Genomic DNA, 56,786 nt, shown 5'->3' with positions numbered 1-56,786 from the left:
TTCGAGACCGGCCACCCGTGGCTGACCTTCAAGGACCCGTGCAACCTGCGCAGCCCGCAGCAGCACGTCGGCGTGGTGCACAGCTCCAACCTGTGCACCGAGATCACGCTGAACACCAACAAGGACGAGATCGCCGTCTGCAACCTGGGCTCGATCAACCTGGTCAACCACATCAAGGACGGCAAGCTGGACGCCGCCAAGCTGGAGCGCACCGTGCGCACCGCTGTGCGCATGCTCGATAACGTCATCGACATCAACTACTACAGCGTGCCGCAGGCGCAGAACGCCAACTTCAAGCATCGCCCGGTGGGCCTGGGCATCATGGGCTTCCAGGACGCGCTGTACCTGCAGCACATCGCCTACGGCTCCGATGCCGCCATCGACTTCGCCGACAAGTCCATGGAAGCCATCAGCTACTTCGCCATCCAGGCCTCCTGTGACCTGGCCGACGAGCGTGGCGCCTATTCCAGCTTCCAGGGCTCGCTGTGGTCGCAGGGCATCCTGCCGCTGGATTCCCAGCAGATCCTCATCGAGGCCCGTGGCCAGAAGTACATCGACGTCGACCTCTCCGAATCCCTGGACTGGGCGCCGATCCGCGAGCGCGTCAAGAAAGGCATCCGCAACTCGAACATCATGGCCATCGCCCCGACCGCGACCATCTCCAACATCGTTGGCGTGTCGCAGTCCATCGAGCCGACGTACCAGAACCTGTACGTCAAATCGAACCTCTCCGGCGAGTTCACCGTGATCAACCCGTACCTGGTCCACGACCTCAAGGCCCGCGGCCTGTGGGACCCGGTCATGGTCAACGACCTCAAGTACTACGACGGCTCCGTGCAGCAGATCGAGCGCATCCCGCAGGATCTGAAGGACATGTACGCCACCGCCTTCGAAGTGGAAACCAAGTGGATCGTCGACGCCGCCAGCCGCCGCCAGAAGTGGATCGACCAGGCGCAGTCGCTGAACCTGTACATCGCCGGCGCCTCGGGCAAGAAGCTCGACGTGACCTACCGCATGGCCTGGTACCGTGGCCTGAAGACCACCTACTACCTCCGTGCCCTGGCCGCGACCAGCACCGAGAAGTCCACCATCAACACCGGCAAGCTGAACGCCGTGTCCAGTGGTGGCAGCGAGGCGGCGAACTCCGCCAGCGCCGCGCCGGCTGCAGAGCCGAAGCCGGCTCCGGTGCCGCTGGCATGCAGTATCGATAACCCCGACTGCGAAGCCTGCCAGTAACAAAGGGAGGCGGACGCATCTGGACGGCGATCGCCGCGTTGCCTGCCGAGCCGGACCCCATCACGTACAGCTGTACGCTCAGGGGTTCCGACTCGACAGGCGCCTTGCGCTCACTCGCCCAGCTCCGCCCTCGCACCGAGTGGGCTGATTCGTAGGGTGGATGTCGCTTTTCGCATCCACCGATACGACCCAACCAGGGTCGACAGCGACCAACAAATTCCGCGCTTTTGCGTGCAAACCAAAAGCCACCCCAAACATATCCGACCGGCCAAGCCCCGGTCCCCGATCAGGAGCTATCGCACATGCTGAGCTGGGACGAATTCAACGAAGAAGACACCACCACCACCGCGCCGGCCCCCGCTGCCGCGCAGCCGGCAGGCCAGACCGCCGCCAAGCTGGACAACGAAGCCGCCGGCTCCGTGGAAGAAGCCCGCGCCGTTGCCGCCAGTGACTCCGACGCCATCGCCCGCGCCAAGCGCGCGCTGGACGACCTGGACATCCAGGAAGGCCTCAACGAACTGGAAGGCGAATCGGCCCGCGTACGCGTCGACGAGAAGCGCATGATCAACGCCCGCGCCGACCTCAACCAGCTCGTACCCTTCAAGTACGACTGGGCCTGGCAGAAGTATCTGGATGGTTGCGCCAACCACTGGATGCCGCAGGAAGTGAACATGAACGCCGACATTGCCCTGTGGAAGAGCAAGGACGGCCTCAGCGAAGACGAGCGCCGCATCGTCAAGCGCAACCTCGGCTTCTTCTCCACCGCCGACAGCCTGGTCGCCAACAACCTCGTGCTGGCCACCTACCGCCTGATCACCAACCCCGAGTGCCGCCAGTACATCCTGCGCCAGGCCTTCGAAGAGGCGATCCACACCCACGCCTACCAGTACTGCATCGAATCGCTGGGCATGGATGAAGGCGAGATCTTCAACATGTACCACGAGATCCCGAGCGTCGCGAAAAAGGCCAGCTGGGGCCTCAAGTACACCCGTTCCATCTCCGACCCGACCTTCCAGACCGGCACCCCGGAGACCGACAAGCAGTTCCTGCGCAACCTCATCGCCTACTACTGCGTACTCGAAGGCATCTTCTTCTACTGCGGCTTCACCCAGATCCTCTCCATGGGCCGCCGCAACAAGATGACCGGCACCGCCGAGCAGTTCCAGTACATCCTGCGTGACGAGTCCATGCACCTGAACTTCGGCATCGACATGATCAACCAGATCAAGATCGAGAACCCGCACCTGTGGGACGCCGAGATGAAGGACGAAGCGACCCAGATGATCCTTCAGGGCACCCAGCTGGAAATCGAATACGCCCGCGACACCATGCCCCGTGGCGTCCTCGGCATGAACGCCGCAATGATGGAGGACTACCTCAAGTTCATCGCCAACCGTCGTCTGACGCAGATCGGCCTGAAGGAAGAGTATCCAGGCACCACCAACCCGTTCCCGTGGATGAGCGAGATCATGGACTTGAAGAAAGAGAAGAACTTCTTCGAGACGCGGGTTATTGAATATCAGACGGGTGGGGCTTTGAGCTGGGATTGATTCAACGGTCGTAATCGGAGCGCAGCCAAGGAAAGGTAAGAGGCCCCGCTATGCGGGGCTTTTTCAGACTACACATATGAAACAAGTATTCATCTGCACCAACTCAGCCGGTTTACTGCAAGTAAACGAAGATCGTCTTATCGAAGTCGGTGCTATAGAGGTTAAGGATCGAGAGCTCACAGGAAGACACTTTCACTGCTACGTGAATCCATCGAGGGATGTGCAAGAACACGCCATCATCAAGCATGGCATCACGGATGAGTTTCTTTCAGACAAGCCAATTTTCAGCCAGGTTGCAGACGAGCTAGACGATTTCCTAGATTCCGCGGAGATCCTTGTAAACACACAGGCAGAACTCCAGCTTTTACAGAACGAGTTCGCTTTACTCCGCATGCACCCAAAAAATCACCAATTAAGAAGATCTAGCAGGCCAAGAACTGTACAAGACATTCTTACTAGCAGCTCATACGAACAATACAAAGAGGCGGAGAAGATATATAGATCTCAGTGCCGGGATCTGTTTGGCGCCTTGTTGGAGGCAGAAATATTTGCTGACGCATATCTAACTGCGACCAAGAATGAAGTTATAGTTTCCAGCATGGGCGACTTTCTAGAACGCGTTAGCACGTCAGACCCTAACGACTTGTTCCGAGGCGTTCCTGACAGAAACTTCAAACTATTACCTTCTTTGTTCAGACATCAAACTGATGGGCACAAAATCCGAGAAGATAAGATGATGTGGGTTTTTAAAGCGCACTCGCGCCCTCATCTCGAAAAACAGCCCGACAATGATATTCAATGGCTGACACTTGCTCAGCATCACGGCCTCCCTACGCGACTTCTGGATTGGACGTTTAGCCCTCTTGTTGCGTGCTTCTTTGCCGTAAGAGAATTACCCGAACGCGACGGAGCCGTTTACCTGTACGAAGCTAGAGAATACAAAAGAGAAGAAAAAATCAACATGCAGAAGCTAACCAAGCCTGTTGAGTTTCTTCCGGCGCATGGCTCAAAAAGAATTACAGCCCAGTCTGGGGCATTTACGATCCATCCAGACTGCTGCCAAGAAATAGATGAACCAAAAATCTTAAAATTAATAATTCCAAGAAATCAGAAGCCTTTATTTTTGAAGCATTTGACCAAATACGGAATTAACAACTCAACAATATTCCCTGATCTCGACGGCCTGTGTGCTCACATAAAAAAACAACAAGGGTACTAGCGAGGTAGCCTGGAAGTGACGCGTGGAAAAGGCTTCGCCGTTTTCCACCCTACGCCATCGATGCGTCGGTGGAATCGGCGGGTATGGTGACGTAGGGTGGATAACGCTTTGCTTATCCACCGATACGGACCTCCCGCCAACACAACGCTCAAGGATGAGCCGCCATGTCCCGCTACCGCCGTGCCCAAGTGCCGGGCGCCACGTATTTCTTCACGGTCAATCTGCTCAACCGTCGCAGCGACCTGCTGGTCCGCCATATCGACCTGCTCCGAGAGACGGTGCGAGCCACACGTTCACGGCATCCCTTCCACATCGACGCCTGGGTCGTTCTGCCCGACCACATGCATTGCGTCTGGACGCTCCCGGACGGCGATGCTGGCTTCGCCCTGCGCTGGAAAGTCATCAAGTTCGCTTTCGCCCGACGCATGCCTAAGACCGAAGTACTGACGGCAACTCAGCGCTCCCGCGGCGAACGCGGGATCTGGCAACGGCGCTATTGGGAACATCTGATTCAGAATGAACGGGATTACCGGCAGCACGTCGACTATGTGCATCGAAACCCGTTAAAGCACGGCTTGGTGGAGCGTGTCGCCGACTGGCCCTATTCGAGTTTTCATCGGGCCGTCGGCGCTGGGGTCTACCCGTTTGACTGGTGCGGTGATGAGGCGGAGGGATTCGCAGGTGATGCGGACTGACGCGAGGAAAAGGCTTCGCCGTTTTCCACCCTACACTGCTACGCAACACCTCCACTCGGCCACCTGACGGGATCGGACTTCGAGTCGCCCGAGAGCTCTTTGGTTTTATTTGCTTCTTCTGCACGGACCGGCAGGAGACACCAACCGCCCCTTTCAGGAGGGTGAGTGGAATCGCCGTGGAAGGGGTTGAGCGGCATGGATGCCGCGAGAGCCGCGATGGGCCAGGGATGGTCCTTCGCGGCGTGCCCCTGGAATGGCGATGGAGCGAACGAACCCGGAGCGGAGCGCAGGGCCGAATGCAGGGGCAAGACCTTTTGGTTCCTTTTGGGGCGACTGCCAAAAGGAACCCGCCCAGCAGGGCGGAACAGAAGTCTAGATTTCTGCAGACATACAAACCCCTCGCAATACCTCTGGCTTGGCTCAGGTAGGAAACTAATTCCTAGAAATCGGCCGCCCTTTGACCGGCGCAGGAATATAAACTAGCCAACTCACTTAGGCCCGACCCCAGCGATGTAAGACTCAAATCTAAGGATGCAAAATGACAACAAGCGAGAATGCATTAAGAAAACTTCCCAGGCTTTTTAAGATTGAAGGGCTATCGGCAGTCGCGGTAATTTTTGCTCTATTTTTTACTAATGGCTACGTGTACTTAGAAACGCTAAAAAACCGGCTAGACATCCCGATCAATCGCCTCGGATTCTCAAGCCAGATCTATGCAGTGTATGGCGGCGTGAGCTTCCTAGTAATTATCGCCGCCTCGCTCATAGCACTCAGCGCGATCATGGTTGCAACTTACATAATCGCTCTTATAGAGAACCCTGAAAGCGAAACCAGCAAAGACAACTTTATCAATAAGATAATCAATAAGGCCGGACAAAAATTATCTAAACGACACGCTAAGACTAAGCAATTTCTTCTAGCCACTCTTTTAACAGCACTTCTCGCAGCGCTACTTTATGGCTTATGGGACTTCACCGTATCAACGGCCGTTAAACGAGCAGAAAAGCAGGCGTTCAAATTCGCAACCACCTGCACCGAATCGGTTATCTCCCTAACGAACACTGATCGAGTCAAAGCGTGCATAGCCGGCGAGTCTGACGACGTCTTGTACTTATTATTCAAAGGTGACTCAACAGATAAAAAAGCTGTATATGAGACAGGCTTGCTACCCAAGAAAAACCTCGAGATGACTCGGAAGCCGTCTAATATAGTTGACGAGTAATGTGGGCTGATGGGACAGAAGCGCAGTCGACAGACACGGATGCACAACCAGCGAAGCTACAACTCACACAACCCACCCGGCACTGCCATCACCCACTCCCTCACCGCCCGAACCGTTGGGTCGTCCCGGCGGCTCTCCGGGTATACGAGATGAAACGGCTTGCCCTCCATCTCCGGCCCGAACGGCTGCACCAGCCGCCCTTCCCTCAGTTCATCGTCGATCAGCTGCCGACTCATCAGCGCCACGCCCTGCGCGCCGATGGCGGCGGAGATGGCGTGGGTCTCGTCGGAGAAGACCAGCCCGGCACTCACATCCAGCCCCGGCACGTTGGCGAGCTTTTGCCACGACGCCCAATGAATCGGCGCGGACAAGGCGGCTTGCGCACGGAAGTGAATCAACGGGTGTTTGGGCAGATCGGCAACATTGCGCAAGCCGAGGTGCGGACTGCAGACCGGGACGAAGGTGTTATCGAACAGTTTCTCCGCCACCAGCCCCGGCCAGCGGCCGTCGCCGTAGCGGATGGCGATATCCGCCGTGACGCCATCCAGCGCGACCGGTTCATGGGAGGTGTGGAAGCGCAGGTCGATATCCGGATGGGAATCGCGCAGCAGGCAGACCCAGGGCACCAGCCAGCGCACCGCGATGGCCGGCGTGGTGCTGAGGGTGATCGCCTGGCGGCAGGGCTTTGCGCTCAGGCGTTCGACCGTGGCGCTGATGCTGTCGAAGGCCGTTTCCAGCGTCTGTTGCAGCTCGCGCCCCGGGTCGGTCAATTCCAGCTTTCTTGGTTTGCGCAGAAACAGCGCCACGCCGAGGGATTCTTCCAGCGAACGAATCTGGTGGCTGATCGCCGTGGCCGTGACGGACAGCTCCTCGGCGGCCTGCTTGGCGCTCTCGTGGCGGGCGGCGGCTTCGAAGGCCCGCAGCGCAGAAAGCGAAGGTAACCGACGGTGCGCCATGGCTGAGTTTCTCTCATCTGTAGTTGGAAAAAATGGTCGTTTGTCGCTCGCATAGCCTAGCCCTAGGCTGGATTTACCGCGAACGACAGATGAATTCAATCACAGAGGAGACTCACCATGACGCACCTTCTGCACCTCGACGCCAGCGCCCGCCCCGGTATTGCCGGCAAGGACGAGCACGGCTCCCACAGCCGCAACCTCAGCCAGCGCTTCATCAGTCAATGGCTGGAGCGCCGCCCGCAGGATGGCGTGACCTACCGGGACATCGGCCAGAACCCGCCCTCTTTCGTCAGCCACGACTGGATCGCGTCGGCCTTCACGCCAGAGGAGCGTCAGCAACCCTGGATGAAGGATGCCCTGGCCGAAAGCGACAGGCTGGTGGACGAACTGCTGGCCGCCGACGTGCTGGTCATCGGCACGCCGCTCTACAACTTCGGCATGCCGGCGGCGCTCAAGGCCTGGATCGATCAGGTGGTGCGCCTGAATCGCACGGTCGGGCTGGACGAGAGCAACCCGCTTGATCCCTACGTGCCCATGTTGGCGGATCGGGAGCGGCACGCGGTCATCCTCACCGCCCGGGGCGGCATCGGCTTTGGTCCCGGTGGGGAGATGGCACATATGAACCACCTGGAGCCGAACCTGGTGACCGCGCTGGGCTTTATCGGCATCACCCGCATTCACCAGATTGCCATTGAAGGCCAGGAAACCGGTGGCGAGGTGCTGGCCGCCTCGGTGGCCGAGGCGCTGCGCCAGGTGGATGCGCTGGTGACGGAGCTGCAGGCGGCCGTCGAGCAGGCACCTCAGCTGGCCTACCAACGACAGGTCGAGCCTGTCTAGTAATTGCGGAGCCGATCGATGGCGTCGTCGCGCCCGCCACGCGGGTGCGAAGGCGCCATCAGGGGTGGGTTACTGAGCGCGGCTCGCTTCCAGCTTCTTGCCAACCGCAGCCGTCACTTCCTGCAGGCCTTGACTGGTTACGTTCGCCCAGTCGCTGTCCGTCACGAACTGCATACCGTCGTTGACTTCAGTGGCGATGGCCATTGGCGCCTGGCCGTCAGCTTCGATGGTCAGGTTCGCTTTGTTGTTGACGGACACCGACGCGAAACCGGGCGAGAACCAGGTCCAGAACTCCTTGACGTGCACCGTGACCTGGCGGGCATCCGTACCCGGCCCTTCCACCACTTGATAGCCGGACTGCGTGTAGGCGTTGGCAACGGCAGAGCCCACCAGCTGGCTGACCGTGCGGCCTGAAGGCAGCACCACGTCACCCAGCGCCATGCCGTATCCGTTGCGTTTGCGTGCATAGGCGCGCCCGGTGATCGCGCTGTCATTGATCTCGCCGCCTTTCAGGGAAGGGATGTCGGCGCTACGGGGTTTGGCCTCGAAGGCCCGTTCGTCGATCGTCGTGATGACGACCTTCTGCCCTGTCGTTCCCGTAAGTACCGGAACGGTGACGTCGACAACAGAGCGGCTGGTGGCGCAACCCACCATGCTCACCGCTAGCACAACCAGCAGCGACGATTTCAGGGAAGAGAGAAAAGCAGATTTCATTTACCAGTCCTTGTGTGGTGGGCATCCGTCGCGTTTTCGCCTGTAGCGCTCGGATGCCGGGCATGATCCGGCCATCGATAGTGGCCGGTCGCCACACTACTGTTCTGCGATATTTCCGGCAATCCAGCCGCGTCGGACGGCGTAGGACAAATCGTCCCAATGCGTGCGTGGCATGCAGCTATCGACGCTCCAGCACCCTGGGGCGTCCACCAGGCGGAGTGATGGTATGAAGCGACGCGCGGACGATCGGCTAGACGCGGCAGCATGAAAGCCATCAAACCACTGCTGGAACTCGCTCGCTGTGGTGAACTGAAAACGCATCGCCGCTTCCCGCCTATCCTGCCGCGGCCTTTACAATGTCGGCTTTGCCGTACCGCCCCGGAGCGCCGCCATGTTCACCCTCACCCACCTCGACACCCCGCCGCCGGAATCGCTGAAAAGCCAGGTGCTGCAGATGGTGGTGGATTATCTCGGCGACATCAGCCCGGTCTCGCTGCAGCCCAGCAACCCGCTGTATCAGCTGTACCAGTACGTGGTGGGTTTCGAGGTGCATCGCTATCTGGACAGCATGGACGGCGCGCAGGCCGGCAAGCCGGAGCTGATCCTCGCGCTGGATGCTGAGGACCCGGCAATCCTGCTCGGCTTCGCGCTGTATTTGCCCTTTGTGGATGACCCCGAAGCCTGCGCGCTGGTCTATCTGGCAGTGGACGCCGGCCGTCGCCGCCAGGGCATTGGCCGGGCGATGGTCGAGGCAATGGTGACGCGCTATCCCCATGCCGAGGTGGCCTGCGTTGCAGGCAAGGTGCCGTATTTCGGCGCGCTGGGCTTTCAGCCGCTGGTGGCGCGCGGCCCGCAGGTGGTGATGAATACGCGAAACGAGGCTTCGAACGGTGCGGTGGCGGTGCAGGATCTGGAGCCGATCTTCCAGTCCAAGGAAGTCCGGCAGATCTACAGCTACCTGGTGCAGCAGAATGGCCGCAAGGCGATGAGCGAGGCGGAGAAACAGCGCGACCGCCTGCTCGATCAACTGGCGCGCCAGGCGCAGGAAGTCGTGCAATCGAGCGTTCGGCGTTTGCATTGATCGAGCGCGGCGTCACCAGGCTCGGGTGATACCGAGCCCGCGCAGCTGCGCCATGCACGACCACACCATCCCGCGCGGATATACGCCGCGCCCTATCGAGCCGCGTGGTCCTTATCGCGGCTTACGCCAGGCGTAGCGCTAGCGTCCTGCCAGCCACTTGCCCAGCAGCCTGTCGAGCTGTTCCTGTTCGTCGCGACTGAGCGAAGCAAGCGCCCTTTTTTCGTTCTCGACATGAGCGGTCATCAGGCCGTCGATCAGGGTGAAGCCGGCTTCGGTCAGGGCAACCAGGGTGCCACGACGATCCTCGGGGTTGGGCTTGCGTTCGATCAGTCCGGCACGTTCGAGACGGTCGAGCCGGTTGGTCATGCCGCCTGACGAAATCATCGCCGCTTCATACAGCGCGGTCGGGCTCAAGGCATGCGGCTCGCCGGCGCGACGCAAGGTCGCCAGCACATCGAATTCGCCGTAGTGCAAACGGTGCTCATCGAAGAAGGGTTGCAGCACGTCTCGGTTGAGCACCTGCACCGCCTCGCCCAGCCGACCGATCAGGCGCATGGGCAAGGTGTCCAGGTCCGGCCGTTGCTGTTGCCATTGTTCAACGGCGAGTTGAGCTCTATCGATCACCGGATACCTCGTCTATTTGTCTTGATGTTAAGATACTTATCGCAAAGACATTAACTGCCCACTTGGAGATTGCCATGCTTTCCGTTCGATCACCCGCGTCAACTTCACTGTCGCGGGTCGGCGAAGCGCTGCTGGGGGTCATGCTCGTTCTGTTGGTAGGCCTCAATCTGCGGCCTATCCTAGCGGCCATCGGCCCATTACTCGACGAAATCCAGGCCGCGACCGGCCTGGGCAGTGCCGGTGCAGGCGCGCTTACCACCCTGCCCATCGCTGCCATGGGATTCTGCGCACTGGGCGGCGCCAGGTTGCAGGCGAAGCTGGGCGAACGTCGCGGCGTAGCGCTCGGGCTCACGCTGGTGACACTGGCCAGTGCCCTGCGCTGGGGCTCGCCAGGCGGCATCGGCCTGATCCTCACCGCCGCATTGGGCGGCGTCGGGATTGCCCTGGTGCAGGCGCTGATACCCGCATACATCCACCGCTGCCATCCGCAGCGGACCAGCGCGCTGATGGGGCTCTATACCACCGGCATCATGGGCGGCGCTGCTCTCGCCGCGGCCAGTGCCGCGCCGCTGGCAGAACGCTTCGGTTGGGCGAATGGCCTGGCGTTGTGGGCGATTCCGGCCCTACTGACCCTGTCGATCTGGTGGAACCTGGCGCGCCCGCCGGTCGCGACAGGGCGAACCGCCTCCCGGCCGCTGCCGTTGAAATCGCCACACGCCTGGCGGCTGTTGCTGTTCTTCGGCATCGGTACGGCGGCCTACACCCTGGTGCTGGCCTGGCTGCCGCCCTATTACACGGGCTTGGGCTGGAGCGTTGCGGACAGCGGCCTGCTGCTCGGCGGCATCAGCCTGGCGGAAGTCGGCGCCGGATTGCTGCTCTCCGCGCTGATCGGACGAATCCGGCAGCGGCGGCCGCTGGTGCTGGGCGTGCTAGCCGTGGTGCTGGCCGGTTTGTTGTGCCTCGCCCTTGCACCGCTGATGCTCGCAATTCCAACGGCGATTCTGCTGGGTGTAGGCATCGGCGCCCTGTTCCCGCTCTCGTTGATTCTGGCCATGGACCATGCAAGGGACTCGGCCGACGCCGGCTCGTTGCTGGGATTCGTTCAGGGTGGCGGCTACCTGATTGCCAGCCTGGCACCGCTGGGCGCGGGCCTTTTACGCGACCGCCTGGCGAGCCTGGCGGACGCCTGGCTGCTGATGGCCGTCGGCATCGTGCTGTTGATGGGCCTCGCCTTGCAGCTCACCACGGCGTCGCGAGAGCGGTTGCAGCAGGCCCGCTAACCTTGGTGGCCAATCGCAGCCAGCAGCCCCGCTAGATCTTCACGCAGACGAATATCGCGTTCCCGGATGCCTGGTCCCAGGGCACGATCTTCTCGTAGTCATGCTCGAGCACATGCACCTCGAAGTACCGCTGCAGCAGCTCGCTCAGCTCGGCAAAGCTCACCGCCACCATCGCGTGTTCGTCGTGCCAGACCTGGCTTTGATCCGCGGCGGTTCTGCCGATGCGCAACTTCAGCAGTTGCTGCTCCCCTTCACCCGGGTAGTGCCAACCGGAGCTGAAGGTGAACAGGCCGTCCGCATGCCGGGCCGTGTGCGAGACGAACGAGGTGTTGTCGATCCGGTGCTTGTCCACGGCGTTGAAGCAGAACAGCCCGCCCGGGGCCAGCGCGGCATGCACGCTGGCGATGCAGGCTTCGAGCCTGGTCAGCGCGGCGCTGTAATGGATGGAGTAAAGAAAGCAGGTGATCAGATCGGCCGGCTGCTCGACCGCAAAGCCGCACATGTCCTGCAGGGAAAATTGCGCTTCCGGACAGCGCGCGGCGGCTCTGTCCAGCATCGGCTGATTGATGTCGAGCCCGCCGCTGGTATAGCCGGCATCGATGAAATGACGGACGTGCGGGCCGGTGCCGCAGGCGAGGTCCAGATGCCTCATCCCGCCGTTGCCGAACAGCTGCTGCAGTCGCTGGACACAGTAGCTTTGCGCCCGGTAGTCGATGTCCGCGCACATGAGGTCGTAGTAACCCGACAAGTCGGTATAGAGAGCATCGCCGGGCATGATGACCTGATGTGTGAGGGGGCTTCAGCGGGCGCGCATCATATCTCAACCACACCTCTGTGTAGTGGCCCGGTGCAATGCCGGACATTCACCGGACGGTGGCGGACCGCTTGGCCCCTAAGCGGGCCCTGGCGCTCCACCACCATGGTTTGGATAGCGCGGATCACGCGTCCGGAATCTCCACTTCGACCAGCTTCGCCAGAAGCGTCAGCGACTCCTGCCAGCCGAGGTAGCAGGCCTCGGCCGGGATCGCGTCCGGAATGCCTGCCTGGGTGATGTTAAGTTCGGTGCCGCAGGATACCCGGGTGAGCGTCACGGTCACCTCTATCGTGCCCGGCAAGCCCGGATCATCGAATGTGTCTTCGTAACGGATGCGCTGGTTTTCCAGCAGCTCCAGGAATTGTCCGGCGAAGCTGTGGCTGGTACCCGTGGAGAAATTCGTGAAGGACATTCTGTAGCGGCCGCCTACCCGCGCGTCGATCTCGTGCACCTTGCCGGTGAAGCCGTTCGGCGGCAGCCATTTGGCCTTGGCGTCTGGGTCCAGAAAGGCGCGATAGATGCGCTCGGGTGTCGCTCGCAGGACGCGGTGAAGGCGGATGGTGCTGGGCATGGCTGCTCTCCTCTGGTATCGATTCTGCCCTGATGGCCTTGATAGTCGAACGAAGAACCACGAATTCGACGCAATGCTTGAATTGTCCGCCCAACCAGCATCGCGAGTGTCTGCCCTGGACAATCGAGGTCAAGCCGGCTCGTTCGCGCTCCTGAGCGTAAGCAGGCACAGGTGCTCCATGCTGGCGGCCCAGGCCTGCATGCGATCCGCTTCGAGTTGCACCAGCATGGCGTAGCGGCGCCCGCCCCATACCGAAAGATGCAGCGCTTCCAAAGTTGCCGGCGAGGGACGCACCGGAAGGTCGGTCGCTGCATCGATGACTCGATGCCAGGCGCTCAACAGATCCTCGTAGGCCCGACGCTGGTGCTTGGGCTCGGCCACCAGCGTTTCCAGTTCGAGCATATCCGGGTGAAACCAGGGCAGCCGTGACTCGACCCCGGCAAGGGTGCGTACCAGTCGCCGGATGCGCTCGGGCCAGGCAAGCGCAGTTGGCGCTACCGCTTGCGCGTCAATCGCCTCCAGCAGTTGCTCGACGCAATAGCGCACGTAGCCCGAGTGCAGCGCATGTTTACTGGGGAAATAGTCGTACAGCGTGCCGATCGCCACGCCGGCTTCGAGGGCAACCGCACGGGTCGTCAATCGAGCCCAGCCGTCGCGCTGCCATATCCGAACATAGGTGTCGAAAATCGCCTGAACGGTGGCCTTGGCGCGCTGCTGAGTCGGCCGTTTGAGCGGCTTGGCGCTCGGCAATCGTGTGCTCATGAAATCCGAACCCGGCGGTGAAACGAAAGGGATAGAGTCGAAGCCGTCCATTTACGAACCCAAGGTGCCATCGATGAGCGTCATCCGCCAGTTGCAAAACAACAAGAAAGACATGCAGCAGACCCGCATTCAGACCCAGGCAATGCCGGAGCTGCAACCCGGCGAAGCCCTGCTGCGTATCAGCCGGCTGGCACTGACCACCAACAACGTCACCTACGCCGCATTCGGCGAGACGCCGCACCTGCGCTATCGGGACTTCTACCCCACGGGCGATGGCGAGTGGTTCCACATGCCGGCGTGGGGCTTCGCCGAAGTCGTGGAGAGCACCGTCGATGGCCTGGCGAAGGGCGAACGCTTCTACGGCTTCTGGCCGATAGCCAGCCATGTCGTGATGCAGCCGGTGCGCGTCTCCGAGCGCGGTTTCTACGACGGCGCCGAACATCGACTCGAACTGACATCTGCCTATAACCAGTACCAGCGCATCAGCAGCGACGCCGCCTATCGCGCCGAGAGCGAAAACTACCAGATGCTGCTGCGCCCGCTGTTCATCACTTCGTTCATGCTGGCCGACTTCCTCGACGACAACGCCTTCTTCGGCGCGCGACAGATCCTGATGTCGAGCGCCTCGAGCAAGACCGCGTACGGCACGGCGTTCTGCCTGCAGGACAACCCGGCGGTGCAGCTGATCGGGCTGACTTCCGCCGGCAACACGGACTTCGTGCAAGGCCTGGGTTGCTACCGCCAGGCGTTGGGCTACGACCAGCTCGCCTCGCTGGACCCGAGCGTACCCACGCTGTACGTCGACTTCTCCGGCAGCGCCGATCTACGCCGGCAGATCCACAGCCATTTCAAGGATGCCCTGGTGTACGACTGCTTCGCCGGTTCAGCCCAGAACCACGAATACAGACAGACGGACGCAACGCTGGCCGGTCCGCAGCCTCAGCCCTACTTCGCGCCTTATCAGATCAAGAAACGCAACGCCGACTGGGGCCCCGCCGAGGTGACCCGCCGCTTCAACGAGGCGCAGCTCGCCTTTATCGCCCGGGTGAGCGATGCGCAGCAGCCCTGGATGCAGGTGCAGGAGCACGCCGGCCTCGAAGCGGCACAGGCGCTGGCCGAATCCTTGATCAAAGGCGACATCAATCCGCTGGCGGGCCACGCCGTGGTGCTTGACTGACCTCGTAGCGGTGCCCAAGCAGATAATCACAGCCAGCGCGGCCGATGGATGCGCCTGGCGTGTATCGAGTAAGTTGCCAGTCTGATTATGGAATTGGCCCACACCTCGCCGCGTGAACGAGCGCAGGCACCGACGAAACCGGCTCTGTGGCGCAACAGAACCTGGCTCTGGCCGACAAGGCCGTGCGCAACGTGCTTCCCAGTCGCACACAGGCGGTGCAAGACGGAGGCGTCCAGTGATCGCCTCTGCCCATGCGCTGTTACGGCTGTTCGACGTGCGCGGCAAAGCCGACCTGCCCTGGTGCTACGTCGGCCTTGAGCGTGAGCGCCGGTATGTCGTAGTCGCCACCGTTCTGTTTGCGATAAGCAATAGGCTCAGTGCACCAGAGGTCGTCCAGGCGCTTGCCCAGTTCGTCGCGGAGTGTGTCGAATCGGGCCCGATCGATGCGGCTGGTGCGGTGCACCACAACCGGTGGCAGCACATCGAAGCCCGGGTAATGCAGGATGCCGTGATGAATGGGGAACAGCAGGTCTTCGATGGGCCCGTTGATCCCCCGCGGGCTGTAGTGTGATTCCCAGCCGCCGGTAGTCACGATCAGCATGGCCCGCTTGCCCGCCATCGAACCTTCGCCGTAGCGGTCGCCCCAGCGCGCATCCGAGTGCTCGCCAACGCCATAAGCGAAACCGTAGGCGTATACCCGGTCGACCCAGCCCTTGAGGATCGCCGGCATCGAGAACCACCAGAGCGGGAATTGCAGGATCAGCGCATCTGCCCAGCGCAGCTTGTCCTGCTCGGCCGCGATGTCAGAACTTTGCCGGCCACTGGCGAACGCGCGCCGGGAATCCTCGGAAGCATCGAAGCGCGCTTCGGGGTCGCGATCCAGGCTGTCGCCGGCATCGATCGCGGCCTTCCAGCCCATGGCATACAGGTCGGAAACCTGGACCTGATGGCCAGCCGCCTGCAAACGGTGGACGGCGAATTCCTTCAGCGCGCCATTCAACGAGCGCGGTTCGGGATGGGCATAAACAAGCAGAACATTCATGGAAAACCTCCGTAGCGGGACGGCTGCAGAATGTGGCTTGCCCAGGTATGTTTGAAATGAATAAGCCATATCTCAGGTATTGCCATGAATAATCTCAGACGTCTCGATCTGAATCTGCTGGTCACCCTGGATGTGTTGCTGGCCGAGCACAATGTCACCCGCGCCGCAGAGCGGCTGAATTTTTCCCAGCCCTCGGTGAGCGTTCACCTGGCCAAGCTGCGGGACATTTTCGACGATCCTCTACTGATACCTGGGCCGCGGGGCATGCGCCCGACCGCACGCGCAGAAGAACTGCGCGAACCCTTGCGCCTGGCACTGCAAGCGCTGGAGCAAGCCGTCGCGCCAGCCAGCCCGTTCGACCCTGGCGCTGCGCAGAACGTCTGGCGTATCGCAGCCAGCGACTATGGCGAGTCGGCCATTGTGCTGCCCGCTCTGGCCGGCCTGCGTTGCGCCGCACCGGGCACACGCATCGCCGTGGTCGAGATGCAACCTTCACGCATCGCCCGCCAGGCAGAACACGGAGAGATCGACCTCGCCTTGCACACCGTCGATGGTTCGCCGTCCAACCTGCGCCGCCGCGTTCTGTTCACCGAGCGTTACGTGCTGGCCGGCCGCGCCGGGCATCCGCGCCTGCGGCGACGGCCGACGCTGAAGCAGTTCTGCGCGCTGGATCAGGTGATCGTCTCGCCGGATGGCGGCGGCTTTCACGGTGCCACCGATGACGTGCTGGCCGCGCACGGCCTGCAACGACCTGTGGTGCTATCGGTGCCGCATTTCCTGTTCTTGCGCTCGGTGCTGGAAAGCACGGATCTGGTGGCCATGTTGCCCGAACGGCTGGTGCAGGGCGCCGCACTGCAGGTCGTCGAAGCGCCGCTGGAGATTCCGGGCTACGAAATGGCCATGCTCTGGCATGAACGCGCCCATCGCGACCCGGCCCATCAATGGCTGCGCGAGCAGATCGTCAACGCGATCTAGCCCCGCCTGCGCGAGGTGCTTCTTGGCTGCAGCTGATCCAGCGCGCCGGAGTTCTGCCTTGCCCAGTCGTAGATCAGTTCGATGGGTTCAACCATCAGCTGGCCCAGCGGCGAGAGCGCATAGCTCACCGCCGGCGGCACCGAATCGAGCGTGTGGCGCTCGATCAGGCCGCTTTGCTCCAGTTCGCGAAGCGTCTGGATCAGCATTTTCTTGGAGATGCCAGGCAGGCTGCGATGCAATGCGCCGCTGCGTGCGGTGCCATCGTGCCGGGCATGCAGCGTGTGCAGAATCATGCTGGTCCACTTGGTGGCGAAGAGTTCGAGCACGCGTCTCGGCGCGCAGTCTTCGCGCCATTGTTCTTCGTCAGAGCCCGGTTGCATGGGGGATGGTCACCATTTGGTGCCGACTTGGATCGGCGTTTTCGGGTGGATAAGGTGCAGGCCTGTTTCGCTTTGTGGGGTCTGCACATGACAAATCAAGCACTGGTGGTCGGCGCGAGCGGTATCGTCGGCAGCGCGCTGTCGCGCCTGCTGGCCGATGAAGGTTGGAACGTTGCCGCGTTGGCTCGCCGGCCGAACACCGACGCGGGCGTCACTCCGATCAGCGCCGATCTGCTGGACCCGAAGGCCCTCGCCTCGGCGCTGGCCGGTGTTTCGCCTACTCACGTCTTCCTCACCACCTGGGCGCGCCAGGCCAGCGAGGCGGAGAATATCCGCGTCAACGCGCAGATGGTACGCAACGTGCTCGAAGCCGTTCGGCCGACAGGCACGGTTCGCCATGTGGCCCTGGTCACCGGCCTCAAGCATTACCTCGGCCCGTTCGAAGCCTACGGCAAGGGTGCGCTGCCGCAGACGCCGTTCCGCGAGGAACAGGGGCGGCTGGATGTCGAGAACTTCTATTACGCCCAGGAGGATGAGCTGTTTGCCGCAGCGCAACGCGATGGCTTCAGCTGGAGCGTGCACCGGCCGCACACCATCACCGGCATCGCGGTCGGCAATGCGATGAACATGGCTACCACGCTGGCCGTGTACGCCTCCATCTGCCGCCACACGGGCCGGCCCTTCCGCTTTCCGGGCTCGGACGTGCAGTGGAACAGCCTGACCGACATGACCGATGCCGGCAAGCTCGCCAGCCACCTGCGTTGGGCCGCCACCACACCGGCAGCCGCCAACCAGGCCTTCAACATCGTCAACGGCGATGTGTTTCGCTGGAAATGGATGTGGTCGCGCATTGCCGAGTGGTTCGGCATCGACGCCGCGCCGTTCGACGGCCCGGCCCCGCTGGAGCAGCAGATGGCGGGCGACGCGGACATCTGGAACGATATGACCAAGCAGTTCGGTCTCGCCGAGGCGGACATCGGCAAGCTCGTCTCGCCGTGGCACACCGATGCCGATCTCGGCCGCCCGATCGAGGTGGTGACGGACATGTCGAAGAGTCGCAAGCTCGGTTTTCTGGATTATCAGGCCAGCGACGAGGCGTTCTTCGAGGTGTTCGCCAGGCTGCGGGCGAGCAAGCTCATTCCCTGACCCGGCCATCCGAGCCGTCATCGGACTGGACACTCCCGTATACTCGCGCGTTTTCCGCGCGAGTCCCCTTCCGTGAGCAACAAACGCTATGCCTGCATCGGCCTGAGCAACCCCAAATCGCCCTCCAACGTGGGGGCGATCATGCGTGCCGCAGGCTGCTATGGCGCCGCTTCGGTGTTCTACACCGGCACCCGCTATGACCGCGCCAAGGACTTCGTCACCGATACCAAGAAGGTCCATCAGGACATTCCGCTGATCAACATCGATGACCTGCGCAAGATCCTCCCGCTCGGCTGCGTGCCGGTCGCGGTGGAGCTGGTCGAAGGTGCGCGCGCGCTGCCCGAGTACACCCACCCGGACCGTGCGCTGTACATCTTCGGCGCCGAGGATGGCTCGCTGAGCAAAGAGCTCCGCGACTGGTGCGAGGATGTGGTGTACATCCCCACCAATGGCTGCATGAATCTCGCAGCAACGGTCAACGTGGTGCTCTACGACCGCCTGGCCAAGGGCAACAACACTCGCTCAGGGCCGCAGTTCTGATCGAACGATGGACGCGCCACGCGTGGACAACGCTTCGCCTGTTCGCTGAAGATGGCGACGATCGACTCAGTGTCGCCGGCCCACGTTTGAATCCAGCGACTTTCCGTGCCCCCGACTTCAAGAGCACAGCATGAAAGCACTTCCGATTCTGGGCGTTGCCCTCACCCTCTTGATCCCCACGGCTTATGCCGAAGAGCTGCACGTCACACTCGACGGCGTTCAACACGACAACGGCCAGGTGGCCGTAGCGGTTTATTCCGATCCGAAAACCTTCCGCAAGGACGACCAGGCATTCGCCGCGCAGAAGGCCAAGGCCGAGCAGGGAGCCGTGACGCTGGTATTCAAGGACGTGCCGCCCGGGCGCTACGCGGTGCTGGCCTACCATGACGAGAACGATAACGGTGAGATGGATCGCCGCTTCGGCATGATCCCAACGGAAGGCTACGGACTGTCGAACAATCCCAAGGTGATGGGCCCGCCCTCGTTCGAAGATAGCGCCTTCGCAATCACTGCCGGCGAGCCCACCAGGATCACGCTGGAGATGCGCTACTAGCGCAGCGGCGTGGAAAAGGCTTCGCCGTTTTCCACCCCAACGAGCGCGACGTCAGGGCCTGCTGTTCGACTCAACGGCAGTTGCCGGCACAGCCACTGCGGGCACACGCCGGCGCTTCGGGATTCTTCAACACCCGGCTGCTGACCACTCCAGCGGCGGTCATCAGCTTGGTCACCGGCGTGTCGTCCGGAATGGTCGCATCTTCGGCCAGCGCGCCGGCCGCGCGTAGTTCGCCCCAGGTTTTCGGCCGTAGTGCCATGGCGTGGCGGACTTCATACACCTGACCGTTGGCTTCGCAGCGGTAGTCGTAGGTCGGCATGGTATTCCTCTCGAGATGAATCAGTGTCGGCAGCCCGCGTGGGACAGCCACAGGCTGTCCGTTGCATATCGGGCGCGATTGTACGAGGACTGTCGAAACGCGCCATCCCCCTCGCTGGCCGCAGGTGCGGCTCAAAAATCGGTCCGGCGTGGCCTGCTGACCGGCATCACCTTGCGTGCGGTATCCACGAACGGCATGACGATGAGGCTGTAGAGCGTCAGGTAACGATGCGAGTCCTGCTCGGCGGTACCAAAACGGATCTCTTCCGGCTTGGCGCCGGTGACATACAGCGTGCCGAACATCCAGTCCCAGACGGACAGGTTGGTGCCGAAGTTCTTGTGGAAATGCCGAGGCGCATCGCTGTGATGAATCTGGTGCTGCGCCGGGCTGTTGAGGATGTGTTCGACGCGCGGCCCGAACGAAAGCCAGACGTGGCTGTGCCGCAGGTTCGAAGCCAGCGCGTTGAAGATGAACACCAGATAGGTCACGCCAAACAGCGTGTAGCGGCTGATTTCACCGCCGCACGCGTACCAGAAGAGCCCGGCATAGGCGCTGAGCAACACGAGGTCGACCAGCCGGCCGACCACCTTTTCCAGAAAATGCACGCGGCTGGCAGTCAACGGCACCATCACCGGTGCCGAATGATGCACCTTGTGAAACTCCCACAACCAACGACTGTGAAAGGCGCGGTGCACCCAGTACCCGGCAAAGTCGCTGATGACGAACACGCCGAGGCCATAGAGCAACGACAACGACAGGTTTTGCCCGAGCTGCGGACGCGCGCCCCATAGGTTGGTGAAAAACGCGAGATAGTCGCCCGAGCGGAGAAGGTACGGGTCGACGAGCGCGACGATCGGCACCACCAGCACGACCTTCAGCACACCGCGAACGAAGTAGTAGCGATAGTCCAGACGCGCCGATGGATGCCAGTGCACCCGCCAGCCGCCGATAAATTGCCAGAACGATCCAGCCTCGGTAAGCCCGTGCCGTTTTCGATAACGGAACAAGGCATAGGCCACCGCATAGGAGACCCCAAGAAACAGCACGCCAAGGCGGCCGTTCAAGTCGAAAAAACTGGTGAGCTGATGCAGGATCGGGGCGATCAGGAACTGCTGGAGAGACTCGAAAACGCCCATGCTTGGCCGCCTCGGAGAAAAAGGTGGCGGATTATAGAGGCGACAGAATAATTCGTATATGCGAATGCTTATCAGACGATAGTGGAATGCCATCAGCTTGCCCGCGTGATTGCATCTGTCACGACGAGCAATGCCCTCCCCCTTATGCGGGCGCGAGTTCAACGACGGTATACGGGCAGGATCTCGTGGCTGCGGATCGCGGATTTCAACGAGCAAACCGCGCCCAACCTGCGCCACTCCACAACCTGGCGTCGGCTCGGCAAATAAGCGCTGCTGTGGGTATTTAGCCAATGTCATATGACAACATGAAATCGCCGAACACTAATCATCCAATTGTTATATATGCAATTTTCAAAAATAACGGATTTCTATAGCGACGGTTTCGGGGTATTTTCTTGAAAGTCATCGTACCTCTACTAAGATGGATTTCGCTTACCTAAATCCACGAAGGTGTTCCGATGAGCGAACAAGAACAACAGCCATCCCGCGATTCCCGCCGGCAGTTCCTGAAGCAGTCGCTGGCGTGCTCGCGCTGTTGACTACCGGCCTAGCCCTACCCGGCCTTTCCCGGTCCGCCGAGCCGCTCAGCAGGCGGTATCCCGATCCTTCTCTGGAGGTGCTGGACGAAAGCTTTCTGCAGCTGCGGCTGTTCAATGCCAGCGTAGAGAAAATCGCCGATGGCCTGCGCTGGGCGGAAGGCCCCGTGTGGATTGGCGACGGGCGCTACCTGTTGCTGAGTGATATCCCCAACAACCGAATCATGCGTTGGGACGAGGTCACCGAGTCGCTCAGCGTTTATCGGGAGCAGGCCAATTTTTCCAACGGGCTGACACGAGACCGCCAGGGCCGCCTGGTGATATGCGAAGGCTCGACCACCCACGAGTTGGGAAGACGGGTGACGCGCATCGAGCATAACGGTGCCGTCACGGTGCTGGCCGACAACTACCAGGGCAAGCGCTTCAACTCGCCAAACGATGTGGTGGTCAAGCGCGACGGCTCGATCTGGTTCAGCGACCCGCCGTTTCAGGCTGGCAACTACTACGAAGGGCAGAAGATCCAGACCGAGCTGCCAGATGCCGTGTACCGCATAGACGGCGAGACACTGGAGGTCACGCGCGTGATCGAGGGCATCGCCGGCCCCAACGGTCTGTGTTTCTCGCCGGACGAAACGACGCTCTATGTGGTGGAGGGACGCGCCAAGCCGAACCGGTTGGTCTGGGCTTACAAGGTGAACGCCGACGCCACGCTGGGCGAGCGCAGCAAACACATCGAGGCCACCGCTCATGGTGCGCTGGATGGCATCAAATGCGACGAGGCCGGCAACCTGTGGTGCGGCTGGGGAAGCTCCGGCTCACCGGAGGCGAACCCTGAAGGCCTGGATGGGGTGCGTGTGTTCAACCCCGCAGGCAAGGCGATCGGCCATATCCACCTGCCGGAGCGCTGCGCGAACCTGTGCTTCGGCGGCGCGCAGGGCAACCGCCTGTTCATGGCGAGCAGCCACGGCATCTACGCGCTGTACGTGAACGCCAGAGGCGCCACGTTCGCCTGACACAACCCGCGCCCGCATCTTCGCAGGTGGATAACGCCTCGCTTGTCCACCTGACCGCGGCTACGCCGATTGGCTGGCCGCGGTGAGATTCGCCTACTTGCCCATCACCAGCGCGAAACCCACCACGATGCCGGCGAGTGCGATTACCCAACCGATGCGGTGGGCACGGTTCTTTTCGGCCTGGCGGACGGGGTCTACGGGCTTTTTCTTTCTCACGATTCACCTGCTTCTGGACACTGCTGCCGGTTGGCGTCTACGCCTTACGGCGCAGCGCGCCTTTTTAGGCCGGGCGGCTCGAATTGTCCAGCAGATGCAGCGTTTGCACGACGTCGGACAGAGCCTCAGGCGCAGGCACCTAACCGAGCGGGCTCTGATCGGCTTCCGGTTGGTCCGTCGTAGCAGCGCCTGGATCGGCATCGTTTTCGCCAGAGTCCGGCACATCGCCGTACTCGTCGTAATCCGGCGGGGTCAGGCCATCCTTGAGTGGGTCGTCTGGATCGATCATGGCAGCTGTCCTCTGGCAACAATGGGCTGGGATGACATTGCCTTGGAACCCGAGGGCAGACCGGACGTTTCGTCAGCGCCGTACATGTCGATGTGCGGTGCGTGCGCAGCGAGTCGCGCAACACAGCAGACCTAGGACCGACGCATTCCGGTCAGGGTTTCGATGATGCGGCACTCGCGGACCGACGATTCGCTGCAACCCGCCAGGCGCTGCAGTTCCGCTTCGAGCCGCTGCAGATCGGCGATGCGCTGCCGCACTTCGACCAGATGCATCTGTACCAGGCGATCGACATCGCTGCAGGCATGCTCGGGCTGATCCGCCAGCTCGACCAGGGTGCGAATCTCATCGAGGGTGAAACCGAGTTCGCGCCCGCGCTTGATGAATCGCAGCTGCTCCGCGTCGCGCTCGCTGAACGTGCGATAGCCAGACTCGGTACGCGACGGCGGCGCAAGCAGGCCGATACGTTCGTAATAACGGATGGTTTCCACGTTCACTGCCGTGGCCTTGCTGAGTTTGCCGATGGTGAGTGACATCACTTGACCCTGTAGTCGCTACAGGGTTTAGCGTAGCGCCATCGACAACTGGAGGCGATGCCATGGCGGGAAATTGCTGCAGCAGTGGTTGTGCCAGTACGGCGGCACGGGGGCGCTATCGCCGCATTCTGTGGATTGCGCTGCTGATCAATCTGGCGATGTTCGGCGTCGAGATCGGTGCGGGCCTGCGCTCCGGCTCGGTCTCGCTGCTGGCCGACTCGCTGGACTTTTTCGGTGACGCAGCAAATTACGGCGTCAGTCTTTTCGTGCTGGGGCTCGGCGTGACGATGCGGGCGCGGGCGTCGCTGGCCAAGGCGCTGACGATGGGCCTGTTCGGCATATTCATTCTGGTGGTCGCCATCGGCAATTTCGTCGAAGGCAGCGTGCCACATGCCTCGACCATGGGCGTCGTTGGGGTGATCGCGCTGCTGGCCAACATAGCGGTGGCGGCGATGCTCTATGCCTACCGCGAAGGCGACAGCAACATGCGCAGCGTGTGGCTATGCAGCCGCAACGATGCGTTGGGCAACCTCGCCGTCATGCTGGCAGCGCTCGGCGTGTTCGGCACCGGCGCCGGTTGGCCGGACCTGATCGTGGCGACGATCATGGCGCTGCTCTCCATCAGCGCGGCGGTGCAGATCACCCGCCATGCCCTGGAAGAGCTGCGATCCGAACGGATAGCCGTCAGCGATGTGGAGCGACGCGCGTGACCGCAGGGTACACGCACGATTAAACCTCGCGAGGGCGAGCGCGCTCGGCGAGAAATGCCACTGGCGCCGTGCCATCGGCATTCAACTGGTAGATCTCGCGCGGCCTGCCCTGCTCATCCAGCACCAGCAGGCCGATACCCGAGCCGTTCCATAGCCGTTCGCCGGCGTTACTGCGGTCCGGCACGCGCGGTACGACTTCCAGGCGACGGCGCTTGGTCAGCCAGTTCAGTGGTGACCAGGGCGCGTAGAACCAGCGATTGAGGCGGTCGAACCAGTCCAGCAGGCGCCGCGGAAACTCGTTCTTTACGCCGCTGCTGGTGATCTGCCATAGCTGGGGCGCTGTATCGCGACCGCGAATGTGCACTTCGTAGACGAAGGAGTAGTGCACGTCGCCGGACAGCACCACGTAGTTACCCGGCGTACGGGTGTGGCGGAAGATATTCATCATCACGTGGGCCGCGCCGCGATGGGCCATCCAGTTCTCCGCATCCACCAGCAGCGGCTGGCCAGCCCAACTGAACACCCGTTGTACCGCTTCGATCAGCTTGACGCCGAACATCGGTGCCGGTGAGACGATCAGCACCGACGGCTTGTCGAGAATGTTCTGCTGGAATTCGCTCAGCGCTTCCCAATCCATCAGGCCTGACGGGCGACTGAGGTTGCGCTCGCTGCGCCAGCGCCGGGTGCGGGTGTCCAGCACCACCAGCGGCGGGTCGGTGGGCAGCTCGTAGCCCCAGCCGTCGAGTTTGAACAGCGTGTCGATCAGAGCGTTCTGCGCCGCGCAATCCAGCCAGCCATCGCTAGCCGTCGCCAGCAGCTCACGGAGCGGCAGCAGCAACTCGGCGAACCGCTTCGGCTCGTTGCCCCAGGCCTGGCACAGCAGGTAGGCGAGCAGCGCGTTGCCAATGATGCGTCTCGACAGCGGATGGCCGTAAGCGGTCTCCTCCCAGCGCGCGGAAAGGTTCCAGTCATCGGTGATGTCGTGGTCGTCGAAGATCATCAACGACGGCACATGAGCCAGGGCGCGTGCCACCTTCGGCAATCCCTCGATAAAACCTTGCAGACACGCCTCTTCACTGCGGTAGCGCTCGGCATGGGCGGGTTCCAGCGCGGGCATTTGCGGCGCGATCAGCGACCAGGGCGTCGGCGACCAGACGAGCAGGTACATCGCCATCACCTCGCCCAGGCTGATCAGGTGGTTCTGCCCGTTGGCGGTGGTGAACACCGGCTTCTCCACGCCACCGAAGAATCGCTCGCGTAGCGCCTCGTTGGACTTGAACGCTGGCAGCAGCTGCTCGCGGCGGTAATAGCTGGCCGGATGGGTCATCAGCGCATCGCTGTCACTCACCACCGCACCTTCGAGCTGCTCGCCATAGAGCCCGAGGCGGCGCACCAATGCGTGGATCGCTACCAGCATCGGCCCGGCGACATCGTCGGCATAGACCTGATCCCCCGTCATCAGCAACACGGCCGGGCGTTCGGCAGGCTTGCCCAGCGCGTCAGCCACCAGTTCGTCGACACACAACAGCCCGTCAGCCGCAGCATGGTGCGGCTTGCGGCAGGAACCATGCAGGACGCGATCGAGGCGCGACTTGATGACGAAGCTTGGCCGCGTAGTACCGTCATAGAGCAGATGCGGCGCGCACTCGGCGATGCCCTGCTCCACTGCACCATCATGGATGCGCAGGTCATATTCGATCACGCAATCGGTGGGCAGCGGTGCGTCAGGCACGAACTCGATCAGGTGCAATACAGCGTGCTTGCCGATCGGCAGACACCGGCAGCTCAGCTCGTCGAGCGAAACACGTTGTTGCAGTCCGAACGACGGGCTTTCTAGAACCAACGACAGCTCGAGCGGGCGCGAGCCAACCAGCCAGAGCGTCACAAGGCCAGGCTCGGTACGCCGTAGCAGCGGGCCCGCCAGCACGGCGGGCAGATGCTCGGGGGAAGGGATATCGGTCAAGGGCAACCCTGAAGATGGGAACAGGTTTGTCTGACAGCGCGCTGGCGCGATCGCTCAGCAAGCGAGCCAGCCACGCGGGCGGATCAGGGCGCGCCGAACATTGCCGTCCAGTAGATGGCGGCGTCACTCTGCGGATCGACCGCATAGGCTGCGCCAAGCTCGCTGAACTGCGGGTTCATCAGATTCGCGCAATGCCCGGGGCTGGCCAGCCAGCCGTCCAACACCTTGCGGGCGGTCGGCAGTGCCGCGGCGATATTTTCGCCGACCTGCCTGCCGGTGTAGCCAGCCAGCTCAGCGCGGTCGCCTGGCGTGCGGCCGTCCTCGCTCAGATGGCTGAAGAAGTTGCCGTTGGCCATAGCCCGGCTGTGGGCTCCGGCGGTGCTGCCCAGCGTATCGTTCCAGCTGAGCGGCCCGGCTGCGGCGAAGTCCTGCTTACCGCAACGGCGCGCGGAGGCACGGGCGGCGTTGATCTGCTCCAGCAGCTTCTGCCCTTCGGCCTGCCAGTCGCCCAAACGACCATCGAGCAATGGCCGCGCCACCACGATGCGCCAGTCACGGCCGTTGCGGCTCACGCCGATGTCGGCGAACTGCGGATTGAGGATCACCCGGCAGAAGCTCTCGCGCAGCGCCTGCATCGCCGCCTGCGCATCCCGCGGACCGGACAGGGTAATCGCCTGCACCGTCACCATCGGATAGCCCGCCCGGGACAGCGCCTGCTGCAGATCGCCAGCGCCATCGACCGGCAGATTCAAGCGGGTATCGGCCGTCAGCGGCGGCAGCTCTTCGCTCGCCTTGTTGCCGCAGCGCTGTACTTCGCCACGGTAGGCGTTGATCGCATCGACCAGACGGGCCTCCCCGGCGGCTGCGAAGCCGGCAACGAACAACGTTGCGATCAACAGGACGGATGACAGAACACGCATGACAGTTCTCCAGCGAAATCCCTGACGGAACGAAGCGCACCCGGCGCAAAAAGAAGCGCCATGGTGCGCGAGGCTGCCGCGCTTGTCATCAGCGGGCCAGCATGTGGCCACTGGCTGTGCGCGTTGCGCAGGCTTGGCTATGATCGAAGACCATGAACAGCCTGCCGCCGCTTCGCCAATCCTGCCCGCCCGGCACCTGCACCTGCCGGCGCGACGAGCTGCTGGAAACGCCCGGCGCCGACGTGCGCATTCTCATGCTGACCCGGCATGAGGAACGGCGCCTGCTCGAACGCCTGGAAAACGTGCAAAGCCTGGACGATCTCGAACGCCTGCAGCAACGGATGTACGACCAGCTCGGCATCCGCATGACCGTCGCACCAGGGCACACCGAAGTGCGCAGCATGCGCGGCATCACCATCGACTTCGCGGCACAGCCCGGCCTGTGCCGCAAGACCCGCCCCGCCATTGCCACCGCCGTGCGCCGCGGGCTGGAAAAACACCCGGAAATCGCCTGGCGCCTGCTCGATGCGCACGACCTGCTGGGCGGCCTCTGACCAGGGCGAAGCAATCCTCGCTCCCCTTGCGCAGCCCAGAGTCAGGCATCTGGCGCGAGCCGATCAGGTCTGAGGGCCGGACCACGAAGCCCCGACAATAAAAGTGCCTATGCTGTATCGTGGAGCAATTGCTGCGACAGCATTCTTCCTGCAAACGGAGTGGCCCTATGGCCCTCCGCTTTCATGGCTCGCCGATTCTTGAAGCCTCTACCAGACCGCCCGCGGTCTGGTGCATGCACGAGGCCGTACGGCGATTTGGCAGAAACCGGCAATCGGTTTCCCGTTGTTCCGAAAGCTTGCCGCCGTGGTTCCTCCCGACAGGAGCCGGCGCACTAACGCCTGTTCCCCTATTTCCGCTAGTCGGACAGGCGCTCATGACCTCAGTTTTCCGTCACATCCTCGGCCGTCAGCAGCGCTCGCCCGTATGGAGCGACCTCGCACCCGTGCGTGAAGAGCTGTTCGGTACCGAACGGCTGGAGCACCACGCGCGCAGCCTTGCCGCGGCCCAGCCCATCACCAAGCGGCCGCCGGTCGTGTCGTCGCTGCATGCGCGCCTGAGTGAAAACGCGGCGGTGCTGCTTGCCGCCTACCGTTCCAGTGCCAGCGAGCTGGAGGCTGGCCGTAGCGTGGTGCCGGCTGCCGAATGGTTGCTGGATAACTACCATCTGGTCGAGGCGCAGATTCGCGAGATTCGCGATGATCTGCCGCCAGGCTTCTACCGCCAGCTGCCAAAACTGGCCGAAGGCCCGTTCGCCGGTTATCCGAGGGTGTTCGGCCTGGCCTGGGCCTTCGTCGCCCATACCGACAGCCATTTCGATCCCGAGACACTGCGGCGCTTCATCGTCGCTTATCAGCAGGTTCAGCCACTCACCATTGGCGAGCTGTGGGCCGTGGCGATCACCCTGCGCATCGTGCTGATCGAGAATCTGCGCCGTCTGAGCGACCAGATCACCGATGGCAGCATCACTCGCGCCGCAGCCGATGCACTGGCCAGCCGCCTGCTCTGCGCCGCCTCAGCAAAGCGAACGCTGGAGGATGAGATCGCCACGCGTGGCAGCGAAACCATGTCGGTAGTCTTCGCCGCGGAACTGGCCAAGCGTCTGCGCGATCAGGACCCCCGCACCACCCCGGCGTTGGGCTGGCTGGAGGAGGAGCTGGGTCGCCAGGGCAGCACCATCGACGAGGTGGTGCAGCACTCGCAACAGCGCCAGGGTGCCTCGAACGTCAGCGTGCGCAATGTCATCACCAGCATGCGGCTGATATCTGATATCGACTGGACCGAGCTGTTCGAGAGCATCAGCCTGGTGGACGCACGACTGCGTGCCGACAGCGCCTTCGCCAGCATGGATTTCCCCACCCGCAATCTCTATCGCAGCGCCATCGAACAGCTGGCACGCGGCTCGAGCGCGACCGAACTGGAGGTGGCCGAAGCCGCACTCAGCGCAGCCCGCGCCGCGCCAACCACGGACCTCGCACAGGATGAGCGCGTCGGCGATCCGGGTTATCACCTAATCGGCGAAGGCCGCCTCGCACTGGAGCGCAGCATCGGCTTCAGCGCGCCGCTCGGGCTGCGCCTGAGCCGTTTCAACGTGCAGCTCGGCATCGTCGGCTATGTCGGCGCCATCCTGCTGGTGACTGCGCTGCTGCTCTCGTTCGGATTGCAGGCCCTGGCCGGTGCCGGCGTCACCGCTGGCTGGCTGGCGCTGCTCGCGGTGGTCGCCTTCCTGCCGGTCACCGACGTCGCCACCACGCTGATCAATCGCCTGGTCACCTGGCGTTTCGGCGCCATGGCGCTGCCCGCGCTGGACCTGACCGCCGGCGTGCCGCAGTCGCTGCGCACCCTGGTCGCGGTGCCGACGCTGCTGACCAGCGAAGCGGACCTGCTGGAGCAGATCGAACGCATCGAGGTGCATCACCTGGCCGGCGCAGGAGGCGATCTCACCTTCGCGCTGCTGACCGACGGGCTGGACGCCGATCAGGAAACCCTGCCCGGCGATGCCCCTCTGCTCGCCGTCGCCGTTGCCGCCATTGCCGATCTGAACCGACGCTATGGCCCGGCACCCGGCGGCAGTCGCTTCCTGATCCTGCATCGACGTCGCCAGTACAACCCCAGCGAAGGCTGCTGGATGGGTTGGGAGCGCAAGCGCGGCAAGCTGCACGAACTCAACCGGCTGCTGCGTGGCGCCAGCAATACCAGCTACATGCCGCTGGCCGGCTGCGCGCAGCAGGTGCCTGCCGATGTGCGCTACGTCATCACGCTGGACGCCGATACCCGTCTGCCGCGCGATGCCGCGATGCGCCTGATCGGCAAGATGGCGCACCCGCTCAACCGTCCGCGCTTCAGCGAGGCCGAGCAGCGCGTGATCAACGGCTACGCGATCCTCCAGCCGCGGGTCACCCCGTCGCTGCCGGTGGGCCGCGAAGGCTCGCTCTACCAGCGGGTGTTCTCCAGTCCTGGCGGCATGGACCCCTATGCGGCGGCCGTCTCGGACGTCTATCAGGACCTCTTTGGCGAAGGCTCCTACACCGGCAAGGGCATCTATGACATCGATGCCTTCGAGGCGGCACTCGCCGGCCGCGTGCCGGAAAACAGCATGCTCAGCCACGACCTGTTCGAGGGCGTCTTCGCCCGTGCGGGCCTGGCGACCGACGTCGAGGTGGTCGAGGAATTCCCGTCGCGCTACGACGTATCCGGCAAGCGCCAGCACCGCTGGACCCGTGGCGACTGGCAACTGCTGCCGTGGATTTTCGGCGCCCGCCGCGGCACCCAGGCGCTGCCGGACATCGGCCGCTTCAAGATGCTCGACAACCTGCGCCGCTCGCTGGTCGCCCCGATCACGCTGCTGGCGCTGACGCTGTGCTGGCTGCTGCCGCTGCCCGCCGCGCTGATCGGCAGCGCGCTGATCCTCGCGACCATGGCGATTCCGGCATTTCTGCCGATCTGTTTCGCGCTGCTGCCGGCGCGTAGCGGTATCTGCGCGCAGAGCCATCTGCGTCGGTTGCTCGGCGACCTGCGCCTGGCCGCTTCGCAAACCGGGCTGAACCTCGCCTTTCTGCCGGACCAGGCCTGGCGCATGGGCGATGCCATCGTGCGCACGTTGTCGCGGCTGGCGGCCCGGCACCACCTGCTGGAATGGACCACCGCCGCCCAGTCGGCGATCAGCCCGCGTTTGAAGCTGAGCGGTTTCTATCGCGGCATGGCCGGCGGCATCGCGCTGGGTGTCGGCACCGCCCTCTTCGCCCTGCTGATCGCGCCGGGTTCCTGGCCTGTCGTGCTGCCCTTCGCGCTACTCTGGCTGTGCGCCCCCGCAATTGCACTGTGGGCCAGCCGCTCGCCGCGCATCGCCCCCGGCCAGCAACTCGCCGAGGCGGATGCCGAGGAGCTGCGGCTGATCGCCCGGCGCACCTGGCGTTTCTTCGAAACCTTCGTCACGCCGGACGACAACATGCTGCCGCCCGACAACTTCCAGGAAGACCCCAGGCCGGTTGTCGCTCGCCGTACCTCACCCACCAACATGGGCCTCTACCTGCTCTCGGCCATCACCGCCCGTGATTTCGGCTGGGCCGGCACCCTGCAGACCCTCGACCGTCTGGAGGCGACGCTAGGCAGCATGAGTCGCCTGCAGCGCCATCGTGGGCATTTCTTCAACTGGTACGCCACCGAAGACATGCGCGCGCTGGAGCCGGCCTACGTATCGGCGGTTGACAGCGGCAACCTGGCCGGTCACCTGATCGCCATCGCTAACGCCTGCGAAGAATGGCTGGACGCACCCACTGCGCCGAATGCCCGCGCGGGCCTGCACGACACCCTGCTACTGATTCGCCAGGCTATGGCCGCACTGCCGACCACAAGCGGCAAGCGTGGGCGCGCGCTATCCGATCTGCTCGATCAGATCGCCGCGCAGCTGGGTGAGGAGCAAGCGCTCGACACGCTCTCGGCGACCCTCCACCAGCTTGCCGAAAAAGCCATGCGCCTGAGCCTGGAGGTCGCACCGCCGAGCGCGGATGACCAGTCGTCCGACCTGCACTTCTGGGTCGACGCCCTGGGCCGGTCCCTGTCCGAGCACATCCGAGACCGTCAGCTGCAAGGCGATACGCTCAGCGAAACAGAAGCACGCTTGCGCGAGATTTCCCGCACGACGAGGCAGATGGCGCTGGAGATGGATTTTGCCTTTCTGCTCGACCCCGAGCGCAAGCTGCTCTCGATCGGCTACGGGCTGGCGGAAAACAGCCTCGACCCAAGCTGCTACGACCTGCTGGCCTCCGAGGCACGACTGGCCAGCCTGTTCGCCATCGCCAAGGGCGACGTGACCACCCGCCATTGGTTCCGCCTGGGCCGCACCGCGACCCCACTGGGCAACGGCTCGGCGCTGATTTCCTGGTCGGGCTCGATGTTCGAGTACCTGATGCCTTCGCTGGTCATGCGTGCACCGGCCGGCAGTCTGCTGGAGCAGACCAACCGCCTCGTGGTGCAGCGCCAGCAGGACTATGGCAACGACCGCAACGTCCCATGGGGCGTGTCCGAGTCGGCCTATCACGCCCGTGACATGGAATTCACCTATCAGTATTCCAATTTCGGCGTGCCGGGCCTCGGCCTCAAGCGCGGCCTGGCGGAAAACCTGGTCATCGCGCCTTATGCCACCGGCCTGGCGACCATGGTCGATGCGCCCGGCGCGCTGGCGAACTATCGCCGCCTGGCGCAGATGGGTGCGGTTGGCCGCTACGGTTTCTACGAGGCACTGGACTTCACCCCGGCGCGGCTGCCGGACGGCCAGTCCGTCACCATCGTGCGCAACTACATGGCCCACCACCAAGGAATGACCATCGTCGCCATCGCCAATACCCTGCAGGACGGGCAGATGCGTGCCCGCTTCCATCGCGAACCGATGATCCAGGCCTGCGAACTGCTGCTGCAGGAGCGCATGCCACGTGATGTGGCCATCGCCCACCCGCGCGCCGAAGAGGTGAAGATCCGCGCAGTCGAGGCCAGTGGCGATCCACAGGCCCTGCGCCGGCTCAACACCTGCGCGGCCGGCGCCGCACCGGTCACGCATCTGCTCAGCAATGGCCGCTATGCGGTGATGCTCACCGCCGCCGGTGCCGGCTACAGCCGCTGGCGCGACATTGCCGTGACCCGTTGGCGCGAAGATGCCAGCCGTGACGATTACGGCTCGTTCATTTTCCTGCGCGACACCGCCGACGGCCGTGTCTGGCCAGCTGGCGGTCAACCCAGCGACAGCGATGCCGTGAGCCATGAAGTGATCTTTGCCGAGGACCGCGCCGAGTTCGTTCGTCACGATCTCGACCTGACCACCACCCTTGATGTACTGGTGTCCGGTGAAGACGACGGCGAAGTGCGCCGCGTATCACTGGTCAACAGCGGCGCCTATGCCCGCGAAATCGAACTGACGTCCTACAGCGAAGTGGTACTGACCACCCCGTCCACGGACAACGCCCACCCAGCCTTTGCCAAGCTGTTCGTGGTCACCGAATACCTACCCGACTTCGGCGCATTGCTCGCCACCCGGCGCCTGCGCAGCGAAAGCGAACGCCCGATCTGGGCGGCGCATTTCGCAGTGGTGGAAGGCGAGGTCGTGGCCGATCCGCAGTATGAAACCGACCGCGCCCGTTTCATCGCCCAGCGCCCGAACGTTGCCAGCGCGGCGGTGATCACCGAAGGGCTGGCGCTGTCGAATACGGTCGGCACGGTGCTCGATCCGATCTTCGCGCTCAAATACCGGATCAAGGTTGCCCCGGGCAAGGTCGCCCGCGTGGCGTTCTGGACCTTCGTCGCAGGGTCGCGCGACGAGGTGCTCAATCTGATCGAGAAACACCACGACCGCAGCGCCTACGACCGCGCCAAGACGCTGGCCTGGACCCAGGCGCAGGTGCAACTGCGCCATCTGGACGTCAAGCCGGCGGAAGCGGCTGATTTCCAGCGCCTGGGGGCGCCGATCCTCTATGCCGATCCGCAGTTCCGCGCGCCATCGGCGGCGATCATCGAGGGCGCGGGAGCCCAATCCGGGCTCTGGCCACATTCGATATCCGGCGACCTGCCCATCGTGCTGCTGCGCATCGACGATGTTCAGGACATTGCCCAGGTTCGCCAGCTGCTTCGCGCCCACGAGTATTGGCGCATGAAGCGCCTGGCGGTGGATCTGGTGATTCTCAACGAGCACGCCAGCTCCTACCTGCAGGACCTGCAGATCGCCATCGAAACCGCCGTGCGCAGCAGTCAGTCGCGCCCGCGTTTCGGCGCCGAGCTCGCCCAGGGTTCGGTATACATGCTGCGCGCCGACCTGCTGAGCACCGAGGCGCGCGCATTGCTGCGCAGCGTGGCCAGAGTTTCGCTGATCGCTCGCCGCGGTCCGATCGACAAGCAACTGGCCAACCAGTTGCTCGCCTCGCAGGTGCCGCTCATGGCACCACGCCTTTCCGCCAGACCCTCGACAGCCATCGCACAGCCTTCCGCTATCGACGTTTCGCCCCACCTCGAGTGCTTCAACGGCCTGGGTGGTTTCGACAAGGATGGCCGCGAGTACGTGACGCTGCTGGACGCAGGCGCCAACACGCCCGCGCCCTGGATAAACGTGATCGCCAATCCGCAGTTCGGCTTCCAGGTTTCGGCACAGGGCAGCGGCTACACCTGGGCGGAAAACAGCCGGGAAAACCAGCTCACGCCCTGGTCCAACGACCCGGTTACCGATCCCTGCGGCGAAGCCTTCTATGTGCGCGATGAAGACAGCGGCGCGCTGTTCAGCCCCACCGCCCAACCGATCCGGGATGCGGGGCTCTACGTGGCGCGGCACGGCCACGGCTACAGCCGCTTCGAACACCAGGCCGACGGCATCGCCATGGACCTGCTGGAATACGTGCCTCTGGCCGATCCGATCAAGATTTCCCGTCTGACCCTGCGCAACCTGTCGGCAGTACCGCGCCGGTTGTCGGTGACCCGCTACAGCGAATGGGTGCTCGGCACCGCGCGGGGTGCCAATGCGCCTTTCATCATCACCGAGCGCGACGAAAGCTGCGGCATGCTGCTGGGACGCAACCCCTGGAGCAGCGCCTTTCCCGGGCGCGTGGCCTTTGCCGACCTTGGCGGCCGACAGACCGCCTGGACGGCCGATCGCCGCGAACTTCTCGGTCGCAACAGCGGGCCGGCCACGCCAGCGGCACTGCTCACCGGTGCGCCGCTCACAGGTGCCACAGGGGCCGGCATGGACCCTTGCGCGGCCTTGCAGACTCGTGTCGAACTGGCTGCGGGCGAGAGCATCGAAATCATCGCCTTCATCGGTCAATGCCCGTCGGCAGACGCCGCGCGGGCGCTGGTCGAGCGATATCGCCAGACGGACCTGGACGCCGTGCTGCTGGAAGTCACCGAGCACTGGCGCAGCGCGCTGGGAGCCGTACAGGTGAAAACGCCGGACCGCGCGATGGACATCATGCTCAACGGCTGGCTGCTGTATCAGACCCTGGCCTGCCGCATCTGGGCGCGCTCGGCCTTCTACCAGGCGAGCGGCGCCTATGGCTTCCGCGACCAGTTGCAGGACGGCATGGCGCTGACCTTCTCGCGGCCCGAGGCTACCCGCAGCCACATCCTGCGTGCGGCCAGCCGGCAGTTCCCGGAAGGCGACGTGCAGCACTGGTGGCTGCCGCATTCCGGCCAGGGCGTGCGCACGCGCATCTCCGATGACCGTGTCTGGCTGGCGTTCGCCACCGCGACCTACATTCAGGTTGCCGGCGACGCGACGATCCTCGATGAACCGGTGACCTTCCTCGAAGGGCCCCTGCTCAAGCCCGGCGAACACGACGCGTTCTTCCAGCCGATGATGGCCGGCGACGCCGCGCCGCTGTTCGAGCACTGCGCGCGTGGTCTGGATCAGTGCCTGGAACTGACCGGCGAACTCGGCCTGCCGCTGATTGGCGGCGGCGACTGGAACGACGGCATGAACCGCGTCGGTGAGGACGGCAAGGGCGAAAGCGTCTGGCTCGGCTGGCTGCTGCTGCGCACCATCGAACTCTTCGCGCCGCTGGCGGACCAGCGCGGCACCGTGGCTGATGTCCAACGCGCGGAGCGCTGGCGCAAGCATGCCCAGGCTCTGGCTGATTCGCTTGAAGAAAAGGCCTGGGATGGCGAGTGGTATCGCCGCGCAACCTTCGACGACGGGACCTGGCTCGGCTCCAAGGACAGCGATGAATGCCGGATCGACTCCATCGCCCAGTCGTGGGCGGTATTGTCCGGCGCAGCAGACCCCGCCCGCGCAAAACAGGCCATGGCTTCAGTGCGGCAGCACCTGATCCGCGAGCAGGACGGTCTGGCCCTGCTGTTCACCCCGCCGTTCGACAAGACCGAAAAAGAGCCTGGCTACATCAAGGGTTACCCGCCGGGCTTGCGCGAAAATGGCGGGCAATACAGCCACGCCGCGATGTGGGCCATGCTCGCCTTCGCCAAGCTGGGCGATGGCGATGCGGCCTGCCGCATGTTCAGCCTGCTCAACCCGATCAATCATGCGCTGACGCCGGAAGGAAGCCGCCGCTACAAAGTCGAACCCTACGTGGTGGCGGCGGACGTCTACGGCGTCGCGCCACACAAGGGCCGTGGCGGCTGGACCTGGTACACCGGCGCCGCCGGCTGGATGCACCGCGCAGGCGTCGAAGGCATCCTCGGCATTCGCCGCGAAGGAGAATGGTTGATCGTCGATCCATGCATCAGCAGCCAATGGCCGGGGTTCGAAGCCACCATCACGCTGGGCGAAACGCGCTACGCCATCCGCTTGGAGAACCCGACCCAAGCCAACCGCGGTATCCAGCACGCACAGCTGGATGAACGCTCACTCGATTGCACAAACGGGTGGGTGCGGCTTGCGCTGGATGAAGGGCAACATCAGGTGGTGTTGAGGTTGTAGACGAAGCCGCAGACCGTTCCCTCGTACTCGCGAGGGAACGGAACCACCGACGCACCCGTGAGCCTCCGGTCATAGCCCTGGTCGGGGGTCATCGCATCCGACTCGCCCGGCGGCCAGTCCCAAACCGGCCGCAAGCCATTACAATGCGCGCCTTTCGATTCAAACCCGGTCCGCGCCAATGTCCCTGCCCAAGCACCATCTCGAACTGCTCGCCCCCGCCCGGGATGCCAGCATTGCCCGTGAAGCCATCCTGCATGGCGCCGATGCGGTGTATATCGGCGGCCCGAGCTTCGGTGCGCGGCACAATGCCGAGAACAGCGTGGCGGATATCGCCGAGTTGGTGAAATTCGCCCACCTGTTTCATGCGCGGGTGTTCGTCACCATCAACACCATCCTGCATGACGATGAGCTGGAAGCCGCACGCACGCTGATCCACCAGCTGTACGAGATCGGCGTCGATGCGTTGATCGTGCAGGACATGGGCATCATGGAGCTGGATATTCCGCCCATCGAGATCCACGCCAGCACCCAGACCGACATCCGCACGCTGGAACGTGCCAAGTTCCTCGACAAGGCTGGTTTCTCGCAGCTGGTTCTCGCCCGCGAGCTGAACCTGCAGGAAATCCGCGCGATCTACGACGAAGTGGATTCGACCCTTGAGTTCTTCATCCACGGCGCGCTCTGCGTCGCCTTCTCCGGGCAGTGCAACATCAGCCACGCGCAGACCGGACGCAGCGCCAACCGCGGCGACTGCTCCCAGGCCTGCCGCCTGCCCTACACGCTGAAGGACGATCAGGGCCGCGTGGTGGCCTTCGAAAAGCACCTGCTGTCGATGAAGGACAACAACCAGAGCGCCAACCTCAGTGCGCTGGTCGACGCCGGCGTGCGTTCGTTCAAGATCGAGGGGCGCTACAAGGATGTGAGCTACGTGAAGAACATCACCGCTTACTACCGCCAGCGCCTCGACGGCATCCTCGCCGAACGCCCGGACCTAGCCCGCGCCTCCAGCGGCCGCACCGATCACTTCTTCGTGCCGGACCCGGACAAGACCTTCCACCGCGGCAGCACCGACTACTTCGTCACCGATCGCAAGATCGACATCGGCGCCTTCGATTCGCCGACCTTCACCGGCCTTGCGGTCGGCGAAGTGCTCAAGGTGGGCAAGCATGACCTGACCGTGCAGACCCGCGAGCCGCTGTCCAATGGTGATGGCCTCAATGTGCTGATCAAACGCGAAGTGGTGGGTTTCCGCGCCAGCGTGGTCGAGCCGCTGAAGCAGTTCGAGGAAGACGGTCAGTCGTTCTGGCAGTACCGCGTCGAACCCAACGAAATGCCCACCGCCATGCGTCAGGTGCGGCCGAACCACCCGCTCAACCGCAACCTGGACCACAACTGGCAGAACGCCCTGCTCAAGACCTCCGCCGAACGCCGCGTCGGTGTGCGCTGGCTGGCCAAGCTGCGCGCCGATGAACTGGAACTGCACGTCACCAGCGAGGAAGGCGCCTATGCCACGGCCACCCTGCCCGGCCCCTTCGGCGAGGCGAAGAAGCCCGAGCAGGTGCCCGGCCAGATCGCCGATCTGCTGAGCCAGCTGGGCACCACGATCTATCACGCCGAAGAAGTCGAGGTGGATGCACCGCAGGCGTTCTTCATCCCCAACTCACAACTCAAGGCCCTGCGCCGCGAAGCCATCGAGGCGCTGACCGAAGCGCGCGAGGCGATCCGCCCGCGCGGCGGGCGCAAGCCGGTCAGCGTGCCGCCGCCGGTCTACCCGGAGTCGCACCTGTCGTTTCTCTACAACGTCTACAACGAGAAGGCCCGCGCCTTCTATCACCGCTTCGGCGTGCAGCTGATCGACGCGGCCTACGAGGCCCACGAGGAAACCGGCGAGGTGCCGGTGATGATCACCAAGCACTGCCTGCGCTTCTCCTTCAACCTCTGCCCGAAGCAGGCCAAGGGCGTCACCGGCGTGCGTACCAAGGTCGCACCGATGCAGCTGGTACACGGCGACGAAGTGCTGACCCTGACCTTCGACTGCAAGCCCTGCGAGATGCACGTGGTCGGCAAGATGAAGGGCCACATCCTCGACCTGCCACTGCCGGGCAGCGCCAGCAGCGTGGTCGGACACATCACGCCGGACGATCTGATGAAGACCATCCGCAACAAGCCGCACGCCTGACTGGCGGCGGTCACGCCGGTCGGCTACACCCTTAGCCGACCGACTCACGTCCGCACACAAATCCGCCGGAACCATCACCCGCTACGTTGCGCCAAAGACTCATGACAGGTGTCGAACCATCCATGAATCGCAGCCCAGGTTGCACGCACACGAAGGTGATCCATGAAACAGATTCTGATCGCAGCATTCGATCGCTACGAACAAGCCCAGCAGGTCAAGCAGGAACTGGTGCAGCAGGGCATCGCCGGTGACGACATTCAGCTGTCTGCGGCGATGAACCCGGAACAGGTCGATGGCAGCCGTGTGGAAGTGGTGGGTGAGGAGCCGGATGCGGATGCCACCGCCGCCGACAAGATCGGCAGCTTCTTCAGCAAACTCTTCGGCGACAGTGCCGACAAGCACGCGGGCCGCTATCCCGAAGCAGCGCGCCGGGGCTCAACGGTAGTCACCGTTTCGCTGAATGACGAGGGCCCGGTGTCGATGGTCGAACAGGTGATGGAGCGCAACGGCGCCATCGATATCGACGAGCGCAGTGCCAAGTGGGGCGACGACGATGCCACGCCGGTGACCGCCAGCACCGAGACGCTGACCACCGGCTATCCGGATGCCACTTCGATCAGCGTCGATGAGCGCGAACTGGACGGCAGCGCCACACCTGACCGAGGCCAGGATTCCGGTTCGATCCCGGGGCGTGCGGAGAACGAGAAAGCCGGCAGACGCGACAACACCGCAGGCCGCGTGCGCATCATTCCTCGCTGAACCAGCTAGCGCCGCAGCATCGACTGCAACGTCAGCGCATTGTCCACGGCAGCACCGCTGGCGGTGTTGTCGAAGATGCACCAGCAGCGCACACCCGACTGCGCACATCGGCGCAGTTCGTCGGCCAGCCGCTCCAGCCACTCGGTTGAATAGGCTGAGTGGTAGATACGTGGCGAGCCGTGCAGCCGGTAGTAACGCATGCCCGACCAGCCACCCGGCTGATCGCCCCCGGCAATTGGTGAAGGGTCCGCTGCCACCCGGGCGATTCGCCAACGCTCGAGCAGTTCATCGGCATCCAGCCAGCTGGCATGCCGCGGCTCCAGGGCGAGTTGGCCGGCATAGCGCTCGCGTAGCGCTTCGAAGAAATCGCCTGCCACCGCGCGCTCGAAGCCGAGCGATGGCGGCAGCTGCAAAAGCAGGCAACCGAGTTTGTCGCCAAGCTCGGTCGCTTCGTCGAGAAAACCTTTAAGCGCGGCGCCGCAGTCGCGCAATCGCTGTTCATGGGTGATCTGCCGAGGCACCTTTACACAGAAACTGAAACCCTCCGGCACGCTCGCGGCCCACTTGCGGTAGGTTGCCGGACGATGCGGACGGTAGAACGAACTGTTGATTTCGACTGCCGAGAACTGCTGGGCGAAGCGCTGCAGATGGGTGCCATCGCTCGGGAACGCCGGCCAGGCCGCTCGCGGCAGGCTCCAACCGGCGCAGCCAAGACGAATGCTTTCGCTGGATTTCATCGAAAATCCTCTTGATCTCGCAGCCAACGCTGGCTGGTCATGTGCTTTAAACTTGCGCGCCGCCCGCCTCAGCTCACACGGTTCATCCATGAAGCAACGCTCCGTCACGCCTTTTCAGATACTCATCCTGGTGCTGTCGATCTATGTGATCGGCGCGCTGGTGGCCGATCTGGTATTCGATCTGCCCGACGACATATCGACTCTGCTTGGGTATCTGGACAACATCGTCTGCTTCTTTTTCTTCCTCGACTTCTGGATGCGCCTGCAACAGGCCGAGAACAAGTTGCGCTTCATGCGCTGGGGCTGGATTGATCTCCTGGCCAGCGTACCGGCCGGTGGACTGCAGGCGGCCAAGCTGTTCCGTGCATTCCAGATTCTGCGGGTGCTACGGGCGATCAAGTCGCTGCGGCTGATCTGGCGCATCCTGTTTCGCAACCGTGCCGAAGGCATCGTCGCCTCTGCCGCCACGGCAACCATGCTGCTGGTGGCCTTCGGCGCGTTGACCATGCTCCTGGTGGAAGCGCCGAATCCGGAGAGCTCGATCAACACGCCGGAAGAGGCGCTGTGGTGGGCATTCGTCACCGTCACCACGGTCGGCTACGGCGACTTCTATCCGGTCACTACCCAGGGCCGCATTGTCGCGGTGCTGTTGATGGTCTCCGGCGTCGGGCTGTTCGGCAGCTTCGCTGCCTATATCGGTTCGCTGTTCGTCGCCGACCGGCACGAGGAAGACAACCGCGAGCAACTGGCCGATCGAGAAACCATGCAGCGGCTGCTGCTGCAAGTGGAATGCCTGACCGAGGAAGTGCGCAGCCTGAAGCTGCAGCTGAGTGACAATCGCCGTGAAGATGGCGATACGGTGGAGCGAGGGGGTTGAGCTGAAAGCCCCTGCACCTTGAAGGCGCAAGGGCTGCCAAGGCGCAATCAGTTGGCGAAGTAGGCCTGAGCGCGGGCCACTTCAGCCGGCGTCGGCTTGTACACGGTCCACTGGTCACCGGCGTTCTTCTTGTAGCGAACCTCGTTTTTCTCTACGTCGAACTCGTAGAACGGGTAGACCTCACGCAGGTTGTAGAACGCCGCCGGGGCGAAGAACAGGATGTCCGCGACCAGATAGCCACTGTTGAACTTCAACGGAATCAGACCGTACATCGGCTCCATACCGGGCTTCTCGGCACGGAAGCGGTACTGGCCGAAGCTGGTGGCCTTGTAGGTCTTGCTGACAGGGTTCTTCAGTACCAGCGGTGCGTCCTGGTTGATCTTGATGGCAAGATCCGGATCGGTGGAGCGCAGCGAAGTGGTGGCGGTGCAGGCCGAAAGCACTACGGCACTGACAGCTACGGCAAGAATGTGTTTGACGTTCATCTTTAAGTCCCTTGTTGTCCATCGAAAAATCGACAGCTCTCATCCAGCCGGCTCTACCGGGGCTGTTGGCCATCCATTGCGGCGCGCACTATAGGGCATGACCCGATAATGGCCAACAGCCATCCTGACAGACGGTTCGCTTTCTTGATTGCCGTCACGCGAGAAGAGAAAACACGACACCTCCCCCTATAATCGCCGACCGGTCATGCGCCCCGCCGAGCAAAAAAGCGCATCGCGAGTCGTAGAAAAGAAGACTGATCAGCAAAGGTGTCGATCATGGCCAAGGCCGGCGGTAAGCAGTTCAAATCCATCAGGCTCGAGCGTCTGGCGCGTTTCATCGACTGGGCGACGGCGCGCTATCCGGATTTCAATGCGAAGAAGCATCACCAGGAAAAGTGGTTCACGCCTTACATTGGCTATCCCATCGCCGGGCTGGGTCGCGCGGCCAAGGCGTTCTGGTTGGGGCTACATGCGCAGGCGGTCGACGATCTGCTGGCAGAACCGGTCGCGGACCAGCTGCTCGATCGGGTTGTCAGCCGTGACCTCGGCGAGATTCTCTGCAGCGTCGATCTGTTCGGCAGCGAGAAGACCTTCAGCCTGGGCTCCCCGCCCCATCTGCTGGAACCTGAGTGGGCGCTGCGGCTGGACGACAGCCCGCAGCGCAGCGATTTCGTCGGTAACCTGAAACAGGCCGTGCAGCGCTACGTGCGCAATCGGCTGCAGGTGCTCGAACGGCCCTTTTCCGAGATGGATGAAGACGAGCGTCAGCGCTGTCTGGCGCGCATTCGACCGGAGCTGTCGCGACTCGACGAGTTCCTGCCGCATGCCGTCGCCACGCTCAACGAGATCCGCCACGAGCTGCGCTACGTGGTGCCGTTGCGACGTGACAGTCTCGTGCTCGAACTGCAGCGCCGCATCCCCGCCGGCCAGGACCACCTGCTCAGCGCGGCGGAGGTCGAAACCTGGAAACGAAAGGATCACGAAGAACTACAGGCCACATTCGAGCGCATGTTCGAACTCGCCGACGGCTTCGACTTGCAGCTGCTCGGGCACAAGCGCCTCACCGAACTCTTCGCGCTCGAACCCGGACGCATGCGCAAGGCGATCCGTGCCGCCCGCCGCGAGCATGAGGAGAAAATGGCGTTTGCCGTACTGCTGGAGAACAACCCGCGCTTCGTCCACTACCACAAGCTCTACCCAGCCCGGCGCCTGACGCGCCGCTGGACCGCCCTGCTCGGGCCGACCAACAGCGGCAAGACCCACCGTTCCATCGAGGCGATGGCGGCGGCCGAGCATGGCATCTACCTGTCGCCGCTGCGGCTGATGGCGCTGGAGAATCAGGAGCGCATCGAATCAATGGGGGTGCCCTGCTCGCTGGTAACCGGCGAGGAAGAAATCATCCGCGAAGGCGCCACGCACTTCTGCTGCACCGTGGAGGAGTTCGCCCGTTTCCGCCATCAGCACTGGGACGTAGTGGTGGTCGATGAAGTGCAGATGATGGCCGACCCGCAACGCGGCTGGGCCTGGGTCGATGCCTTGGTCAGCGCGCACACGCCGCAACTGATGATGACCGGCCCGGCGCTGATCGAGCCCTCTTTGCGCACACTCTGCGACCTCTGCGAGGACAAGCTGGTGGTGCAGCGCACCAAGCGCCTGTCGCCGGTCGAAGTCGCCCGCCATGCCACGACGCTGGAGCGTCTGGAACCGGGCTCGCTGCTGGTGGCTTTCAGTCGCAAGCTGGTGCTGGAGCTCAAGGGCATGCTCGAGAGTGCCGGCAAGAGCGTCTCGGTGGTCTACGGTGCGCTTTCGCCAGAGGTGCGGCGCGAGCAGGCGCGGCGTTTTCGCGAAGGCGAGGCGGACATCATGGTCGCCACCGATGCAGTCGGCATGGGCCTTAATCTGCCGGCGCACACGCTGTGCTTCTACACCGACGAGAAATTCGACGGCATCCAGAATCGCCAGCTAAACGTGCAGGAGGTCAAGCAGATCGGCGGGCGGGCCGGGCGTTTCGGCCACCACGACAATGGCGAGATCACCGCGCTCGATCCGCAGACACTCAAGTCCATCCGCCGCCTGTTCAACAGCCCGGATGCGCCGGTGGACCTGAGCCAGTTCCAGGTGCGCCCGTCCATCGATCACCTCTCGGCAATTTCCGAACTGATGGGCGAACCGAGCCTGCTGCGCGCCTGGTTGACGTTCAACCGCAATATCAACTATGGCGAGGCCTTCATCTCGATACTGCCGGACGAGCTGGCCGAGTGGATCGAGCTGATCGACGACCCGAAGGTTCCGCTCTGGCTGCGCTGGACCTTTGCCTGCACGCCGATCCGCGGCGGCTTCGACAGCCCGGCAAGCCAGCACGCCCAGCGCTGGATCAAGCGGGTCGCCGAAGGCCATGCCATTGCGATGCCCAAGCTGCTGCTCGGCAGCGATCTGGCCAGCCTGGAAAGTACTCTGCATGTGGTGGAAACCTACCTGCATCTGGCCCGCAGCCTGCCCGAGCATTTCACCGAGCACGACGACGGCGAAGATGCGCGCAAGCTGCTCAACGACGCCATTACCCGTGAGCTTTCGCGTCAGCGCGCGCCACGCGCCGCTCGACGCGGCGGCGGCCGCAAGGCCGGACGGCGACGCTGAGAATTTCCGCCAACCGCGATCCAGGCGGGCCAACAGCTCTATAATCGCCGCTTTGCTGCCGAGCGCGAGCCTGCCATGCCGATCAAGTACGCCCGTCGCCTGACCGATCGTCGACGGTCCGCACACAGCAATCGTCAGCTTGGCCTCTGCCTCGCCTTTGTCGCGGGCGCCGCCAATGCCGGCGGGTTCATTGCGGTCCAGCAGTACACCTCGCACATGACCGGTATCGTTTCGGCAATGGCCGACAACCTCGCCCTCGGCGCCACCGACCTGGCGCTGGCGGGCTTTGGTGCCCTGCTCTCGTTCGTTCTTGGCGCAATGTGCTCGACGCTGATGATCAACTTCTCGCGGCGCCGCCGCCTGCATAGCCAGTACGCGCTACCGCTGGCGCTGGAAGCCGCGTTGTTGCTGCTGTTCGGCATCCTCGGCGCACGGCTGATGGCAGTCCCAGGCTTCTTCGTACCGCTGACCGTGGTACTGCTGTGCTTCATCATGGGCCTGCAGAACGCGATCATCACCAAACTCTCCAACGCCGAGGTGCGCACCACCCATATCACCGGGATGGTGACCGACATCGGTATCGAACTGGGCCGGCTGATCTATTTCAACCGCAATCGTCATGACGACATGCCACCGGTCCGGGCCAACCGGCAGCGCCTGCGCATCAACCTGCTGATGGTGACCAGCTTTTTCATTGGCGGACTTAGTGGCGCAGTCGGCTTCAAGCACTTCGGGTTTCTCGCCACGGTGCCGCTAGCCGGATTGCTGTTGGCATTGGCTCTGGTGCCGATGGCTGACGATCTGTTGCTTGGCTGGCGGCTCTGGCGTCGCCGGCGCTGAGGCGTCAAAGGCAACACGTCGCACCTCGGCTTGCCAAGCTGTGCCGGCCGTGGCACGCCCCGCCCAAGCGAGCGAGGGGACAGCGCATGACCACATTGGTTCCCCGCCAACCCAGCTAAAATGTTCGAATTTTTACTTTGACAGCGCCTTTTTTTGCCTCTAAGTTTTCGTTTCCGAACAATTCCGAACCAACGCAGTGCTCGGAATAAAACAAAAACAAACGAACGAGGCTCCGCGCATGAGTACGCCCATCGTCCCGACGCTAAAGGGACAATGCATTGCCGAATTTCTCGGCACTGCCCTTCTCATCTTCTTCGGTACCGGCTGTGTTGCAGCCCTCAAGCTCGGCGGCGCCGAACTGGGGCTGTGGGAAATCAGCATCATCTGGGGCATTGGCGTTTCGATGGCGGTGTACCTTGCCGCTGGCGTCTCCGGTGCTCATCTGAACCCGGCCGTCACCATCGCGTTGTGGCTGTTCGGCACCTTCGAACGGCACCGCGTCCCGGCTTATATCCTGGCCCAGGTGGCCGGCGCCTTCTGCTCCGCGGCATTGGTCTACGGGCTGTACAGCAGTCTGTTTTTCGATTTCGAACAGGCGCAGCAGATGGTTCGCGGCAGTGTCGAGAGCCTTGAGCTGGCCTCGATCTTCTCCACCTACCCGCACGCCTCGTTGTCATTCGGCCAGGCGTTTCTGGTGGAAATGGTCATCACCGCCATTCTGCTGGCGATGATCATGGCCATTACCGACGATGGCAACGGCTTGCCGAGCGGCCCGCTGGCGCCCCTGCTGATAGGTTTGCTGATCGCCGTCATCGGCGGCGCAATGGGGCCACTGACCGGCTTCGCGATGAATCCCGCGCGCGATTTCGGGCCTAAACTGATGACCTTCTTCGCCGGCTGGGGCGACGTCGCCTTCACTGGTGGGAAAGATATTCCGTATTTCCTGGTGCCGATTTTTGCCCCGATTCTCGGCGCCTGCCTGGGCGCTGCAGGTTACAAGGCACTGATCTGCCGGCACCTGCCGGGCGTTGGATCGGCCGCCTGCGATGCACCCAAACCAAAGGAAAAGGCCTCTGCCGAAGTGGGCTCCGCCCAGCCCGATATCAGCAAAGTTCGCTAAGGAAACGTCGCCATGAGTGATCAGAACAAGCAATTCATCGTCGCCCTCGACCAGGGCACCACCAGCTCCCGTGCCATCGTGCTGGATCGCAACGCCAATGTGGTAACCATCGCCCAGCGCGAGTTCGCGCAGATCTACCCACAGCCGAGCTGGGTCGAACATGACCCGATGGAAATCTGGGCCACCCAGAGCGGTGTGTTCGTCGAAGCCCTGGCCCAGGCCGGTATCACCAACGAGCAGGTGGCGGCGATCGGCATCACCAACCAGCGTGAAACGGCCATCGTCTGGGACAAGATCACCGGCCGACCGATCTACAACGCCATCGTCTGGCAGAGCCGCCAGAGCACGCCGATTTGCGATCAGCTCAAGCGTGACGGCATGGAAGAGCACATCCGCAAGACCACCGGCCTGGTGATCGACCCCTACTTCTCCGGCACCAAGATCAAGTGGATTCTCGACCACGTCGAGGGCAGCCGTGAGCGCGCCCGCCGCGGCGAACTGCTGTTCGGCACCGTAGACTGCTGGCTGATCTGGAAGATGACCCAGGGCAAGGCCCACGTCACCGACTACACCAACGCGTCGCGCACGCTGCTGTTCGATATCCACAAGCTGGACTGGGACCCGGTGATGCTCGAAGCGCTGGATATTCCGCGCGAAATGCTGCCGGAAGTGCGTTCCTCCTCGGAGATCTACGGGCACGCCTACATCGGCTCCGGCCAGAGCACTGGCATTCCCATCGCCGGCATCGCCGGCGATCAGCAGGCCGCACTGTTCGGCCAGATGTGCGTCGAGCCTGGCCAGGCCAAGAATACCTATGGCACCGGCTGCTTCCTGCTGATGAACACCGGGACCAAGGCGGTGCAATCCGAACACGGCCTGCTCACCACCATCGCCTGCGGACCGCGCGGCGAGGTGAATTACGCACTGGAAGGCGCCATCTTCAATGGCGGTTCCACCGTGCAATGGCTGCGTGACGAGCTGAAGGTGCTTAACGAGTCGCTGGATTCGGAATACTTCGCCACCAAGGTGCCGGACAGCAATGGCATCTACCTGGTGCCTGCCTTCACCGGACTCGGTGCGCCCTACTGGGACCCGCGCGCCCGTGGTGCATTGTTCGGCCTGACCCGCGGGGTGAAGGTCGATCACCTGATCCGTGCAGCATTGGAATCCATCGCCTACCAGACCCGCGACGTACTCGACGCCATGCAGCAGGACGCCGGCGAGCGCCTGCGCGCCCTGCGTGTGGACGGCGGCGCAGTAGCCAACAACTTCCTCATGCAATTCCAGGCCGACCTGCTCGGCACCCAGGTCGAGCGGCCGCAGATGAAGGAAACCACCGCGCTCGGTGCGGCCTATCTGGCAGGCCTGGCGACTGGCTTCTGGAGCGATCTCGACGAGCTGCGCAGCAAGAGCAGCATCGAGCGCGTGTTCGAACCGGCGTGCGGAAGTGAACAGCGCGAAGCGCTCTATCGCGGCTGGCAGAAGGCCGTCGACCGCACGCGCAACTGGGCCGAGGACTGATAGGCAGCTGACCGCGCCTGCGCTCCGATCATTCGGATGCAGGCGCGGAATGCGCGAATTCGAACAGCCAGCGCTTTCATCGAACGTCGGACTACGGCATGCTTCTCGCACAACCGCGAACAAGGAAGCACCATGAGCCTGGCGCCCCGACAGCAGAACATTCTGGAACTCGTGCGCGAGCGCGGCTACGTGAGCATCGACGAGCTGGCACGGCATTTCGCCGTCACGCCGCAGACCATCCGCCGTGACATCAACCAACTGGGCGACGCTGGCCTGCTCCGGCGTTACCACGGCGGCGCGGCTTACGACTCCAGCGTACAGAACACCGCCTACAGCCAGCGCGCCCACCAGATGCGCGACGAGAAGCAGCGCATCGCCGCCGCCATGGCCGCACGGATCCCCGACCAGGCTTCGCTGTTCATCAATATCGGCACCACCACCGAGGCGATCGCCCGCGCCCTGCTCAACCATCGCGATCTGAAGATCATCACCAACGATCTGCACGTGGCGAGCATTCTCAGCACCAAGGAAGACTTCGACGTGCTGATCGCCGGCGGCAACGTGCGCAGCGACGGCGGCGTGGTGGGTCAGGCCACCGCCGACTTCATCAGCCAGTTCAAGGTCGATTTCGCCCTGATCGGCATCAGCGGCATCGACGAGGACGGCACCCTGCTGGACTTCGACTATCAGGAAGTCCGCGTCTCCCAGGCAATCATCCATAACGCGCGCAAGGTCTTCCTCGCGGCTGACTCCAGCAAATTCGGCCGCAGCGCCATGACCCGCCTGGGCTCGCTGGAACAGATCGACTGCCTGTTCACCGACTCGGCACCGTCAGAGGTGTTCGCCGAGCTGCTGGCCCGCCACAAGGTGCAGCTGGAAATCGCCGAGTAGGCGGACCGCCTCCCTCGTGGTCAGCTTTCCACCCGGCGACGCTGAACCTGTAGCAGCGGTCTCGGCCGCGAATCGCAGCCAGCCAACAAACAGCCAACACGCAACATCTACTGACTGAGCGCTCCCATGGTCCGCGGAGGAGCGCTGCCTTACGACTCTCCGCGCCGCGGCGTAGCCAGGGCTGGAGGGCGTCGCCCCAGGATGGGCAATCACTACAAGATGCATGCGGATGCCGATATAAGCAGGCGCTCGGCTGTGCTCAACAGTGGATATCCCCATCTGTAGTTTTCGAATATTTTCCTTTTAATAGATTTCGAACATTTTTGCTTTCATACGGATTCTTTTACGAATAGCATGTTCAAAACCGAACATGATCTTTCGTTTTCGAGGAGAAGCCCGTGCCCCATTCCGCTCAGCCCGTCTCCGAGCTTTATGACGTCGCCGTAATTGGCGGCGGTATCAATGGTGTCGGTATTGCTGCCGATGCCGCCGGCCGCGGGCTGTCGGTGTTCCTTTGCGAACGCGACGACCTGGCCAGTCATACGTCATCGGCCAGCAGCAAGCTCATTCATGGCGGGCTGCGCTATCTGGAACACTACGAATTCCGCCTCGTTCGCGAAGCGCTGGCCGAGCGAGAGGTGCTGCTGGCCAAGGCGCCGCATATCGTCAAACCGATGCGCTTCGTGCTGCCCCACCGCCCGCACCTGCGCCCGGCGTGGATGATCCGCGCTGGCCTGTTTCTCTATGACAACCTGGGCATGCGCAAGAAACTGCCGGCATCGCGAGGGTTGCGCTTCGGCAGCGAGAGCCCGCTCAAACCGGTAATAACCCGCGGCTTCGAATACTCCGATTGCTGGGTCGACGACGCACGCCTGGTGGTGCTCAACGCCATGGCGGCGCGGGAAAAAGGTGCGCATATCCACACCCGCACCCAGTGCCTGAGCGCGAAACGCGCCGGCGGCATCTGGCATGTCGAGCTGCAGCGCGAGGATGGCAGTCGTTTCTCGCTGCGCGCCAAGGCACTGGTCAATGCAGCCGGGCCCTGGGTCGCGCAGTTCATCGGCGAGAATCTGCAGCAGCGCTCGCCGTACGGCATCCGCCTGATTCAGGGCAGCCATATCATCGTGCCGAAGCTGTATGAAGGTGAGCAGGCCTACATCATGCAGAACGAGGATCGGCGCATCGTCTTCGCAATCCCGTATCTGGACCGCTACACCATGATTGGCACCACCGATCGTGAGTATCGCGGCGACCCAGCCAAAGTGAGCATCAGCGAGGAAGAGATCGCCTACGTACTGGGCGTGGCCAATACGCACTTCCGCAAGCAGCTCGAACCCAGGGACATCGTGCATACCTTCGCCGGCGTCCGGCCGCTGTGCGACGACGAGTCGGATAACCCCTCCGCCGTCACCCGCGACTACACCCTGTCGCTGGCCGCGGAAGAGAAGCAGGCACCGCTGCTTTCGGTATTCGGCGGCAAGCTGACCACCTACCGCAAGCTCGCCGAGTCGGCGATGGCGCAGCTCAAGCCGTTCTTCCCGACTATGGGTGAAAGCTGGACGGCGCAGGCGGCACTGCCTGGCGGCGAAGACATGAGCACGGTCGATGCACTCACCGAAGAGCTGGTGGCCAAGGTGCAAGGGCTGAAACTGCCGCTGGCCAAGCGCTGGGCGACGCTCTACGGCAATCGGGTATGGCGCATGCTGGGCGAGGCGCGCTCGCTCGATGCGCTGGGCGACGATCTCGGCCAGCAGCTATACGCGCAGGAAGTCGAGTATCTGCGTCGCGAGGAATGGGCAACCCAGGTAGATGACATCCTCTGGCGCCGCACCAAGCTCGGCCTGGCCTTCAGCGAGCCGGAAAAAGCTCGGCTGGCACGCTACCTGGCGGAGCGGCCCATCGCCGAAACCGCGCGTAACAGCGACGCCGCCTGAGCCAGCCGCTCAGCCCTGCGCCTCGAGCTGCTGGTTGATACGGGCGACGCTGGCGGCGATGCGTTGCTCGACATCCTGCATCTGCTCGTGTTGCTGCAGCAGCGGAACGCAAAGGTTCAGAGCGGTCAGTACCAGCAACTTGTCACCCGTGGCGTTGGGGAACTGCCGCTGACTGTCCGCCAGACGCTGCTGCAGCAAGGCTGCAGCCTCCTGCAACAGCGCGTCCTGGCTCGGCGGGGCTCTGAAGGAGTACTCGCGACCGAACACCTTGAGCACCTGAACGCCATCGGCGCTCATGCGGCGTTGCTGCCGGCTGCTCGCTCCAACAGCGCCTGCAACCTGGCCAGGGTAGCGCCCTGCCGGTCTTCCTGCTCCAGCGCAGCCAATTGCAGGTTGTCGTTCTCCTCACGCGCTTGCTCCAGCTGCTGCTCAAGCAGGGCGCAGTGCTGACTGAGGTTCTGGTTGCGCTGCAGCAGATCGTTGATGACGGTTTCGAGTTGCGCGAGGGTGGTATCAAGCATGGAGCATTTCCAGGTTCGGTGAAAAAGCGCGCGAGAGTAACCGAAAGCACTGCGGCCGGGGGCCTTCATTGCGCCGTCAGCAGTGACATCGCCGACCCGGTCGCCAAGAGAATCGGTTTGCGGTAGCCTCGGCGGCCTATCTCAAGAGGAGCTTTCCCATGGCACGTGCAACCGCCCGCCACATCCTGGTTTCCACCGAAGCCAAGTGCAATGAACTCAAGGCCGCCATCGAAGGCGGTGCCGACTTCGCCGAAGTCGCCAAGGAGAATTCCAGCTGCCCATCCAGTCGCCAGGGCGGCGATCTGGGCTCGTTCGGCCCCGGTCAGATGGTCAAGGAGTTCGATACTGTAGTCTTCAGCGCCCCGATCAATGTCGTGCAGGGCCCGGTGAAGACGCAGTTCGGCTATCACCTGCTGGAAGTGACCAGCCGCCAGGACTGATCGCCTCGTCCCTGCACACAGGTGCAGGGGCGCCTCCCGCATCGCGCCGAAGAGGCGCCCTCCCCAGCAGCACCTCCCGGCTACGCCTGCTGCCAGTCACGACTCCAGACGGAAGCGCCCAGTCAGTGACTTGAGGCCTTTCATGCTCTGCATGATGGTGTTGCCCGATGCCGCCGTATCCTGCGTGACGCCTGCTGCCTGATCGGCAACCTGGGCGATGCGTGTCAGCGACTGGTTCATGTCCTCGGCAACCTGCGACTGCTCCTCGGCGGCCGTGGCGATCTGGTTGGTCATCCCGCGAATGGTCTGCACCGCACCAACGATCTGCCCCAACGCATGCTGGGCTGCCTCGATCTGGGTGAGCGTGGTCGCACTGCTCTGGCGCGACGCATCCATGGCGTGACCGGCACGAGTCGCCTGACTCTGCAGGCGCTCGACCAGTACGCCAACCTCCTTGGCCGAGCTTTGCGTGCGACTGGCCAGGCTGCGCACTTCGTCGGCAACCACCGCGAAACCGCGGCCCTGCTCACCGGCACGGGCAGCCTCGATCGCGGCGTTGAGCGCCAGCAGGTTGGTCTGCTCGGCGATACCGCTGATCACGTTGAGCACCTTGCCGATCTCGTGACTGTCCTGAACGAGCTGCTGCATCACGTCGGACAGGCCGTCGACATGGCCGCTGAGGGTGCGGATGGCGCCGACCGATTCATTCATCACGGTACTGCCGGCATTGGTTTCCTGCTCGGCGACGTCGGCAGCATTGGCCGCCTCGACGGTGCTACGTGCGACCTCATGCGAGGTCGCCAGCATTTCGTTCATCGCGGTCGCGACCTGATCGATCTCGGCCTGCTGCCCTTCAACGTTGCGCGCGCTGTCACCAGCCAGACCAGCCATGCGCACGCACTGTGCATCCGCATCGTCAGCGGCCTGCCGCACGCCCTTGATCATCTCGCCCACCTGGCCCAGCAGGCGGTTGTAGGCCAGGGTGATCATGCCCATCTCGTCATCGGCATGGCGCACCTGCAGCGGCGCGGAGAAATCACCCTGGCTGACCTTTTCCAGACGACCGCGCAGTTCGTCGATCTGCAGCATCAGCCAGTTCATGCCGGCGATCCGCCCGAGAATGACCAGCAGCAGGATGCACAGGGTCGAACCGAGCGCGACCCAGAGCTGCTGCGACGCGCTGCGATTGGCCTCGGCGGAAATCAGCGACACGACCTCGTTGGCCGCGGCGAGAATATCGTTGGAGTCGGTAGCGATAGCCTTAACATCGGCGCTCTGGCCTGCCGCCAACGCCTGCACAGCGGGCCGGTAGCGTTGCCATATCTGGTCGACACGCTGCAGATGCGGTTTTGCGCTGGCCAGCTCCACGGGCGCGATGCCCTGGGCACGGTCACCATTGAGCAGCAGCCGATGCGACTGCTCGAAGCGCTGGATGGTTTTGTCCACGTCAGCGGGGCTGCCAATGCCCTGCGCGGCCAGCAGGGCCTCCTTCATCATCTTCTGGCTGAGCATGCGCTGCGCACCGGCCATATCGATCTGGCTGGCGTCCTTGCTGGACATGAACAAGACACCGGCGGTCAATGCCGCACAGAAGAAGATCAGGCTGTAGGAGAAGAAGAACTGATGGTTGATGGTACGCAGACCCAGTCCGCGTAAAAGGGCCTGGATGACGTTCGCCAAGGTGCTGGTCATGGAGTATTCCAACTACGGAAAAGGATGCGTCGTCAACGTCTAAATGACGCTGCACTCATCCGGTTCTCGGCCGCCAACGGGGCAACTTGATACCACTGGTCAGACGTCTTGAGACCAGGCGCTGCGCGGCTTTCGCCCACTCACCGGCACTCAGTGAATGACCGGTCACGTACTGACCCAGGTCAACGAAACAGCTTGCCGTGCGGCTGATCTTTTTGGCCCGATCATGCCGCAGCGACTATGGTCAGGTAACGCGAGATGACTCGCAGCGTTATGGGTTCGACCGAGGGCCAAGTCATGTTTCAGGTATCACGCAGAGGCGAAAACCGCATCGATATCGACTTCTCCGGCAAGCTGGACAGCCAGGCCATGCGCGCCGCACTGGACGATCTGCTGTTCAAGTCCGAAGGCATCAGCAATGGCCGGATGCTCTACCGCATCGGCGATTTCGACCTGCCCACGCTCGGCGCCGTCGGGGTCGAACTGTCCCGCCTGCCGCAACTGTTCCGCTTCATCCGCCGCTTCGATCGCTGCGCGGTGATCGCCGGCAAGGAATGGCTGCGCAAGGCTAGCGAGGTCGAGGGCGCATTGATTCCCGGGCTTACGATCAAAGCCTTCGATCTGCACCAGGAAGCCGAAGCGCTCGCCTGGCTGGAACATGGATAGCCCCGGGAAAACGCAACGACCCGACCTATGGAAGCGAATGCCCCGCCCTGCCTCGCTGTCGAATACGAACATCAACAGCACGGAGAACGGACATGGGACTTTTCGATACGATCAAGGCAAAGCTCGGCCTGGGCGATGTCTCCAACGAGGCGCAGACCAAGGCCCATGTGCCGCCGGCAGATGCCACGCACTCAAGCGCAGAAGGCATTACCCTGAGTGACAGACCGACCACCACCGACAACGCGACCATCGCACCGCACAAGGACCTGAATCAGAGGTCAGGCACCATCAGCGGTGTTGATGTGGTGGCGCAGCTGGAAGCCAAGGCAGCGCAGCATCCCGAAGCGCTGAACTGGCGCACCTCGATCGTGGATCTGCTGAAATTGCTCGGGCTGGATAGCAGCCTAGAGTCACGCCGTGAACTGGCAACCGAACTCGGCTGCCCGCCGGAGCAGATGGCCGACTCGGCGCAGATGAACATGTGGCTGCATCGGGCGGTCATGAAGAAGCTGGCTGAGAACGGCGGCAGCATTCCGCCGGAACTGCTGCACTAACTGCTGCGTTAGATGTGCGAAGGGCCTTCCGAGGAAGGCCCTTGCCTGGTGACTTACGAGTTGCGGACCTGCTCGTCCGCCAGGAAATCTTCCTCCAGCAGCGCATCGCGCTCAGCGACCGCACCGTCGATCATCAGCGGCTGGCTGCCGGCGCGCTTGCTGCGCAATTTTCCGAACTGGTGCGCCAGGGCATTGTTCAGTTTGTCGACCGCGCCATCGATCGCCAACTCCAGCGACTCGGCTTTGTGCGTAACGGAAATCGGCTGCAGTCCCTTCGGACGCGCTTCGATCTGGCAGCGCTTGTCGTGGGCGCCGGCCTTGTCACCGTTTTCATCGTTGAGGTGGACGACGACGCGAGTCAGCTCGTCGTCGAACCGGTCCAGCTTGCTTGCGACACTGGCACTGACCCAATCCGCCAGACGGGCACTGCCTTCGATGTGGTTATCGCTGTGAACCTGGATTTGCATAAGTCGTCCTTACTTCCGCTTATGAGCACCACCGTTGCCAGTGGCTTGGTAATAGCTATGCCACCGTTTCGCTGAATAAGCAACGGGCAAGATGTCGCCAAAGCTTTTCTCGCCTGACGCAAATTTCGCTTTGCTATCCGAAACTTAGCGCGATCGCCGCCATTGCTCGCGAGAAGCTGGACAGATGCCGGCAGCCAGCGGGGGTGCAACTATTTGTGTGCGACCGCCACCGGGCGAGACGCCAGGACGATTACCCGGCGTCGGACGGCAGACGTCCGACACCGGAGCGGATGATCGAAGCGCTACGCGGCGTGCTGGAACAGCTGTCGGCCATGATCGAGGTGCTGGTCAACCAGCCACTTGCCATGGGCGATGGACAGTCGCTGAGCCTTGTCCAGCTCATCCATGAAAGCGTGCTCGAGCGGCAGCGGCATCCGGCGGGTAACGTTGCCCATCGGGTCGGTGATCCGGCAGCCACCCGCCCAAGGAGTCGGGGTGCCGGGATATTCCATCACCTCCGCGGTGATGAGGTGGTCGCGGTAGGCGCATTGCATCATGGTCATGATCGTTACCTCGCTCTGTGCGGGCAGCCATCAGGACACGCAGGTGGTTCGGGCCTGATGGCTGCCGATATCCCCCTGTAAACGGGCCGATTCGCCGGCCCAAATGCGTCAGGACGGTATAGCACAGGCTGTGCGGCCTGTGCCGACTAGAACAGATGGGGTCGACGAACGCGATCGACTCAGACGTCCAGCGAGGGACCGATGAGTTCGCTCAGCTGCCGATATACACCTGGCGCCGCCACCAGATAGGGGTTGCCCCTGAGCAAGCCATCATCACGGAAGAAGTCGTTGCGCAGGCCGCCTGCCTCGGCCACCAGCACCAGCCCGGCCAGGCAATCCCAGCTCTTGAGTTCGGTTTCGTAGTAGCCGATCAAGCGCCCTGCAGCGACATAGGCGGTCATCAGTGCGCCAGAGCCGTTGCGGATGAACATGCCGCCTTCGGCCAGGAGCTTTTCCAGAAACGGAATGAAGTGCTCCTTGCCGCGCGGGTGGAAGGTACCGGCGCCAGTCAGCCCCTCGCGCACATGAGTCGCGGCGCTGGCCTTGAGCCGGGTCTGGTTGACGTACGCGCCACGGCCCACGCAACCGTGAAACAGCTCGTCATGGTTGGGATCGGCAATCGCGCCGATATGGGGCTCGCCGTCGATCAGAAGGCCGATGGAGACGCACCAGTTGTGCAGACCGTTAACGAAACAGGCAGTACCGTCGATGGGGTCGATGACCCAGACGCAGCGCGCCTTGAGATCGGCCGAACCGCTCTCCTCGCCGAGGAAACCGTCCTGCGGGAATTGCTCGGCCAGCCGTGCGCGAATGAAATCCTCAATGCTTTTGTCAGCGATGCTGACCACATCCTGCTGGTCGCTGCCCTTGTGCTCCACGTCCAGCGTCTCGCGCTGGCGGTAGTAGTCCATGCCGAGCTGCGCCGCCTCCAGCGCAAGGCTCTTGGCACAGGCGTAGCGGGCATCGATATCGAGATTGCTCATGGCGCGGGTCTCAGGCAAAAGCGGCATTCTAGACAGGCGTGAAGTTCAGCACGAGGGCAGCGAGCGCACCCGCCACCCGCAGTACACTTCAGCCACCGGCGCTCGGCTGGGTCGGATAGTTTTCCAGCGTGGCACGGCCGCGCTCGCCGACGCTGCGCAGGCTCTGGTTGGCGCTGACGGGGTGTCCCTGACGTGTCACGAGGGTTCGGCGTTCTTCGGGCATGACAGCTCCGCTTCGGTACCTTGGAACATCTTAGGTTCCGCAACGGCGAGCGCGTTCGCTCTGGTGCCACCGTGTCTGACGAGCGTTGTCCGCACCGGAGCCGATGCCACAGCCGCGACGAATCAGGCAGCCGATGGTCCTATCTGCGAGCCTCGGCTCACCCACGCAGACAGGAGATTCCCATGGGCTTGTTCAACTCGATACTGGAAAAGATCGGCCTCGGCCAGG

General features: G+C 63.0%; 52 protein-coding genes and 3 pseudogenes (2 of these 55 only partly in view). 31 read left to right on the top strand and 24 right to left on the bottom strand.

The window, feature by feature from the left end; all coding sequences use genetic code 11:
- From BHD08_RS15120 to BHD08_RS15100, 5 genes are all read left to right on the top strand, one after another.
- Positions 1-1,236: the 3' end of a ribonucleoside-diphosphate reductase subunit alpha gene (locus tag BHD08_RS15120; RefSeq protein WP_125023264.1), read on the top strand. Its footprint begins 1,647 nt before the window's first position; the window shows 1,236 of its 2,883 coding nt (coding positions 1,648-2,883); its start codon lies beyond the left edge, outside the window; the stop codon is at positions 1,234-1,236.
- Between the two features lie 302 nt (positions 1,237-1,538).
- A complete protein-coding gene (locus BHD08_RS15115; protein ID WP_125023262.1) occupies positions 1,539-2,786 on the top strand; it encodes a ribonucleotide-diphosphate reductase subunit beta in 1,248 nt (415 codons plus the stop codon).
- 76 nt (positions 2,787-2,862) lie between these two features.
- A complete protein-coding gene (locus tag BHD08_RS15110) occupies positions 2,863-4,005 on the top strand; it encodes an FRG domain-containing protein (RefSeq protein WP_125023260.1) in 1,143 nt (380 codons plus the stop codon).
- A gap of 164 nt (positions 4,006-4,169) precedes the next feature.
- A complete protein-coding gene (locus BHD08_RS15105) occupies positions 4,170-4,700 on the top strand; it encodes a transposase (protein ID WP_125023258.1) in 531 nt (176 codons plus the stop codon).
- Positions 4,701-5,238: 538 nt separating this feature from the next.
- Positions 5,239-5,922 carry a hypothetical protein gene (locus BHD08_RS15100; protein WP_125023256.1) on the top strand — a complete coding sequence of 228 codons (684 nt, stop codon included), beginning with the start codon at positions 5,239-5,241 and terminating at the stop codon, positions 5,920-5,922.
- 56 nt (positions 5,923-5,978) lie between these two features.
- On the opposite strand, the gene gcvA is transcribed toward BHD08_RS15100, so the two are convergent.
- The gene (gene gcvA, locus BHD08_RS15095; protein ID WP_125023254.1) at positions 5,979-6,878 is read right to left on the bottom strand and encodes a transcriptional regulator GcvA; all 900 of its coding nucleotides are present in this window, start codon (positions 6,876-6,878) and stop codon (positions 5,979-5,981) included.
- A 117-nt stretch (positions 6,879-6,995) separates the two neighbouring features.
- On the opposite strand from gcvA, the gene BHD08_RS15090 reads away from it, so the two are divergent.
- Positions 6,996-7,715 carry an FMN-dependent NADH-azoreductase gene (locus BHD08_RS15090; RefSeq protein WP_125023252.1) on the top strand — a complete coding sequence of 240 codons (720 nt, stop codon included), beginning with the start codon at positions 6,996-6,998 and terminating at the stop codon, positions 7,713-7,715.
- A 69-nt stretch (positions 7,716-7,784) separates the two neighbouring features.
- Here the strand turns inward: BHD08_RS15090 and BHD08_RS15085 are convergent, their stop codons facing one another.
- A complete protein-coding gene (locus BHD08_RS15085; RefSeq protein WP_125023250.1) occupies positions 7,785-8,429 on the bottom strand; it encodes a flagellar biosynthesis protein in 645 nt (214 codons plus the stop codon).
- 391 nt (positions 8,430-8,820) lie between these two features.
- Here BHD08_RS15085 and BHD08_RS15080 point away from each other — a divergent pair, with 391 nt between their 5' ends.
- Positions 8,821-9,510, top strand: a complete 690-nt coding sequence (locus BHD08_RS15080; RefSeq protein WP_125023248.1) for a GNAT family N-acetyltransferase — start codon at positions 8,821-8,823, stop codon at positions 9,508-9,510.
- 138 nt (positions 9,511-9,648) lie between these two features.
- On the opposite strand, the gene BHD08_RS15075 is transcribed toward BHD08_RS15080, so the two are convergent.
- A complete protein-coding gene (locus BHD08_RS15075; RefSeq protein WP_177412684.1) occupies positions 9,649-10,134 on the bottom strand; it encodes a MarR family winged helix-turn-helix transcriptional regulator in 486 nt (161 codons plus the stop codon).
- Between the two features lie 140 nt (positions 10,135-10,274).
- Here BHD08_RS15075 and BHD08_RS15070 point away from each other — a divergent pair, with 140 nt between their 5' ends.
- A complete protein-coding gene (locus BHD08_RS15070; RefSeq protein ID WP_125023325.1) occupies positions 10,275-11,414 on the top strand; it encodes an MFS transporter in 1,140 nt (379 codons plus the stop codon).
- Positions 11,415-11,445: 31 nt separating this feature from the next.
- On the opposite strand, the gene BHD08_RS15065 is transcribed toward BHD08_RS15070, so the two are convergent.
- From BHD08_RS15065 to BHD08_RS15055, 3 genes are all read right to left on the bottom strand, one after another.
- On the bottom strand, positions 11,446-12,189 hold the full coding sequence (locus tag BHD08_RS15065; protein ID WP_125023246.1) for a class I SAM-dependent methyltransferase: 744 nt from the start codon (positions 12,187-12,189) through the stop codon (positions 11,446-11,448).
- A gap of 163 nt (positions 12,190-12,352) precedes the next feature.
- Positions 12,353-12,799, bottom strand: a complete 447-nt coding sequence (locus tag BHD08_RS15060) for an SRPBCC family protein (protein WP_125023244.1) — start codon at positions 12,797-12,799, stop codon at positions 12,353-12,355.
- A 129-nt stretch (positions 12,800-12,928) separates the two neighbouring features.
- Positions 12,929-13,561, bottom strand: coding sequence for a TetR/AcrR family transcriptional regulator (locus tag BHD08_RS15055; protein WP_256678697.1), 633 nt, complete (start codon positions 13,559-13,561; stop codon positions 12,929-12,931).
- A gap of 73 nt (positions 13,562-13,634) precedes the next feature.
- Here BHD08_RS15055 and BHD08_RS15050 point away from each other — a divergent pair, with 73 nt between their 5' ends.
- Entirely contained in the window at positions 13,635-14,738 is a 1,104-nt protein-coding gene (locus BHD08_RS15050) for a DUF2855 family protein (RefSeq protein ID WP_125023242.1), read from the top strand.
- 259 nt (positions 14,739-14,997) lie between these two features.
- Here the strand turns inward: BHD08_RS15050 and BHD08_RS15045 are convergent, their stop codons facing one another.
- Entirely contained in the window at positions 14,998-15,780 is a 783-nt protein-coding gene (locus BHD08_RS15045; protein ID WP_125023240.1) for an NAD(P)H-dependent oxidoreductase, read from the bottom strand.
- Between the two features lie 84 nt (positions 15,781-15,864).
- On the opposite strand from BHD08_RS15045, the gene BHD08_RS15040 reads away from it, so the two are divergent.
- Entirely contained in the window at positions 15,865-16,755 is an 891-nt protein-coding gene (locus BHD08_RS15040) for a LysR family transcriptional regulator (RefSeq protein WP_125023238.1), read from the top strand.
- On the opposite strand, the gene BHD08_RS15035 is transcribed toward BHD08_RS15040, so the two are convergent.
- Entirely contained in the window at positions 16,752-17,135 is a 384-nt protein-coding gene (locus tag BHD08_RS15035; protein ID WP_125023236.1) for a helix-turn-helix domain-containing protein, read from the bottom strand. The two genes, BHD08_RS15040 and BHD08_RS15035, sit on opposite strands and share 4 nt — an antisense overlap.
- Positions 17,136-17,222: 87 nt before the next feature.
- Here BHD08_RS15035 and BHD08_RS15030 point away from each other — a divergent pair, with 87 nt between their 5' ends.
- The 3 genes from BHD08_RS15030 to BHD08_RS15020 all read left to right on the top strand — a co-directional run bounded on the left by BHD08_RS15030 (position 17,223) and on the right by BHD08_RS15020 (position 19,374).
- The gene (locus BHD08_RS15030; protein ID WP_125023234.1) at positions 17,223-18,281 is read left to right on the top strand and encodes an SDR family oxidoreductase; all 1,059 of its coding nucleotides are present in this window, start codon (positions 17,223-17,225) and stop codon (positions 18,279-18,281) included.
- Between the two features lie 72 nt (positions 18,282-18,353).
- Positions 18,354-18,821: an RNA methyltransferase gene (locus BHD08_RS15025; protein WP_125023232.1), complete on the top strand. Its 468-nt coding sequence runs from the start codon at positions 18,354-18,356 to the stop codon at positions 18,819-18,821.
- Between the two features lie 130 nt (positions 18,822-18,951).
- The gene (locus BHD08_RS15020) at positions 18,952-19,374 is read left to right on the top strand and encodes a DUF2141 domain-containing protein (protein ID WP_125023230.1); all 423 of its coding nucleotides are present in this window, start codon (positions 18,952-18,954) and stop codon (positions 19,372-19,374) included.
- A 70-nt stretch (positions 19,375-19,444) separates the two neighbouring features.
- Here the strand turns inward: BHD08_RS15020 and BHD08_RS15015 are convergent, their stop codons facing one another.
- The gene (locus BHD08_RS15015; protein ID WP_015277512.1) at positions 19,445-19,693 is read right to left on the bottom strand and encodes a zinc ribbon domain-containing protein; all 249 of its coding nucleotides are present in this window, start codon (positions 19,691-19,693) and stop codon (positions 19,445-19,447) included.
- A gap of 131 nt (positions 19,694-19,824) precedes the next feature.
- Entirely contained in the window at positions 19,825-20,829 is a 1,005-nt protein-coding gene (locus tag BHD08_RS15010; RefSeq protein ID WP_125023321.1) for a sterol desaturase family protein, read from the bottom strand.
- Positions 20,830-21,287: 458 nt separating this feature from the next.
- Here BHD08_RS15010 and BHD08_RS15005 point away from each other — a divergent pair.
- Together BHD08_RS15005 and BHD08_RS23525 are read left to right on the top strand one after the other, a co-directional pair.
- A pseudogene (locus BHD08_RS15005) lies at positions 21,288-22,378 on the top strand (SMP-30/gluconolactonase/LRE family protein).
- A pseudogene (locus tag BHD08_RS23525) lies at positions 22,324-22,464 on the top strand (hypothetical protein); the annotation flags it as partial. The pseudogenes BHD08_RS15005 and BHD08_RS23525, both read left to right, overlap by 55 nt.
- A 7-nt stretch (positions 22,465-22,471) precedes the next feature.
- On the opposite strand, the gene BHD08_RS23245 reads toward BHD08_RS23525, so the two are convergent.
- From BHD08_RS23245 to BHD08_RS15000, 3 genes are all read right to left on the bottom strand, one after another.
- Positions 22,472-22,594 carry a hypothetical protein gene (locus tag BHD08_RS23245; protein WP_015277515.1) on the bottom strand — a complete coding sequence of 41 codons (123 nt, stop codon included), beginning with the start codon at positions 22,592-22,594 and terminating at the stop codon, positions 22,472-22,474.
- Positions 22,595-22,733: 139 nt separating this feature from the next.
- The gene (locus BHD08_RS23070) at positions 22,734-22,883 is read right to left on the bottom strand and encodes a hypothetical protein (protein WP_177412683.1); all 150 of its coding nucleotides are present in this window, start codon (positions 22,881-22,883) and stop codon (positions 22,734-22,736) included.
- A gap of 131 nt (positions 22,884-23,014) precedes the next feature.
- Positions 23,015-23,416 carry a helix-turn-helix domain-containing protein gene (locus BHD08_RS15000; protein ID WP_125023228.1) on the bottom strand — a complete coding sequence of 134 codons (402 nt, stop codon included), beginning with the start codon at positions 23,414-23,416 and terminating at the stop codon, positions 23,015-23,017.
- 62 nt (positions 23,417-23,478) lie between these two features.
- Here BHD08_RS15000 and BHD08_RS14995 point away from each other — a divergent pair, with 62 nt between their 5' ends.
- Complete coding sequence (locus tag BHD08_RS14995) at positions 23,479-24,126, top strand: cation transporter (protein WP_015277518.1); 648 nt, start codon at positions 23,479-23,481, stop codon at positions 24,124-24,126.
- Positions 24,127-24,145: 19 nt separating this feature from the next.
- Here the strand turns inward: BHD08_RS14995 and BHD08_RS14990 are convergent, their stop codons facing one another.
- Positions 24,146-26,053, bottom strand: coding sequence for an isoleucyl-tRNA synthetase (locus BHD08_RS14990; protein WP_051035526.1), 1,908 nt, complete (start codon positions 26,051-26,053; stop codon positions 24,146-24,148).
- 119 nt (positions 26,054-26,172) lie between these two features.
- A complete protein-coding gene (locus tag BHD08_RS14985; RefSeq protein WP_125023226.1) occupies positions 26,173-27,009 on the bottom strand; it encodes a CAP domain-containing protein in 837 nt (278 codons plus the stop codon).
- Between the two features lie 152 nt (positions 27,010-27,161).
- Here BHD08_RS14985 and BHD08_RS14980 point away from each other — a divergent pair, with 152 nt between their 5' ends.
- The 4 genes from BHD08_RS14980 to BHD08_RS14965 all read left to right on the top strand — a co-directional run bounded on the left by BHD08_RS14980 (position 27,162) and on the right by BHD08_RS14965 (position 39,407).
- Positions 27,162-27,563: a hypothetical protein gene (locus BHD08_RS14980; protein ID WP_125023224.1), complete on the top strand. Its 402-nt coding sequence runs from the start codon at positions 27,162-27,164 to the stop codon at positions 27,561-27,563.
- A 374-nt stretch (positions 27,564-27,937) separates the two neighbouring features.
- The gene (locus BHD08_RS14975; protein WP_125023222.1) at positions 27,938-36,469 is read left to right on the top strand and encodes a GH36-type glycosyl hydrolase domain-containing protein; all 8,532 of its coding nucleotides are present in this window, start codon (positions 27,938-27,940) and stop codon (positions 36,467-36,469) included.
- A gap of 178 nt (positions 36,470-36,647) precedes the next feature.
- On the top strand, positions 36,648-38,648 hold the full coding sequence (locus tag BHD08_RS14970; protein WP_125023220.1) for a U32 family peptidase: 2,001 nt from the start codon (positions 36,648-36,650) through the stop codon (positions 38,646-38,648).
- 162 nt (positions 38,649-38,810) lie between these two features.
- Positions 38,811-39,407 (top strand): hypothetical protein, encoded by a 597-nt coding sequence (locus BHD08_RS14965; RefSeq protein ID WP_125023218.1) that lies wholly within the window; start codon positions 38,811-38,813, stop codon positions 39,405-39,407.
- A gap of 5 nt (positions 39,408-39,412) precedes the next feature.
- Here BHD08_RS14965 and BHD08_RS14960 read toward each other — a convergent pair whose 3' ends face one another.
- Positions 39,413-40,144: a DUF72 domain-containing protein gene (locus BHD08_RS14960; protein ID WP_125023216.1), complete on the bottom strand. Its 732-nt coding sequence runs from the start codon at positions 40,142-40,144 to the stop codon at positions 39,413-39,415.
- Positions 40,145-40,232: 88 nt separating this feature from the next.
- Here BHD08_RS14960 and BHD08_RS14955 point away from each other — a divergent pair, with 88 nt between their 5' ends.
- Positions 40,233-41,021 carry an ion transporter gene (locus tag BHD08_RS14955; protein WP_015277527.1) on the top strand — a complete coding sequence of 263 codons (789 nt, stop codon included), beginning with the start codon at positions 40,233-40,235 and terminating at the stop codon, positions 41,019-41,021.
- Positions 41,022-41,068: 47 nt separating this feature from the next.
- Here the strand turns inward: BHD08_RS14955 and BHD08_RS14950 are convergent, their stop codons facing one another.
- The gene (locus BHD08_RS14950; RefSeq protein ID WP_125023214.1) at positions 41,069-41,506 is read right to left on the bottom strand and encodes a hypothetical protein; all 438 of its coding nucleotides are present in this window, start codon (positions 41,504-41,506) and stop codon (positions 41,069-41,071) included.
- Between the two features lie 276 nt (positions 41,507-41,782).
- Between BHD08_RS14950 and BHD08_RS14945 the strand changes: the two genes are divergently transcribed.
- The 6 genes from BHD08_RS14945 (at position 41,783) to glpD (ending at position 50,449) form a co-directional block, all read left to right on the top strand.
- Positions 41,783-44,143, top strand: a complete 2,361-nt coding sequence (locus tag BHD08_RS14945; RefSeq protein ID WP_125023212.1) for a helicase-related protein — start codon at positions 41,783-41,785, stop codon at positions 44,141-44,143.
- A 75-nt stretch (positions 44,144-44,218) separates the two neighbouring features.
- Positions 44,219-44,983, top strand: coding sequence for a YoaK family protein (locus BHD08_RS14940; RefSeq protein ID WP_125023209.1), 765 nt, complete (start codon positions 44,219-44,221; stop codon positions 44,981-44,983).
- Positions 44,984-45,221: 238 nt separating this feature from the next.
- Complete coding sequence (locus BHD08_RS14935) at positions 45,222-46,103, top strand: MIP/aquaporin family protein (protein WP_015277531.1); 882 nt, start codon at positions 45,222-45,224, stop codon at positions 46,101-46,103.
- A 12-nt stretch (positions 46,104-46,115) separates the two neighbouring features.
- A complete protein-coding gene (gene glpK, locus BHD08_RS14930; protein WP_125023207.1) occupies positions 46,116-47,624 on the top strand; it encodes a glycerol kinase GlpK in 1,509 nt (502 codons plus the stop codon).
- Between the two features lie 132 nt (positions 47,625-47,756).
- Positions 47,757-48,515 (top strand): DeoR family transcriptional regulator, encoded by a 759-nt coding sequence (locus BHD08_RS14925; protein WP_015277533.1) that lies wholly within the window; start codon positions 47,757-47,759, stop codon positions 48,513-48,515.
- A gap of 398 nt (positions 48,516-48,913) precedes the next feature.
- Positions 48,914-50,449 carry a glycerol-3-phosphate dehydrogenase gene (gene glpD, locus BHD08_RS14920; RefSeq protein WP_125023205.1) on the top strand — a complete coding sequence of 512 codons (1,536 nt, stop codon included), beginning with the start codon at positions 48,914-48,916 and terminating at the stop codon, positions 50,447-50,449.
- Between the two features lie 9 nt (positions 50,450-50,458).
- On the opposite strand, the gene BHD08_RS14915 is transcribed toward glpD, so the two are convergent.
- Together BHD08_RS14915 and BHD08_RS14910 are read right to left on the bottom strand one after the other, a co-directional pair.
- Entirely contained in the window at positions 50,459-50,746 is a 288-nt protein-coding gene (locus tag BHD08_RS14915) for a cell division protein ZapA (RefSeq protein ID WP_125023203.1), read from the bottom strand.
- Complete coding sequence (locus tag BHD08_RS14910; protein WP_015277536.1) at positions 50,743-50,970, bottom strand: hypothetical protein; 228 nt, start codon at positions 50,968-50,970, stop codon at positions 50,743-50,745. The genes BHD08_RS14915 and BHD08_RS14910 overlap by 4 nt, the downstream gene beginning before the upstream one ends.
- A gap of 152 nt (positions 50,971-51,122) precedes the next feature.
- Between BHD08_RS14910 and BHD08_RS14905 the strand changes: the two are divergent.
- A pseudogene (locus tag BHD08_RS14905) lies at positions 51,123-51,410 on the top strand (peptidylprolyl isomerase); the annotation flags it as partial.
- A gap of 96 nt (positions 51,411-51,506) precedes the next feature.
- Here BHD08_RS14905 and BHD08_RS14900 read toward each other — a convergent pair.
- Positions 51,507-53,102, bottom strand: coding sequence for a methyl-accepting chemotaxis protein (locus tag BHD08_RS14900; protein WP_015277538.1), 1,596 nt, complete (start codon positions 53,100-53,102; stop codon positions 51,507-51,509).
- 297 nt (positions 53,103-53,399) lie between these two features.
- Here BHD08_RS14900 and BHD08_RS14895 point away from each other — a divergent pair, with 297 nt between their 5' ends.
- Positions 53,400-53,768, top strand: coding sequence for an STAS/SEC14 domain-containing protein (locus tag BHD08_RS14895; RefSeq protein ID WP_122099734.1), 369 nt, complete (start codon positions 53,400-53,402; stop codon positions 53,766-53,768).
- A gap of 92 nt (positions 53,769-53,860) precedes the next feature.
- On the top strand, positions 53,861-54,322 hold the full coding sequence (locus BHD08_RS14890; protein WP_125023201.1) for a DUF3597 domain-containing protein: 462 nt from the start codon (positions 53,861-53,863) through the stop codon (positions 54,320-54,322).
- A gap of 53 nt (positions 54,323-54,375) precedes the next feature.
- Here BHD08_RS14890 and BHD08_RS14885 read toward each other — a convergent pair whose 3' ends face one another.
- From BHD08_RS14885 to BHD08_RS23240, 4 genes are all read right to left on the bottom strand, one after another.
- On the bottom strand, positions 54,376-54,789 hold the full coding sequence (locus BHD08_RS14885) for an HPF/RaiA family ribosome-associated protein (RefSeq protein WP_125023199.1): 414 nt from the start codon (positions 54,787-54,789) through the stop codon (positions 54,376-54,378).
- 302 nt (positions 54,790-55,091) lie between these two features.
- On the bottom strand, positions 55,092-55,352 hold the full coding sequence (locus BHD08_RS14880; RefSeq protein WP_125023197.1) for a hypothetical protein: 261 nt from the start codon (positions 55,350-55,352) through the stop codon (positions 55,092-55,094).
- A gap of 179 nt (positions 55,353-55,531) precedes the next feature.
- A complete protein-coding gene (locus BHD08_RS14875) occupies positions 55,532-56,335 on the bottom strand; it encodes an inositol monophosphatase (RefSeq protein ID WP_125023195.1) in 804 nt (267 codons plus the stop codon).
- 88 nt (positions 56,336-56,423) lie between these two features.
- Positions 56,424-56,558, bottom strand: coding sequence for a hypothetical protein (locus tag BHD08_RS23240; RefSeq protein ID WP_256678699.1), 135 nt, complete (start codon positions 56,556-56,558; stop codon positions 56,424-56,426).
- Positions 56,559-56,740: 182 nt separating this feature from the next.
- Here BHD08_RS23240 and BHD08_RS14870 point away from each other — a divergent pair, with 182 nt between their 5' ends.
- Positions 56,741-56,786, top strand: partial view of a DUF3597 domain-containing protein gene (locus tag BHD08_RS14870; protein WP_015277545.1) — the 5' end (the start) only. 350 nt of this gene lie beyond the right edge of the window; the window shows 46 of its 396 coding nt (coding positions 1-46); it begins with the start codon at positions 56,741-56,743; its stop codon lies beyond the right edge, outside the window.

The organism is Pseudomonas sp. SCT (genome assembly GCF_003864275.1).
In the GTDB taxonomy this organism is placed as follows: Bacteria; Pseudomonadota; Gammaproteobacteria; order Pseudomonadales; family Pseudomonadaceae; genus Stutzerimonas; species Stutzerimonas stutzeri_AE.
This window is presented reverse-complemented; position numbering and strand designations above follow the sequence as displayed.

Bases quoted from the DNA above. Each gene is read 5' to 3' on its own strand.
- BHD08_RS15115 (WP_125023262.1), top strand. From the start codon at position 1,539: ATGCTGAGCTGGGACGAATTCAACGAAGAAGACACCACCACCACCGCG.
- BHD08_RS15110 (WP_125023260.1), top strand. From the start codon at position 2,863: ATGAAACAAGTATTCATCTGCACCAACTCAGCCGGTTTACTGCAAGTA.
- BHD08_RS15105 (WP_125023258.1), top strand. From the start codon at position 4,170: ATGTCCCGCTACCGCCGTGCCCAAGTGCCGGGCGCCACGTATTTCTTC.
- BHD08_RS15100 (WP_125023256.1), top strand. From the start codon at position 5,239: ATGACAACAAGCGAGAATGCATTAAGAAAACTTCCCAGGCTTTTTAAG.
- gcvA (WP_125023254.1), bottom strand. From the start codon at position 6,878: ATGGCGCACCGTCGGTTACCTTCGCTTTCTGCGCTGCGGGCCTTCGAA.
- BHD08_RS15090 (WP_125023252.1), top strand. From the start codon at position 6,996: ATGACGCACCTTCTGCACCTCGACGCCAGCGCCCGCCCCGGTATTGCC.
- BHD08_RS15085 (WP_125023250.1), bottom strand. From the start codon at position 8,429: ATGAAATCTGCTTTTCTCTCTTCCCTGAAATCGTCGCTGCTGGTTGTG.
- BHD08_RS15080 (WP_125023248.1), top strand. From the start codon at position 8,821: ATGTTCACCCTCACCCACCTCGACACCCCGCCGCCGGAATCGCTGAAA.
- BHD08_RS15070 (WP_125023325.1), top strand. From the start codon at position 10,275: ATGCTCGTTCTGTTGGTAGGCCTCAATCTGCGGCCTATCCTAGCGGCC.
- BHD08_RS15065 (WP_125023246.1), bottom strand. From the start codon at position 12,189: ATGCCCGGCGATGCTCTCTATACCGACTTGTCGGGTTACTACGACCTC.
- BHD08_RS15060 (WP_125023244.1), bottom strand. From the start codon at position 12,799: ATGCCCAGCACCATCCGCCTTCACCGCGTCCTGCGAGCGACACCCGAG.
- BHD08_RS15055 (WP_256678697.1), bottom strand. From the start codon at position 13,561: ATGAGCACACGATTGCCGAGCGCCAAGCCGCTCAAACGGCCGACTCAG.
- BHD08_RS15050 (WP_125023242.1), top strand. From the start codon at position 13,635: ATGAGCGTCATCCGCCAGTTGCAAAACAACAAGAAAGACATGCAGCAG.
- BHD08_RS15045 (WP_125023240.1), bottom strand. From the start codon at position 15,780: ATGAATGTTCTGCTTGTTTATGCCCATCCCGAACCGCGCTCGTTGAAT.
- BHD08_RS15040 (WP_125023238.1), top strand. From the start codon at position 15,865: ATGAATAATCTCAGACGTCTCGATCTGAATCTGCTGGTCACCCTGGAT.
- BHD08_RS15035 (WP_125023236.1), bottom strand. From the start codon at position 17,135: ATGCAACCGGGCTCTGACGAAGAACAATGGCGCGAAGACTGCGCGCCG.
- BHD08_RS15030 (WP_125023234.1), top strand. From the start codon at position 17,223: ATGACAAATCAAGCACTGGTGGTCGGCGCGAGCGGTATCGTCGGCAGC.
- BHD08_RS15020 (WP_125023230.1), top strand. From the start codon at position 18,952: ATGAAAGCACTTCCGATTCTGGGCGTTGCCCTCACCCTCTTGATCCCC.
- BHD08_RS15015 (WP_015277512.1), bottom strand. From the start codon at position 19,693: ATGCCGACCTACGACTACCGCTGCGAAGCCAACGGTCAGGTGTATGAA.
- BHD08_RS15010 (WP_125023321.1), bottom strand. From the start codon at position 20,829: ATGGGCGTTTTCGAGTCTCTCCAGCAGTTCCTGATCGCCCCGATCCTG.
- BHD08_RS23070 (WP_177412683.1), bottom strand. From the start codon at position 22,883: ATGATCGATCCAGACGACCCACTCAAGGATGGCCTGACCCCGCCGGAT.
- BHD08_RS15000 (WP_125023228.1), bottom strand. From the start codon at position 23,416: ATGTCACTCACCATCGGCAAACTCAGCAAGGCCACGGCAGTGAACGTG.
- BHD08_RS14995 (WP_015277518.1), top strand. From the start codon at position 23,479: ATGGCGGGAAATTGCTGCAGCAGTGGTTGTGCCAGTACGGCGGCACGG.
- BHD08_RS14985 (WP_125023226.1), bottom strand. From the start codon at position 27,009: ATGCGTGTTCTGTCATCCGTCCTGTTGATCGCAACGTTGTTCGTTGCC.
- BHD08_RS14980 (WP_125023224.1), top strand. From the start codon at position 27,162: ATGAACAGCCTGCCGCCGCTTCGCCAATCCTGCCCGCCCGGCACCTGC.
- BHD08_RS14975 (WP_125023222.1), top strand. From the start codon at position 27,938: ATGACCTCAGTTTTCCGTCACATCCTCGGCCGTCAGCAGCGCTCGCCC.
- BHD08_RS14970 (WP_125023220.1), top strand. From the start codon at position 36,648: ATGTCCCTGCCCAAGCACCATCTCGAACTGCTCGCCCCCGCCCGGGAT.
- BHD08_RS14965 (WP_125023218.1), top strand. From the start codon at position 38,811: ATGAAACAGATTCTGATCGCAGCATTCGATCGCTACGAACAAGCCCAG.
- BHD08_RS14960 (WP_125023216.1), bottom strand. From the start codon at position 40,144: ATGAAATCCAGCGAAAGCATTCGTCTTGGCTGCGCCGGTTGGAGCCTG.
- BHD08_RS14955 (WP_015277527.1), top strand. From the start codon at position 40,233: ATGAAGCAACGCTCCGTCACGCCTTTTCAGATACTCATCCTGGTGCTG.
- BHD08_RS14950 (WP_125023214.1), bottom strand. From the start codon at position 41,506: ATGAACGTCAAACACATTCTTGCCGTAGCTGTCAGTGCCGTAGTGCTT.
- BHD08_RS14945 (WP_125023212.1), top strand. From the start codon at position 41,783: ATGGCCAAGGCCGGCGGTAAGCAGTTCAAATCCATCAGGCTCGAGCGT.
- BHD08_RS14940 (WP_125023209.1), top strand. From the start codon at position 44,219: ATGCCGATCAAGTACGCCCGTCGCCTGACCGATCGTCGACGGTCCGCA.
- BHD08_RS14935 (WP_015277531.1), top strand. From the start codon at position 45,222: ATGAGTACGCCCATCGTCCCGACGCTAAAGGGACAATGCATTGCCGAA.
- glpK (WP_125023207.1), top strand. From the start codon at position 46,116: ATGAGTGATCAGAACAAGCAATTCATCGTCGCCCTCGACCAGGGCACC.
- BHD08_RS14925 (WP_015277533.1), top strand. From the start codon at position 47,757: ATGAGCCTGGCGCCCCGACAGCAGAACATTCTGGAACTCGTGCGCGAG.
- BHD08_RS14915 (WP_125023203.1), bottom strand. From the start codon at position 50,746: ATGAGCGCCGATGGCGTTCAGGTGCTCAAGGTGTTCGGTCGCGAGTAC.
- BHD08_RS14910 (WP_015277536.1), bottom strand. From the start codon at position 50,970: ATGCTTGATACCACCCTCGCGCAACTCGAAACCGTCATCAACGATCTG.
- BHD08_RS14900 (WP_015277538.1), bottom strand. From the start codon at position 53,102: ATGACCAGCACCTTGGCGAACGTCATCCAGGCCCTTTTACGCGGACTG.
- BHD08_RS14895 (WP_122099734.1), top strand. From the start codon at position 53,400: ATGTTTCAGGTATCACGCAGAGGCGAAAACCGCATCGATATCGACTTC.
- BHD08_RS14890 (WP_125023201.1), top strand. From the start codon at position 53,861: ATGGGACTTTTCGATACGATCAAGGCAAAGCTCGGCCTGGGCGATGTC.
- BHD08_RS14885 (WP_125023199.1), bottom strand. From the start codon at position 54,789: ATGCAAATCCAGGTTCACAGCGATAACCACATCGAAGGCAGTGCCCGT.
- BHD08_RS14880 (WP_125023197.1), bottom strand. From the start codon at position 55,352: ATGACCATGATGCAATGCGCCTACCGCGACCACCTCATCACCGCGGAG.
- BHD08_RS14875 (WP_125023195.1), bottom strand. From the start codon at position 56,335: ATGAGCAATCTCGATATCGATGCCCGCTACGCCTGTGCCAAGAGCCTT.
- BHD08_RS23240 (WP_256678699.1), bottom strand. From the start codon at position 56,558: ATGCCCGAAGAACGCCGAACCCTCGTGACACGTCAGGGACACCCCGTC.